47 protein-coding genes, 1 other RNA gene and 2 pseudogenes (1 of these 50 running past the window's edge) are annotated in these 57,671 nt (G+C 65.0%); 21 read left to right on the top strand and 29 right to left on the bottom strand.

The window, feature by feature from the left end; all coding sequences use genetic code 11:
- Positions 1–169: 169 nt before the first annotated feature.
- Positions 170–1,108, bottom strand: coding sequence for a tRNA (adenosine(37)-N6)-dimethylallyltransferase MiaA (gene miaA, locus IF809_RS24060; protein WP_462838739.1), 939 nt, complete (start codon positions 1,106–1,108; stop codon positions 170–172).
- Between the two features lie 11 nt (positions 1,109–1,119).
- On the opposite strand from miaA, the gene serB reads away from it, so the two are divergent.
- Positions 1,120–2,025, top strand: coding sequence for a phosphoserine phosphatase SerB (gene serB, locus IF809_RS24065; RefSeq protein ID WP_453996105.1), 906 nt, complete (start codon positions 1,120–1,122; stop codon positions 2,023–2,025).
- Between the two features lie 130 nt (positions 2,026–2,155).
- Here serB and IF809_RS24070 read toward each other — a convergent pair whose 3' ends face one another.
- The 11 genes from IF809_RS24070 to IF809_RS24120 all read right to left on the bottom strand — a co-directional run bounded on the left by IF809_RS24070 (position 2,156) and on the right by IF809_RS24120 (position 11,831).
- A complete protein-coding gene (locus IF809_RS24070; protein WP_128964772.1) occupies positions 2,156–3,664 on the bottom strand; it encodes a Do family serine endopeptidase in 1,509 nt (502 codons plus the stop codon).
- Positions 3,665–3,806: 142 nt separating this feature from the next.
- Positions 3,807–4,013: a DUF2065 domain-containing protein gene (locus IF809_RS24075; protein ID WP_128964771.1), complete on the bottom strand. Its 207-nt coding sequence runs from the start codon at positions 4,011–4,013 to the stop codon at positions 3,807–3,809.
- Between the two features lie 71 nt (positions 4,014–4,084).
- A complete protein-coding gene (hflC, locus tag IF809_RS24080) occupies positions 4,085–4,981 on the bottom strand; it encodes a protease modulator HflC (protein ID WP_128964770.1) in 897 nt (298 codons plus the stop codon).
- A complete protein-coding gene (gene hflK / locus IF809_RS24085; protein ID WP_128964769.1) occupies positions 4,978–6,114 on the bottom strand; it encodes an FtsH protease activity modulator HflK in 1,137 nt (378 codons plus the stop codon). The genes hflC and hflK overlap by 4 nt, the downstream gene beginning before the upstream one ends.
- Before the next feature lie 160 nt (positions 6,115–6,274).
- On the bottom strand, positions 6,275–6,790 hold the full coding sequence (locus tag IF809_RS24090; RefSeq protein ID WP_462838740.1) for a dihydrofolate reductase: 516 nt from the start codon (positions 6,788–6,790) through the stop codon (positions 6,275–6,277).
- Positions 6,790–7,275 (bottom strand): N-acetyltransferase family protein, encoded by a 486-nt coding sequence (locus tag IF809_RS24095; protein ID WP_462838741.1) that lies wholly within the window; start codon positions 7,273–7,275, stop codon positions 6,790–6,792. Before IF809_RS24095 ends, IF809_RS24090 begins: the two co-directional genes overlap by 1 nt.
- A gap of 5 nt (positions 7,276–7,280) precedes the next feature.
- Positions 7,281–8,075, bottom strand: a complete 795-nt coding sequence (locus IF809_RS24100; protein ID WP_462838742.1) for a thymidylate synthase — start codon at positions 8,073–8,075, stop codon at positions 7,281–7,283.
- Between the two features lie 233 nt (positions 8,076–8,308).
- Positions 8,309–9,823 (bottom strand): tripartite tricarboxylate transporter permease, encoded by a 1,515-nt coding sequence (locus IF809_RS24105; RefSeq protein WP_128964765.1) that lies wholly within the window; start codon positions 9,821–9,823, stop codon positions 8,309–8,311.
- A gap of 7 nt (positions 9,824–9,830) precedes the next feature.
- Positions 9,831–10,592, bottom strand: coding sequence for a tripartite tricarboxylate transporter TctB family protein (locus IF809_RS24110; protein WP_128964764.1), 762 nt, complete (start codon positions 10,590–10,592; stop codon positions 9,831–9,833).
- 94 nt (positions 10,593–10,686) lie between these two features.
- Positions 10,687–11,217 carry a chromate transporter gene (locus IF809_RS24115; protein ID WP_462838743.1) on the bottom strand — a complete coding sequence of 177 codons (531 nt, stop codon included), beginning with the start codon at positions 11,215–11,217 and terminating at the stop codon, positions 10,687–10,689.
- Positions 11,214–11,831 carry a chromate transporter gene (locus IF809_RS24120; protein ID WP_462838744.1) on the bottom strand — a complete coding sequence of 206 codons (618 nt, stop codon included), beginning with the start codon at positions 11,829–11,831 and terminating at the stop codon, positions 11,214–11,216. The genes IF809_RS24115 and IF809_RS24120 overlap by 4 nt, the downstream gene beginning before the upstream one ends.
- A gap of 96 nt (positions 11,832–11,927) precedes the next feature.
- On the opposite strand from IF809_RS24120, the gene ssrA reads away from it, so the two are divergent.
- The 12 genes and pseudogenes from ssrA (at position 11,928) to IF809_RS24180 (ending at position 22,664) form a co-directional block, all read left to right on the top strand.
- Positions 11,928–12,294: a transfer-messenger RNA gene (gene ssrA, locus IF809_RS24125) on the top strand.
- Between the two features lie 111 nt (positions 12,295–12,405).
- The gene (locus IF809_RS24130; protein ID WP_128964761.1) at positions 12,406–12,924 is read left to right on the top strand and encodes an SspB family protein; all 519 of its coding nucleotides are present in this window, start codon (positions 12,406–12,408) and stop codon (positions 12,922–12,924) included.
- An 85-nt stretch (positions 12,925–13,009) separates the two neighbouring features.
- Entirely contained in the window at positions 13,010–14,443 is a 1,434-nt protein-coding gene (gene fumC / locus IF809_RS24135) for a class II fumarate hydratase (protein WP_128964760.1), read from the top strand.
- A 274-nt stretch (positions 14,444–14,717) separates the two neighbouring features.
- Positions 14,718–14,906, top strand: coding sequence for a DUF4169 family protein (locus IF809_RS24140; RefSeq protein WP_453982462.1), 189 nt, complete (start codon positions 14,718–14,720; stop codon positions 14,904–14,906).
- Positions 14,903–15,157: a ribbon-helix-helix domain-containing protein gene (locus tag IF809_RS24145; RefSeq protein WP_128950354.1), complete on the top strand. Its 255-nt coding sequence runs from the start codon at positions 14,903–14,905 to the stop codon at positions 15,155–15,157. The genes IF809_RS24140 and IF809_RS24145 overlap by 4 nt, the downstream gene beginning before the upstream one ends.
- 112 nt (positions 15,158–15,269) lie before the next feature.
- Positions 15,270–15,545 (top strand): FeoA family protein, encoded by a 276-nt coding sequence (locus IF809_RS24150; RefSeq protein WP_453982461.1) that lies wholly within the window; start codon positions 15,270–15,272, stop codon positions 15,543–15,545.
- A gap of 23 nt (positions 15,546–15,568) precedes the next feature.
- Entirely contained in the window at positions 15,569–17,440 is a 1,872-nt protein-coding gene (feoB, locus tag IF809_RS24155) for a ferrous iron transporter B (RefSeq protein ID WP_128964757.1), read from the top strand.
- 216 nt (positions 17,441–17,656) lie between these two features.
- Positions 17,657–18,154: pseudogene (locus tag IF809_RS24160) on the top strand (GNAT family N-acetyltransferase).
- Between the two features lie 196 nt (positions 18,155–18,350).
- Positions 18,351–18,584 (top strand): hypothetical protein, encoded by a 234-nt coding sequence (locus IF809_RS24165; RefSeq protein ID WP_453982459.1) that lies wholly within the window; start codon positions 18,351–18,353, stop codon positions 18,582–18,584.
- Between the two features lie 353 nt (positions 18,585–18,937).
- Entirely contained in the window at positions 18,938–20,452 is a 1,515-nt protein-coding gene (locus IF809_RS24170; RefSeq protein ID WP_462838745.1) for an ATPase domain-containing protein, read from the top strand.
- A complete protein-coding gene (locus tag IF809_RS24175; protein ID WP_462838746.1) occupies positions 20,449–22,155 on the top strand; it encodes an ATP-binding protein in 1,707 nt (568 codons plus the stop codon). The genes IF809_RS24170 and IF809_RS24175 overlap by 4 nt, the downstream gene beginning before the upstream one ends.
- 146 nt (positions 22,156–22,301) lie before the next feature.
- Positions 22,302–22,664, top strand: a complete 363-nt coding sequence (locus IF809_RS24180) for a hypothetical protein (RefSeq protein ID WP_128964753.1) — start codon at positions 22,302–22,304, stop codon at positions 22,662–22,664.
- Positions 22,665–22,930: 266 nt separating this feature from the next.
- On the opposite strand, the gene IF809_RS24185 is transcribed toward IF809_RS24180, so the two are convergent.
- Positions 22,931–23,467 (bottom strand): sterol desaturase family protein, encoded by a 537-nt coding sequence (locus IF809_RS24185; RefSeq protein WP_462838747.1) that lies wholly within the window; start codon positions 23,465–23,467, stop codon positions 22,931–22,933.
- Complete coding sequence (locus IF809_RS24190; protein ID WP_462838748.1) at positions 23,458–26,832, bottom strand: AAA family ATPase; 3,375 nt, start codon at positions 26,830–26,832, stop codon at positions 23,458–23,460. The genes IF809_RS24185 and IF809_RS24190 overlap by 10 nt, the downstream gene beginning before the upstream one ends.
- A 160-nt stretch (positions 26,833–26,992) precedes the next feature.
- On the opposite strand from IF809_RS24190, the gene IF809_RS24195 reads away from it, so the two are divergent.
- A complete protein-coding gene (locus IF809_RS24195; RefSeq protein WP_462838749.1) occupies positions 26,993–27,832 on the top strand; it encodes a class I SAM-dependent methyltransferase in 840 nt (279 codons plus the stop codon).
- 9 nt (positions 27,833–27,841) lie between these two features.
- On the opposite strand, the gene IF809_RS24200 is transcribed toward IF809_RS24195, so the two are convergent.
- From IF809_RS24200 to IF809_RS24220, 5 genes are all read right to left on the bottom strand, one after another.
- Complete coding sequence (locus IF809_RS24200; RefSeq protein WP_462838750.1) at positions 27,842–29,518, bottom strand: di-heme-cytochrome C peroxidase; 1,677 nt, start codon at positions 29,516–29,518, stop codon at positions 27,842–27,844.
- Positions 29,519–29,853: 335 nt separating this feature from the next.
- Positions 29,854–30,099, bottom strand: coding sequence for a hypothetical protein (locus tag IF809_RS24205; RefSeq protein WP_453982453.1), 246 nt, complete (start codon positions 30,097–30,099; stop codon positions 29,854–29,856).
- Positions 30,100–30,124: 25 nt separating this feature from the next.
- Positions 30,125–31,249 (bottom strand): DUF2336 domain-containing protein, encoded by a 1,125-nt coding sequence (locus IF809_RS24210; protein WP_453982452.1) that lies wholly within the window; start codon positions 31,247–31,249, stop codon positions 30,125–30,127.
- 227 nt (positions 31,250–31,476) lie between these two features.
- Positions 31,477–35,118: an AsmA family protein gene (locus tag IF809_RS24215; RefSeq protein WP_462838751.1), complete on the bottom strand. Its 3,642-nt coding sequence runs from the start codon at positions 35,116–35,118 to the stop codon at positions 31,477–31,479.
- A 144-nt stretch (positions 35,119–35,262) separates the two neighbouring features.
- Positions 35,263–36,492 carry a cytochrome P450 gene (locus IF809_RS24220; RefSeq protein ID WP_128964746.1) on the bottom strand — a complete coding sequence of 410 codons (1,230 nt, stop codon included), beginning with the start codon at positions 36,490–36,492 and terminating at the stop codon, positions 35,263–35,265.
- Positions 36,493–36,622: 130 nt separating this feature from the next.
- On the opposite strand from IF809_RS24220, the gene IF809_RS24225 reads away from it, so the two are divergent.
- A complete protein-coding gene (locus IF809_RS24225; RefSeq protein ID WP_453982449.1) occupies positions 36,623–37,234 on the top strand; it encodes a TetR/AcrR family transcriptional regulator in 612 nt (203 codons plus the stop codon).
- Between the two features lie 170 nt (positions 37,235–37,404).
- Positions 37,405–37,881 (top strand): NUDIX domain-containing protein, encoded by a 477-nt coding sequence (locus IF809_RS24230; RefSeq protein WP_453982448.1) that lies wholly within the window; start codon positions 37,405–37,407, stop codon positions 37,879–37,881.
- Between the two features lie 146 nt (positions 37,882–38,027).
- On the opposite strand, the gene IF809_RS24235 is transcribed toward IF809_RS24230, so the two are convergent.
- The 3 genes from IF809_RS24235 to IF809_RS24245 form a co-directional block, all read right to left on the bottom strand.
- Positions 38,028–40,613, bottom strand: a complete 2,586-nt coding sequence (locus IF809_RS24235; RefSeq protein ID WP_462838752.1) for an EAL domain-containing protein — start codon at positions 40,611–40,613, stop codon at positions 38,028–38,030.
- 157 nt (positions 40,614–40,770) lie between these two features.
- Positions 40,771–42,063, bottom strand: coding sequence for an MFS transporter (locus IF809_RS24240; protein WP_453982446.1), 1,293 nt, complete (start codon positions 42,061–42,063; stop codon positions 40,771–40,773).
- An 89-nt stretch (positions 42,064–42,152) separates the two neighbouring features.
- Positions 42,153–44,582, bottom strand: a complete 2,430-nt coding sequence (locus IF809_RS24245; protein WP_462838753.1) for a bifunctional diguanylate cyclase/phosphodiesterase — start codon at positions 44,580–44,582, stop codon at positions 42,153–42,155.
- A 282-nt stretch (positions 44,583–44,864) separates the two neighbouring features.
- Here IF809_RS24245 and IF809_RS24250 point away from each other — a divergent pair, with 282 nt between their 5' ends.
- Positions 44,865–46,031, top strand: a complete 1,167-nt coding sequence (locus tag IF809_RS24250; RefSeq protein ID WP_462838754.1) for an ABC transporter substrate-binding protein — start codon at positions 44,865–44,867, stop codon at positions 46,029–46,031.
- Between the two features lie 6 nt (positions 46,032–46,037).
- On the opposite strand, the gene IF809_RS24255 is transcribed toward IF809_RS24250, so the two are convergent.
- From IF809_RS24255 to IF809_RS24270, 4 genes are all read right to left on the bottom strand, one after another.
- On the bottom strand, positions 46,038–47,015 hold the full coding sequence (locus IF809_RS24255) for an NAD(P)-dependent oxidoreductase (protein WP_462838755.1): 978 nt from the start codon (positions 47,013–47,015) through the stop codon (positions 46,038–46,040).
- A 12-nt stretch (positions 47,016–47,027) separates the two neighbouring features.
- Entirely contained in the window at positions 47,028–48,881 is a 1,854-nt protein-coding gene (locus IF809_RS24260; RefSeq protein ID WP_462838765.1) for a TRAP transporter large permease, read from the bottom strand.
- Between the two features lie 22 nt (positions 48,882–48,903).
- A complete protein-coding gene (locus IF809_RS24265) occupies positions 48,904–49,935 on the bottom strand; it encodes a TRAP transporter substrate-binding protein (RefSeq protein WP_462838756.1) in 1,032 nt (343 codons plus the stop codon).
- 337 nt (positions 49,936–50,272) lie between these two features.
- The gene (locus IF809_RS24270) at positions 50,273–50,716 is read right to left on the bottom strand and encodes a DoxX family protein (RefSeq protein ID WP_453996051.1); all 444 of its coding nucleotides are present in this window, start codon (positions 50,714–50,716) and stop codon (positions 50,273–50,275) included.
- Between the two features lie 96 nt (positions 50,717–50,812).
- Between IF809_RS24270 and IF809_RS24275 the strand changes: the two genes are divergently transcribed.
- From IF809_RS24275 to IF809_RS24285, 3 genes and pseudogenes are all read left to right on the top strand, one after another.
- On the top strand, positions 50,813–51,730 hold the full coding sequence (locus IF809_RS24275) for a LysR family transcriptional regulator (protein WP_462838757.1): 918 nt from the start codon (positions 50,813–50,815) through the stop codon (positions 51,728–51,730).
- A 130-nt stretch (positions 51,731–51,860) separates the two neighbouring features.
- Positions 51,861–53,329 (top strand): annotated as a pseudogene (locus tag IF809_RS24280) (caspase family protein).
- 202 nt (positions 53,330–53,531) lie between these two features.
- Positions 53,532–55,199: a SulP family inorganic anion transporter gene (locus tag IF809_RS24285; protein ID WP_462838758.1), complete on the top strand. Its 1,668-nt coding sequence runs from the start codon at positions 53,532–53,534 to the stop codon at positions 55,197–55,199.
- On the opposite strand, the gene IF809_RS24290 is transcribed toward IF809_RS24285, so the two are convergent.
- Positions 55,200–55,562 carry a hypothetical protein gene (locus IF809_RS24290; protein WP_453982437.1) on the bottom strand — a complete coding sequence of 121 codons (363 nt, stop codon included), beginning with the start codon at positions 55,560–55,562 and terminating at the stop codon, positions 55,200–55,202.
- Positions 55,563–55,613: 51 nt separating this feature from the next.
- Positions 55,614–57,038: an FAD-binding oxidoreductase gene (locus IF809_RS24295; RefSeq protein WP_462838759.1), complete on the bottom strand. Its 1,425-nt coding sequence runs from the start codon at positions 57,036–57,038 to the stop codon at positions 55,614–55,616.
- 87 nt (positions 57,039–57,125) lie between these two features.
- Between IF809_RS24295 and IF809_RS24300 the strand changes: the two genes are divergently transcribed.
- Entirely contained in the window at positions 57,126–57,632 is a 507-nt protein-coding gene (locus IF809_RS24300; RefSeq protein ID WP_462838760.1) for a thioesterase family protein, read from the top strand.
- On the opposite strand, the gene IF809_RS24305 is transcribed toward IF809_RS24300, so the two are convergent.
- Positions 57,633–57,671: the final stretch of a DUF1328 domain-containing protein gene (locus tag IF809_RS24305; protein ID WP_092299745.1), read on the bottom strand. It continues 132 nt past the right edge of the window; only the last 39 of its 171 coding nucleotides appear in the window; its start codon lies off the right edge, out of view — the gene reads right to left on this strand; the stop codon is at positions 57,633–57,635.

Below are 57,671 nucleotides of genomic sequence, written 5' to 3' on the forward strand. Positions count from 1 at the left end.
ATAATGTTACGCATGGCAGGCGCTCGGCTTCCCAAAGGTTGCGCGAAACATAGCGGCCAAAGCCTGGATGTCAAGGCAATGCGGCTGTTCCCGCGCGATTTTAGCAGTGTAGCGGCGTTCCCGGGGTTCGGCGAGAGGTAAAATCGAGCAAGCCCGGCACAAAAGCGTCTCAGCCGGGAGCCCGGGCCGTGACGGCCGCCGCCAGCCATCCCCTCGCCTCCTCCGGCTTCACCCATTCGAACTCCGGCAATTGGTGCCTGAACCACGTGAATTGCCGCTTGGCATAGTGGCGGGTATCGGCGCGACCGATCGTGGCCGCCTCTCCCAGGCTGAGTTCACCGCGGAAATGCCGGATCAGGGCCGGCACGCCATGGGCCTTCATGGCCGGCAGCAGCGGGGCGAGGCCGCGGGCGGCGAGCCGCTCGACCTCATCAAGGGCCCCCGCGCCCAGCATGGCGCCAAATCGGGCGTCGATGCGGGCATAGAGTTCGTCGCGTTCGGGAGCGAGAAACACGGCGCGAAAACTGTCCTTCGGCAAAAGCGGCGGCTGCCCCTCATGGTGCCAGTCGAGCAGCGAACGGCCGGTCGCCTCGATCACTTCGAGCGCACGCGCGATCCGCGTGCGGTCGCGCAAGTTCAATCGCTCGGCCGCACGCGGGTCGCGGGTTGCCAGTTCCGCATGTAGCGCCTCGACGCCGTTCCGCTCCAGGCGCGCGCGAACGCCTTCGCGCACCTCTACCGGGATCGGCGGCACCACCGAAAGACCTGCTGTCAGCGCCTTGAAATACAGCCCGGTGCCGCCGATGAAGATCGGCAGACGGCCCCCGGCCTTCGCTTCTTCCAGCGCTTTCGCAGCATCAACCACCCAGGCCCCCGCCGAGAAATTCACCGCCGCATCGACATAGCCATAGAGGCGGTGCGGGACGCGCGCCTCCTCATCCGGCGTCGGACGCGCGGTGATGATGCGGAGGTCACGATAGACCTGCATCGAATCGGCATTGATGACGACGCCGTCTGCGCGCGAGGCAAGCTCCAGCGCCAGCGCCGACTTGCCGCTGGCGGTCGGGCCTGCGATAAGCACGGCCTTGATCGGATGCCCCTCGCTCACGAAAACCTCAAATGTCCCTTGTCGCCACGTTGATCTGCAATCCCGCCAATCCCGCGCTCGATTCCACCATCGTCGACGGCGCCCGCGCCGTGCTGCCGAAGGCGCAACCGGCGCACTGGCTGTTCGACGGGGTTGCGGTCGACATTCCGTTCGGCGCCGACAGTAACCTCGAAAGCGACCGTCACGCCATCGAACAGCGGCTCCGCGAGCTTCGCGGCGACCTGCCGATCGACATCGTCGTGCAGCCTGCCGGCTTCCGGCGCAAGAAGCTTTTTCTTGCCGACATGGATTCCACCATGATTGGCCAGGAATGCATCGACGAGCTTGCCGATCTCGTCGGGATGAAGGCCCACGTGGCCGCCATCACCGAACGCGCCATGCGTGGCGAGATCGAGTTCGAACCGGCATTGCGCGAGCGCGTCGCGCTGCTGAAAGACCTCCCCGCCGGCGTCGTCGACGAAGTGCTGGCCAAGCGCATCACGCTGACCCCCGGCGGCCGCGAATTGGTCGCGACCATGCGCGCCCACGGCGCCTATACCTGTCTCGTCTCCGGCGGCTTCACGCTGTTCACCAGCGCGGTCGCCGCCAAGATCGGTTTCCAGGAAAATCGCGCCAACGAGCTCGTCGTGCGCGACGGCAAATTCACCGGCGAGGTCAAGGAGCCGATCCTGGGCCGTGCGGCCAAGCTCGCGACGCTGGTGGATCTGATGGAATCGTTCGATCTCGACGATGTCGACTCGGTGGTCGTCGGCGACGGCGCCAATGATCTGGCGATGATTCAGGCGGCGGGGCTCGGCGTGGCTTATCACGCCAAGCCGGCGGTCGCGGCGGCAGCAGCCGCGCGGATCGATCATGGCGATCTCACCGCACTGCTGTATGCGCAAGGATATCGGCGCGACGAGTTCGTGGAGGCGTAGCCTTTGTTGCCCCACTGCGGCGCCGCAGGCTGGGCAAAGGCGCCCGTGCACCGTGCCCACCATTCTTCGCGATAGTGAAAGGTGGTGGGCACGCTTCGCTTTGCCCACCCTACGGGATTTGCGCCTGCGACTACTGCACGCTCAGCGCCACGAACCGCAGCTCGCCGTCACCATTGGACACGAGCAGCAGCGCCGACTTCTTGCCGTCCTTCTTGATCTGGTCGATCCGCTTCTGGACGTCGGCACCGCTCGAGACGGCCTCCTGCGCGACCTCGACGATGACGTCGCCGGCGGAGAGTCGCTTCTCGGCGGCATCCGAATTGGCGTCGACATTGGTGACGACCACGCCCTTGACACTGTCCTTGATCTTGTAGCGCGCGCGCAGATCCTTGTTCAGCACCGCGAGATCGAGGCCGAGCGCCTTCTGCGTCACCGGCTTCTCCGGCGGAGGCTCATCGCTCTTCACCGCCGCCTGCACCTTGTCCGGATCCTGCAGGCGGCCGAGCGTGACCTTCTTGGTCTGCTCCTCGCCCTTGCGGATGATGACGACGTCGACCTCCTTGCCGACCGCGGTGTCGGCGACGACGCGGGACAGGTCCTTCGGGTCCTTGACGTCCTTGCCGTCGAACTTGACGACAACGTCGCCGGGCTCGATGCCGGCGGGCTTGGCCGGGCCCTTATCGTCGACGCCGGCGACCAGCGCGCCGCGCGCCGGCTTGACGTTGAGGCTCTCGGCGATTTCGTCGGTGACGCTCTGGATCCGCACGCCGAGCCAGCCGCGACGCAATTCGCCGAACTGGCGGAGCTGGTCGACGACGCCAGCGACTGTCTTCGACGGCACGGCGAAGCCGATGCCGATCGAGCCGCCGGAGGGCGAGATGATCAAGGTGTTGACGCCGATGACGTCGCCTTCGAGGTTGAACAGCGGGCCGCCGGAATTGCCGCGATTGATGGCGGCATCGGTCTGGATGTAGCTGTCATAGGGCCCCGAGGAAATGTCGCGGTTCTTGGCCGAGACGATGCCCGCCGTCACCGTGCCGCCCAGACTGAACGGGTTGCCGATCGCGACCACCCAGTCACCCAAACGCAGCTTGTCGGAATCGCCGAACTTCACCGCAACGAGCGGCTTCGGCGGCTTGAACTTCAACACGGCGAGGTCGGTCTTCTTGTCGACACCGACCAGCTCGGCCTTGATCTTGGTGCCGTCGTTGAGAATGACGTTGATCTCGTCCGCGTCCGCAATGACGTGGTTGTTGGTCACGACGACGCCTGATGTGTCGATGATGAAGCCTGATCCGAGCGAGTTGGTCTTGCGCGGCGGGCCGCCGCCGTTGTCGCCGCCTTTGCCGCCGCCGGGACCCTTGCGGTTCTTGAAGAAGTCGTCGAAGAACTCCTCGAACGGCGAGCCGGGCGGCAGTTGCGGCATCGTGTTGCTGCCGCCGCCCTTGGCCTCGACGGTCTGCGACGTCGAGATATTGACGACCGCATCGATCACTTTCTCCGCGACGTCGGCGATGCCCTCCGGTCCGCGTGCATGTACCGGCGAGCCGAACACGCTGAAAGCACCGAGCGCGAGCGCGGCCAGCCCAAATCGCGCGTGTTGGCGCAAACGGGTCGGGACAATGGTGGCAGCGGTCATTGTGGTCTCCAGAGAAAAGGATTCGGCGTCAAGACTGCGCTCGAAGGGGGGCACGCGCAAGCGCGGAGCTTAACGGGCCTCAAGTCCGTCATAATACGGCGAAATCCGGCCTCTCGCCTTCACTTTGGCGTTGGCGCAGCGGCTAGATCGGACGTCGCATAACCCAGATCAGGATCAGGCCGGCCACAGCCGAACCGATCCCGACCGCCCGCAGGATGTTGTCCGGCGTGGCGATGGCGCTCTTCATGGCCTTGCGCATCCAGGACGGACTTGCCGCGAACATCAAGCCTTCGAGCACGAACAGGATGCCTAAGCCGATGAGGAAGTCGGCGAACGCAATGGACCTCATCGGAATGGAACCTCCCGTGGTGCTGTTCTTGGTTGGACGAAGGGCGGCGAAAGCCGCCGCCCCTGTCTAGCTTACGGCTTCGCCGGCGTCTCGGCTGGCGTCTTGCCGGACGGGTTACCAAAATACCGGAAGAAATCCGAGTCCGGCCGCAGCAGGTAGCGGGTGTCGTCCTTCTTCAGCCCGTTCTCATAAGCGGTCATCGACCGGTAGAAGGCGAAGAAGTCAGCATCCTTGCCATAGGCTTCGGCGAACAGGCGGTTGCGCTCGGCATCACCCACGCCGCGCGTCTGTTCGGCCTGAGAGTTCGCGTCGGCGATGATCACCGTGACATCGCGGTCGGCCTTCGACTTGATCTCCTGCGCCTTCTGGCCACCCTGCGCGCGGAACTCGGCTGCTTCGCGCTGGCGCTCGGACTTCATCCGGTCGTACACCGCCTGGCTGTTCTGCTCCGGCAGGTCGGCGCGCCGAATGCGGACGTCGACCACCTCGATGCCATAACCGTCAGCCTCGTGGTCGAGTTGGTCGCGGATGCGCCCCATCAACTTTTCGCGCTCGTCACGCACCACCGTAATGAAGCTGACCTCACCCAGCACGCGACGAAGCGCCGCGTTCAACAGCGAGGTGAGCTGGAGGTTCGCGGCCTGGATCGAGCCGACGCTCTGATAGAAGCGCAATGCGTCCTTGATGCGATAGCGGGCAAAGGCGTCGACCACGAGCCGCTTCTGATCGGAGGCAATGACCTCCTGCGACGGGTTCTCAAGATCGAGGATTCGCTTGTCGATGTTGATCACCGAGTTCCAGGGCGCCTTGAAGTGCAGCCCGGGATCGGTGACGACATCCACCGGCTTGCCGAATTGCAGCACGATGGTCTGCTCGGTCTGCTGCACCGTGAACAGCGACATATAGCCGACGATCACGACCAGAAGCGCCGCAAGCAGCGCGACAAAGCCTGTTACGGGAGACCTCATCGGCTGCCTCCGCTCGGCTGCTGTCCGGTCATCGTAGGCTTCTTGGCCGACAATTCATTGAGCGGCAGATAGGGCACGACGCCCTGGCCCGACGAGCTTCCGTCATAAATCAGCTTGTCCGAGCCGCCGAGCACGCGCTCCATCGTCTCCAGATAGATCCGTTCACGCGTCACGTCGGGCGCCTTCTTGTATTCCTCGTACACTTTCAGGAAGCGCGCGCTCTGGCCCTTGGCCTCGGCGACCGCCTGCTCCTTGTAGCCTTCGGCCGCTTGCAGGATCTGCGCAGCTTTGCCGCGGGCTTCAGGCACGACCTTGTTGGCATAGGTCTGCGCTTCGTTCTGCAGCTGCTCGAGATTGGCGCGCGCGGCCTGCACGTCGCGGAACGCATCGATCACCTGCGCGGGCGGGTCGACCTTCTGCATCTGCACCTGGGTGATCTGGATGCCGGCGCCGTAGCCGTCGAGCGTCTTCTGCATCAGGTCCTGCACGGTGGTCTCGGTCTGCGTCCGCGCCCCGGTCAGGATCGGCTGGATGTTGGAGCGGCCGATCACCTCGCGCATCGCGCTTTCGGCGACCGCCTTCACGGTGCCCTCGGGGTTCTGGATGTTGAACAGGAAGTTGCCGACGCCGTTGGGCTTGATGCGCCACAGCACGGTGAAGTCGACGTCGACGATGTTCTCGTCGCCGGTCAGCATCAGGCTCTCTTCAGGCACGTCACGGATCGAGCGGCCGCGGCGGGCCGGATCATCGATCAGTGTCATGCCGATTGAAATGGTGGAGACGCGCAGCGCCTTCGGCAGCAGCACGGTCTCGATCGGATAGGGCAGATGATAGTTCAGGCCCGGATCGACGGTGCGCACATGCTTGCCGAAGCGCAGCACGACGCCCTGCTCTTCGGACTGCACGCGGAAGAAGCCCGACAGCAGCCAGAGCGCGATGATGATGAGCAGGATCAGTGTGATGCCGATGCCGGAGAAATAGCCGCCCGGCATGATCTGCTGGAGCCGGTCCTGACCGCGCCGCAGAAGGTCTTCCAGATCCGGCGGCCTCGGCCCGACCGGTTGCGGGCCTGTGCCCCATGGTCCTTTCGGACCCGAGCCCCAAGGGCCACCGCCCTGATTCTTCCACGGCATTCGACGCTCTCCTCGGCAGACCGGGACTAGAACTTCAGCCGGCCCGCATTGTCCGGTCCGGCTTTATAGGGGACCGAAAGGGCCCTTACAACGCAAGCCTGACCGCCCTTCGAGCTAAGCTCGGAGGCAGAAAAGTCAATGTTAACATTGGTGAACGCGGTTAATGGGGTGATCGCCGACGATATGTCACATAGGAGTAGTCGGCGGTGTCGTCGGGGCCGGCCGGATGGCGAACACGCTCGGTCTCTCGCCACTGCGTCTTGTCGATGGCGAAATGCGTGTCGCCGTCGGGACGCGCATGCACTTCCGTGATCTCGAGGCGATCGGCACGATCGAGCCACTGACGGTAGATTTCGGCGCCGCCGATCACCGCAATCTCGGCGACCGAACGCCGCAGGGCGTCACCAAGCGCAACCGCTCCCGCGTCGGCTGCCGATGTCGTGACGATGGCGCCCGCGGCGCGATAGTCCGCGTCACGCGTGATGATGATGTTGGTGCGGTTCGGCAGCGGCCGGCGCCCGGGCAGGGATTCGAAGGTCTTGCGGCCCATGATGACGGGTTTGCCGACGGTGAGCGCCTTGAAGCGCGCCATATCGGATTTCAGCCGCCAGGGGATCGCATTGCCGGCGCCGATGACACCGTTCTCCGCGACCGCAACCACGAACACGATCTCCATCAGGATGCTCTCCCCGCAAGCCGAGTCAGCGCGGGACCGGAGACGCGGCACAGCGTCCAATCGTCCAGCATGACGGCGCCGAGCGATTTGTAGAATGCGATCGAAGGCGCGTTCCAGTCGAGCACGGCCCATTGCAGGCGCGGCCAGCCATTGTCGACGCATTCCTGGGCCAGATAGACCAGCAGCGCCTTGCCGAGACCCTTGCCGCGATGCGACGGCCGCACATACAAGTCTTCGAGATAGATGCCGTAGCGGCCGCTGAAGGTGGAGAAATTCAGAAACCAAACCGCAAAGCCGACCGGCTCGCCGTCCCAACAGGCGATCGCACAAAACAGCCTGGGATCGCTGCCGAACAAGGCCTCGGCAATGTCGGCTTCGCTCGCCTCGACCTCATGCGAGAGCTTTTCGTATTCGGCAAGCTCGCGGACGAAATCAAGGACGAGCCCGGCCTCGCCAGGACGTGCGCGGCGGATGCTGAGCGACATCGGCGCTAGACTGCGACTTCCGCCTTGATGTGCGGATGCGGATCGTAGCCGACGAGCTCGAAATCCTCGTAGCGGAAGGAGAAGATGTCCGTCACATCCGGATTGACCCGCATCACCGGCAAGGCGCGTGGCGCGCGCGTGAGCTGGAGTCGCGCCTGTTCCAGATGATTGGAATAGAGATGGGCGTCGCCAAACGAATGCACGAAGTCGCCGGGCTTCAGGCCGGTGACCTGCGCGACCATCATGGTGAGCAACGCGTAGGAAGCGATGTTGAAGGGCACACCGAGGAAGACGTCGGCCGAGCGCTGATAGAGCTGACAGGACAATCTGCCGTTCGCGACGTAGAACTGGAACAGGCAGTGGCAGGGTGGCAGCGCCATCTTCTCGACGTCGGCCGGATTCCAGGCCGTGACGATCAGGCGTCGCGAATCCGGATTGCGCTTGATCATGTCGACGACGTTGGCGATCTGGTCGATGCTGCGTCCGTCCGGCGCCGGCCAGGAGCGCCATTGATGGCCGTAGACCGGCCCCAGATCGCCATTGGCGTCGGCCCATTCGTCCCAGATGGTGACGCCGTTGTCGCGCAGATATTTGATGTTGGTGTCGCCCTTCAGGAACCACAACAGCTCGTGCACGATCGCCTTCAGCGGCAGCCGCTTGGTCGTCAGCATCGGAAAACCGGCGGACAGATTGAAGCGCATCTGATGGCCGAACACCGACAGCGTGCCGGTACCTGTCCGGTCGGTCTTCTCGGCGCCGTCTGAAAGAATCCGCTCGAGCAGGTCCTGATATTGGTGCATGTGCCCAAACCTTTAGAAACACGGCAGCCTTTGGGGAGGCGGCGAACTTAACGGCCGCCCTTGCGCTGCGACAGCATCGATTCGCTGCCTTCACCGATTATACCCGGAAAAGTGAGAGCTCCCGGCGCAAACGACAAGGGGCGGAACTCGCGTCCCGCCCCTTTGCCTATCGCTTTGAAAGTACTTCCCAAGTTGCTTTTGACCATGGCTGGCCGACGCAGGCCGGGCCGCGATCAGTTCTCGGATTCGGTGAACACCTCGTCGCGCTTGGCGCGCAGCACCGGCAGCACCGTGAGCACCAGCAGGAAAGCCGCAATCGCGAGCAGCACCGCCGAGAGCGGACGGGTCAGGAACACGCTCCAGTCACCGCGCGAGATCAGCAGCGCGCGGCGCAGGTTCTCTTCCATTAGCGGTCCGAGCACCATGCCGAGCAGCAGCGGCGCCGGCTCGAAATCGTGCTTGATCAGCCAGTAGCCGACCAGGCCGAACACGCCCGCAAGGATGACGTCGACCGGCGCGTTGTTCACCGAGTAGATGCCGATCGCGCAGAAGATCACGATCGAGGGGAACATCAGCCTATACGGCACGCGCAACAGGCGCACCCAGATGCCGACCAGCGGCAGGTTGATGATGATCAGCATCAGATTGCCGATCCACATCGAGGCGATCATGCCCCAGACCAGGTCCGGCTGCTTCTGCATCACCTGCGGGCCGGGGACGATGCCGTGAATGGTCATCGCGCCCACCATCAGCGCCATCACCGCGTTCGGTGGGATGCCGAGGGTGAGTAGCGGGATGAAGGAGGTTTGCGCCGCAGCGTTGTTGGCGCTTTCCGGCGCCGCCACGCCCTCGATCGCGCCGCGGCCGAACCGCGACGGGTTCTTGGCCAGCTTCTTCTCGAGCGTATAGGCCGCGAACGAGGCGATCACCGCGCCGCCGCCCGGGAGGATGCCGAGGATCGAGCCGAGCACGGTGCCGCGTCCGATCGCGGGCGCCGAGTCGATCAGGTCCTTCCTGGTCGGCATCAGGCCGGTGATCTTCTGCTGCACGAGATCGCGGTTCATCTCGGCGCCGGCGTCGAGATTGCGGATGATCTCGGCAAAGCCGAACACGCCCATCGCCACCGTCGCAAAGCCGAGACCGTCGGCAAGCTCCGGAATGTTGAAGGCCATGCGCGAGGCACCGGTCTCGATGTCGGAGCCCACCATCGACAGCAGCAGGCCGAACACGATCATCGCGATCGCCTTCAGCACCGAGCCCTTGGCGAGCACCACCGCGAAGATCAGGCCGAGCACCATCAGCGAGAAATATTCCGCCGGACCGAACGCGAGCGCCAACTTGGTCAGCGGCGCGCCGAGCACGGCGATGAGCACGGTCGCGACGCAGCCGGCGAAGAACGAGCCGATCGCGGCGATCGCCAGCGCCGGACCGGCACGGCCCTGCTTGGCCATCGCGTGGCCGTCGATGGCGGTGACGACCGATGTCGCTTCGCCTGGAATGTTGACTAGGATCGACGTGGTCGAGCCGCCATACTGGGCACCGTAATAGATACCTGCGAGCATGATCAGCGCACCCACCGGCGGCAGACCGAAGGTGATCGGCAGCAGCATCGCGACCGTGGCGATGGTGCCGATGCCCGGCAGCACGCCGACCAGCGTGCCGACGAGCGCGCCGATCAGGCACATCAGAAGGTTGATTGGAGAGAAGGCGACGGCAAAACCGTGGGCGAGGTTGGCAAAGAGCTCCATGACAGCCTCACTGAGCCAGGAATCGCGGGAACATCGGCATCGGCAAGCCGAGCACGTAGGGGAACAACAGCGCGCAGCCGACCGTCAGGCAAGCGCCGACGATGGCGGCCTCCACCCAGCGCGTTTCATGCGATCCGAGAGCGGCGATCATAAAGCTTACGAAGGCCGAGACCACGAGGCCCAGCGGCCGGATCGCCAGCGCAAAAAACAAGATCGCGCACATCACGAACAGCGGCCCGCGCCAGGAATAATGAGCGAGCGCCGGCCCCTCGTTCAAAAGACCGGTCAAGGCGATACCGGCGGACAACGCCACCAGCAGTCCGCCGAACATCCGCGGTGCGGTGCCGGCACCGAAGGAGAAGCCGCGCATGCCCTGCAAATCGCTCGAAGCCCACAGCGCGAACAGTGCAAGGGCCATCAGGATGACGCCCCCGATATAGTCCTGGCCCGACCTGATCGTCATGAACAGCGTCACGATCGCCACCGCAAACAGCGGGTAGGAATAGATCAGCGCGAGCAGCACATCCGATGAAGTCTTCTTGGTCTCACCGCCGACCGCGCCGAGCAGAGCGGCGGGACCGCCCGCAACCAGCGCCGTGGCATGGCTGATCAGGACCGTAGCCGGACCGCGTCCCGCACCCCAGCCGAAGATCGTTCCGATCGACCAGATGAATTCGAAAATCTGGGGCGCAAGCGCCAATAGACAGAAGCCGAGCGCCACCGAGGTGTTTCGGGTGACTGTCGCCGAGTGGCCCATCGTATCGGCCATGCTTGTCTCCTCCGCGACCCGCAAGTCACGAGCACTGTTGTTCTAAATCGGCTGGAACTGGATACCCGCCCGGATCACTGCCTAGCGATTTTCATCACACAATGCCAGCAAAACCCAACAGTCCTCCTGTGAGCAGAAGCCACAATGGATTGACACGCGAGATCGAGGCGATCAGCGCAACCATCGCGGTCAGAAGCAGTGCAGCAATGCTGCGATCTGTCGACTGGGCCAGGATCAGAGCGCTGGCTGCCATCAATCCAATCGAGAGCGGAACCAGTGCAGCCTGAATCAGGCCGGGCCAGCGGGACTGGCTCGGCCGATTCAAGAGTCGGCTGACACAATAGGCAAGCAGCGCCGTGGGCAGGCACATCGCCAGCGTTGCCGCCAGCGCGCCAGGGACGCCGGCCACGGCATAGCCGATTAACGTGACGATAAGCACGTTGGGACCCGGCGAGAGTTGCGCGATCGCATAGGCGTCGGTGAACTGCTTGTCGGTCATCCAGTGGTGCACATCGACGGCGATGCGATGCATCTCGGGCACGGCGGCGGCTGCGCCGCCGACCGCGAACAGCGACATCAGACCAAAGGTGGAGATCAGCGACCAGATCGGGTTCTCGCTGCTCATGCTGCTACCTTCCGTCGCATCACATAGGTGATGCCGATGCTGAGCGGGATCGCGACAAGGAGCATTGCCTGCAGTGGCAGGCGCAGCACGCCGATGGCCAGGAACACGCCCAGCATCAGGATGAGCACCATGATCTCCATTCGCTTGAGCAGCGGCGTCATCATCCGGAAGACCACCGCGATCAAGAGGCCGACCGCGGCGCAAGAGATGCCTGCGAGACTGCGACGGAGCACCTCCACATCGCCGAACCGGGCGTAGATGATCGCGAGCACAGCCATGATCAGCGTTGGCGGCAGCAGCAATCCGGTGAAGGCGGCGAGGCCACCGGCAATCCCGCGCAGCCGCGACCCGAACACCATCGACAGATTGACGATGTTGGGCCCCGGCAGGAAATGGCAGAGCGCAAAGGTTTCGTTGAACTCGTCCGCCGTCATCCAGCAGTGCTGCTCGACGATGGCGCGCCGGGCAAAGACCAGGACGCCGCCAAAGCCGGCCAGCGACATCCGGGCAAAGGCCAGGAATAGCGCGAGCAGGCCGGGCGACGGGACGCGAGCGGCAGGGATAGCCGGCGCCTGATCCGGCTCTTGCATGGCCGGTGCTGAATCCGTGGACATGTCAGGAGCTTAGAACGCGGCCCGCGATGCGACCAAGATCGTGCCTTGGGCCGTCCCCGACCTATCCAAAGGGAACCGCGCCCTGCCCACTCGAAACCCCTGTTTTTTGAAACCTTTGCCCCCTATATTGGGGGTGCCGGTTCGCCGGCTATGGAAATAAACGGTCGTCGCAATAAACCATTCGGACCCGGGGGCGGTACCCGGCGCCTCCACCAAAGCCCACTTGCGGGCTACCTCCAAAGCGGGCTTTGGCGGGGGCGAAATAGGATCGACGAGGGCGTAAAGGGCGTGCTTTTTCCCGGTATTGTTCCGCCGTTATCGGGCTACTGCAATAGTTGCCAACGACAACTTTGCTCCGGTTGCTCAGGCTGCGTAACGCAGTTTGAAAGACCACTTTAAAGTCCTAACGGGTTAAGCTCCGTTAGGCGGGGTTCGGAGGCACCTGGCAACAGAAGCCTCCACTTACCTCTGATTTCCTTCCCGGCGGGGACTCCTGCTGACCTCTCAGGCGCGATACTATCGCAGCTTGGCGAGTCGGACCGCGGGTCCGGCTTCGGGATGCAACAGGACCACCATGGCGACCGACCATATCCGATACGATGTGCTGGCCCGCGACGCATTGCGCGGCGTGCTGCGCAAGGTGCTGACCGACGCCGCGGCCCATGGCCTGCCGGGCGAACACCATTTCTTCATCACCTTCGTATCGAAGGCCGAGGGCGTGAAGCTGTCGCCGCGGCTCCTGGCGCAGTATCCGGAAGAGATGACGATCATCCTGCAGCACCAGTTCTGGGACTTGACCGTGCTCGAAGACCGCTTCGAGGTCGGCCTCTCCTTCGGCGGCATCCCCGAGCGGCTGGTCGTGCCATTCAGCGCCATCAAGAGCTTTCTCGACCCCTCCGTGAAATTCGGCCTCCAATTCGATACGTCAGATGTGACCGAGGTCGCGGGCGAGAACTTGCCGGCGGCGCCTGCTACGTCCGCGGTCGCGGTGCCGGCGCCCGCCACCGAGGCGGCGGAGAGCACGGACGAGCCGCCACCGCCGAACCAGGGCGGCGCCGAAGTTGTCCGACTCGACCGTTTCCGCAAGAAATGATCTAGCCTGGGCGCGAAGCCATCGCGCCCCGCCAAACTCCCTATATAGATGAGCACGAAAGCCGCGCGGAATTCCGCACGGCAGAATGGATGTGCTCATGGCCAAAGCTGCCCGCGCGAAGACCGCCCGCCCCGCGACACGCACCGAGACCGACAGTTTCGGTCCCATCGAGGTCCCCGCCGATCGCTATTGGGGGGCGCAGACCGAGCGCTCGCGGCAGAATTTCCGCATCGGCAGCGATCGCATGCCGATCTCGCTCGTGCACGCGCTCGGCATCGTCAAGCTCGCGGCCGCACGGACCAACCTCGAACTCGGTCTGCTCGACAAACGCCGCGCCACCGCCATCATCCGCGCCGCGCACGAGGTGATCGAGGGCAAGCTCGACGATCACTTTCCGCTGGTCGTGTGGCAGACCGGCTCGGGCACCCAAAGCAACATGAACCTCAACGAGGTCATCGCCAACCGCGCCAACGAGCTGCTCGGCGGCGAACTCGGTGCCAAGAAGCCGGTGCATCCCAACGACCACGTCAACATGAGCCAGTCGTCGAACGACTCCTTCCCGACCGCGATGCACATTGCTGCCGCAAACCGCATCAATGCCGATCTCGTTCCCGCCCTCGGTGAGCTGCACCGCGCGCTACGCAAGAAGGAGAAGGAGTTCGCGAAGATCGTGAAGATCGGCCGCACCCACACCCAGGATGCGACGCCGCTGACGCTAGGCCAGGAATTTTCCGGCTATGCCGCCCAAGTCGAAAGCGGCATCGCGCGACTGAAGGTCGCGGTGAAAGAGCTCTATCCGCTGGCCCAGGGCGGCACCGCCGTCGGCACCGGCCTCAACTCCAAGCCGCGCTTCGCCAAGCTGTTCGCCAAGCACGTCGCCAAGATCACCAAGCTGCCCTTCACTAGCGCCGCCAACAAATTCGAGGCGCTGGCATCGAACGATGCCTACGTGCTTGCGCATGGCGCCATCAATTCCGTCGCCACAGGCCTGTTCAAGGTCGCCAACGATATCCGCCTGCTCGGATCGGGCCCGCGCTCGGGTCTCGGCGAGTTGATCCTGCCGGAGAACGAGCCGGGCTCGTCGATCATGCCGGGCAAGGTCAATCCGACGCAGTGCGAAGCGATGACCATGGTGTGCTGCCAGATCTTCGGCAATCATACCGCGATCACGGTCGCGGGCAGCCAGGGCCATTTCGAGCTCAACGTCTACAAGCCCGTGCTCGCCTATAACATGCTGCACTCGATCCGCCTGATGGCGGATGCGGCGCGCTCCTTCACCGAACATTGTGTCAGCGGCATCCGCGCCGACGAGAAGCGCATCAAGGAGTTGATGCAGCGCTCGCTGATGCTGGTGACGGCGCTGGCGCCGAAGATCGGCTACGACAACGCGGCCAAGGTCGCCAAGACCGCGCACGCCAACGGCACCACGCTGAAGGAGGAGGCGCTGCGGCTCGGCTTCGTCTCGGCCGACGAGTTCGATCGCCTGGTCCGCCCGGAGAAGATGACAAGCCCGGGCTAGACTTCCGAATTCCGATAGCCATCCGTAATGATACGGAACCCCCGGCGCGCAGAAATATGCGACTTTGGGGACGGGATTTGATTACCGTCAATGTTGCGGCAGGACGGCGTGTTACGCAGCCTTTCCGCCCCTCCACCGGGTGAAATTCATCGTTTGGTGGCCCCAGGGGCCGATTGACGAGGATGAGCGAATGACGATCAACTCTTTTGGGGCGCAAAGCGGCCCCCTGTTAGTTTCATCCTGCCTGGAAAGGATCGGATGATGGAGACGCGGCATGGGGAACGTCATCAACCTGAATCGTTTCAGGAAGCGCGCCGAGCGGGAAGCCTCGGCGAAGCAGGCGGACGCCAACCGAACGAAGTTCGGCCGCACGAAAGCCGAGCGATCGGCGGCGGAGAAGCAGGCGGACCAGGCGAAGGCGCATCTGGACCAGCATCGGATCGATCGCGAGGAGCAGCCATGAAGTCGCCCGTCGTAAAACGGTCGATTGTCGTCGCCGGCCACAAGACCAGCGTCAGCCTGGAAGAGGCGTTCTGGAACGGCATGAAGGAAATCTCGGGCCTGCGCAACATGACGCTGTCCGAGCTCGTCGGCGAGATCGACGGCGCGCGCCAGCAGGGCAATTTGTCCTCGGCGATCCGTCTGTTCGTGCTCGATTACTTCAAGAGCCGCGCCATGGCCGCCATGCAGCCGGACAAGGTCCCGGCGCAGTAGCGCCGGGCACGCCGCCCACGGCTTCGTGATCCGCACTTTAAAATCGCTCTAAGGTGCAGTTTCAGCGGGGGCGCGCGCTTGACCTCAATGCCCTGCATTGAAAATACAGGGCATGACCAACATCCATGACATGCGCCGCGAGATGCCGCTGGGCCTGGCCCAGCGCGGCTATACCGGCGTCATTCAGCACCTCTCCGCCAAGGACGCGGGATCGGCGCTCTCGGACATCGAGCTCGAGAGCCGGCTGATCGAACTCGGCTTCGTCGAGGGCGCCCGGGTCGAGGTCCTGCACGAGGGGCTGGTCGGGCGCGATCCGATCGCCGTGCGGGTCGACAACATCACCATCGCGGTGCGCCGTCGCGAGGCCATGGCCATCATCGTCGCCTGAGATCGCGGCCGGATATCTGATCCATGGAATTACCTCTTCTGCATGTCGCCCTGGTGGGCACGCCAAACAGCGGCAAGACGTCGCTGTTCAATGCCCTGACCGGCAGCCGGCAGAAGGTCGCGAACTATCCGGGCGTCACCGTCGAGCGCAAGGAAGGTTTTTTCGTCACGCCTCTGGGACGCCAGGTTTCGGTCGTCGACCTGCCCGGCACCTATTCGCTGCGCGGCCGCAGCCCGGACGAGGAGATCACCCGCGACTTCGTGCTCGGCAAGGCCTCCGGCGAGATCTTGCCCGATCTCGTGCTGTGCGTGGCCGATTCCACCAATCTGCGCCTCACCATCCGCCTGCTGCTGGAGCTGAAGCGCACCGGCCGGCCGATGATCCTCGTACTCAACATGTTCGACATCGCGAGCCGCCGCGGCATCTCGGTCGACGTCGACAGGCTCGCCAAGGAGCTCGGCGTGCCCGTGGTCACCTCGATCGCGGTGCGCAAGGGCGGCACGGCCGACCTCCTGGCGCTCACCGACGAGATCTCGGCCAAGCTCGCCGCCGAGCCTTCCGAGAACAGCTGGCGCGCGCTCAGCGTCGCCGAGCTGCGCGCCACCCAGCGCGAGGCCGACCGCATCATCGCCGATTGCGTCAGCCTGCCTGCCAGGCCCGACACGTTGACCTCGCGCATCGATGCCGTGGTGCTGCACCCGGTCGGCGGGCTGGTCGTGCTCGCCGCGATCCTCTTCGTGATGTTCCAGGCGGTGTTCGCCTGGGCGCAGCCGCTGATGGAGCTGCTCCAGTCCGGCTTCGATGCGCTCGGCGAGTTCGTGCATGCCACCCTGCCCGCCGGCCTGTTGCAGAGCTTCCTGCAGAACGGCGTGATCTCCGGTGTCGGCAGCGTCATCGTGTTCCTGCCGCAGATCATCATCATCTTCCTGTTCATCCTGCTGCTGGAAGATTTCGGCTACATGGCGCGCGCCGCGTTCCTGATGGATCGCATCATGGGCGGCGCGGGGCTGCACGGCCGCGCCTTCATCCCGCTGCTGTCGAGCTTTGCCTGCGCCATTCCCGGCATCATGGCGACGCGCGTCATCGACAACAAGCGCGACCGGCTGACCACGATTCTGATCGCGCCGCTGATGACCTGCTCGGCGCGCATCCCGGTCTACACGCTGATCATCTCGGCCTTCATTCCGGCCAAGGACGTCTGGGGCTTCATCAACCTGCAGGGCCTCGTGATGTTCGGCCTCTACGGCGCCGGCATCACCAGCGCGCTCGTGGTCTCGTTCCTGATCAAGTTCTTCATGCTGCGCGACTATGCGCCGGCGCCGTTCATGCTGGAGCTGCCGGACTACAAGGTGCCCAGGCTGAAATCGATCGCGATCGGCATCTACACCCGCGCCAAGATGTTCCTGCAGCGCGCCGGCACCACGATCTTCTCGATGATGGTGCTGATCTGGTTTCTGGCCTCGTTCCCGCAGCCACCGGCAGGCGCGACCGAGCCTGCGATCGACTTCAGCCTCGCCGCCATCATCGGCAAGGCGATCGCACCCCTGCTCGCCCCCGTCGGCTTCAACTGGCAGATCGCGGTCGCGCTGATCCCGGGCATGGCGGCACGCGAGGTCGCGGTCGCAGCGCTCGGCACCGTCTATGCGATCGAGGGCGGCAAGGAAGCGGCCGAGCAGATCGGCCAGGTGCTGGCAACCAAATGGTCGCTTGCAACCGCCCTGTCGATGCTCGCCTGGTACATCTTCGCTCCGCAATGCGCGTCCACGCTCGCCGTGATCAGACGCGAGACCGGAAGCTGGACCTGGATGGCCGTGACCTTCAGCTACATGCTGGTGCTGGCCTATGCGGCGAGCCTCCTGACCTACAACGTCGCGGTTGCGCTCGGCGCGGGATAGTCTGTCCTACACCCAAATTGCGAAAACAACCCCATGCACAGTAGACGGGGGTTTGTCAGATCAAGGGTTTAGCACGCGCAAAAACCATGCGACGGCAACACGCGCCGTGCACTTCGGAAAATCCGTTGACGCGTCGGGCAAAACACTGGCATGATGGCATCGTCGGCTCTTGCGGCATCAAGATCGCAACCAGCTTCACCGCGGCCATCCGTGTCCATCGATCACTTCAGCACCGACCGACTCACCGCCGAGCGGCTTCACGAAAGCCACCTCGCCGATCTCGTCGCGCTCCACCTCGATCCCGAAGTCTCCCGCTTTCTCGGCGGGGTGCGCTCGGCGGAGACGACGAAAGCCTATGTCGCGACCAACATGGCCCATTGGGACCAGCACGGTTATGGGCTGTAGGCATTGCGCACGAAGGACCGCGCGTTCGCCGGGCGCGCGGGCATCCGGCGCATCCTCGTGGACGGCGTCGACGAGACCGAGATTGCCTACGCGTTCAAGCGTGATCTCTGGGGCCGGGGGCTTGCGAGCGAGATCGCGGTTGCGCTGACGGAAATTGGGCTGTCGCGGCTCGACTTATCCTCGCTCATCGGTCTCGTCTTTGTCGAACATGGCGCCTCGCGCCGCGTGTTGGAAAAATCGAACTATCTGTTGGAGAAGACCACGATACATCACGGCGAAGACGTCGTGATCTACCGCATCCAGCGGTAATGCTCGAATGCCGGCGGTGCACAACATGGGTGCTGCCGATACAAGCGTTCCAGATCGAACGCGACACCCCTCATCGTTCTTTCTCACGATGGAACGCCCGAAACATGAACACCCATTCAAGAAAGTTTCTTGCCCGTTCCGGCAACAGGCCGGCGCGACAGCCGTTGACTCCCCGACAATGCGGAAGGAGGAACAGATGAGAAAGCTGATATACGCTCTTGCGGCCGTCTCGACGCTCGCAATCGGTGCCCCTACCATCGCCAACGCGGCGGGCGTCGGCTTCTACGTCGGCGGCGACAGTGACTACTATGGCCCCCGCGCGCGCATCTATGAACATGACCGCGGCTGGCATCATGGCTGGTACCACCACGACCGCGATTACGACCGCGGCGTCGTAATCCGCCGCCATCACTGGGATGACGACGATTAGTTCGTACCAGCACGATGGGACAGGGAGGCCTCGCTTCGGCGAGGCCTTTTTGCGTTCCTCTGAAACAGCTGCGACCGAGGTCAGCGTGGAGGAGTACCAGAACGCGGAGACCGCTCTGCGACACGCAGGCGGCACACATTTCGGAAAACCCATTGTCTTGCCTGCCCCGAACTCCCTACGTTCAATCGTGAACCGACAGGCGTGAAGCATTTCCGCCTACTGTTCCCGGCAGCCCGCACCGGCCGCCGGGAACTCGGTCCCCGCTGGAGAGTTCCTATTCCGGGGGCCAACAGTTTTTCGAGCCCCGGCCCCTGGACGTCGGACAGCGGGCTTCCACAATGCGTAGGGGTTCAATGACCGGTTCATTTCAAGCAGCTTCAAGCGGCGATCCCACGGATTTGCCGCGAATTTCGACCGGCAGTGAGGGCCTGGACGACATCCTGGGCGGCGGGTTCGACGCCAACCGGATGTACCTCTATGAGGGACGGCCGGGAACCGGCAAGACCACCATTGCGCTCCAGTTCCTGCTGCGGGGTGTCCGGGGCGGCGAGCGCGTCCTGTACATTTCGCTGTCCGAAACCAAACGTGAACTGACCCTGGTCGCGCAGCGGCACGGATGGTCTCTGGACGGCGTCGATATCTTCGAGCTGGTTCCGCCGGAAACGACGCTCGATCCCGACCGCGAGCTCACGGTTTTTCATCCGGCCGAGGTGGAGCTGAGCGAGACCACCAGTCTGATCTTCAAGGAGGTCGAGCGGATCAACCCCGCCCGCGTGGTGCTCGACAGCCTGTCCGAACTTCGGCTCCTCGCCCAGAACCCGCTGCGCTACAGGCGACAGGTGCTGGCCTTGAAGCACTTCTTTACCAACCGCAACTGCACCGTGATCCTGCTCGACGACCTGTCTTCGGCTCAGGACGATCTGCAACTGCATTCGATCGCACACGGCGTCGTCATGCTCGAGCAGCTCGCACTCGACTACGGCGCGGAGCGGCGCCGGCTTCGCGTCATGAAGATGCGTGGCATCCGCTTTCGCGGCGGCTATCACGACTTCATCATCGAAACGGGCGGCCTCAAGATCTTCCCTCGCCTCGTGGCGGCAGAACATCACAAATCGTTTCTCGGCAATTTCACATCGAGCGGCAACCCGGAGCTCGATCAGCTTCTGGGCGGTGGCCTGGAGCGCGGCACGAACGCGCTTCTCATCGGGGCGGCAGGCGTAGGTAAATCGTCGCTCGCGCTGACCTACGCCATCACGGCAGCCGATCGCGGCGAGCACGCGGTGTTCTTCGCCTTCGACGAAGGCCGCGGCACGGTCGAAGCGCGCGCCAGGACCTTGGGGCTGGATCTCGACAATCATCTCGAGTCCGGCCGCATCCGCTTCCAGCAAATCGATCCGGCCGAGCTCTCGCCCGGCGAGTTCGCCAGCAATGTGAGGGAGAGCGTCGAGCGCGACAATGCCCGGATCGTCATCATCGACAGTCTGAACGGCTATCTCAACGCGATGCCGGACGAGCGCTTTCTCATCCTGCAGATGCACGAACTGCTCAGTTATCTGGCCCAGCAGGGGGTACTGACCATTCTGATCCTTGCTCAACACGGTTTGGTAGGGCCGACAGAGTCCAATCTCGATATCAGCTATTTGAGCGATGCCGTGCTGATGCTGCGCTACTTCGAGCTCGGCGGAACGGTGCGGCGCGCGCTCTCCGTGGTCAAGAAGCGCAGTGGCAACCACGAGCATACGATCCGCGAATTTCGGCTCACCGGCGCTGGTATCAAGCTCGGTCCGCCGCTCAGGGATTTCAGCGGCATCTTTTCCGGCACACCACGTTATACCGGCCCGGCGATGTCCGAAGGGACCGTTGAATGAGCGGCGCGCACGATCAACGGGTTCTCGTCTTTGCTCCGATTGGACGGGACGGGCCTGCCTCGGTCGAGCTGTTCCGCGGCTCGAACCTCGAGGCGATCAATTGCCGGGATCTTGCCGAACTCGTCACCGAGATGGTCAATGGCGTCGGCGCCGTTTTCGTCGCCGAAGAAGCCTTGTTCGGCAAGGACACGGGGCCGCTGGCACAATGGATCGAGAGCCAGCCGCCCTGGTCCGATCTACCCTTCGTCGTCCTGACCAGCCATCGCGACCAGCCGGCGGTTGTGGCCTGGCGCCGCAGTATCGTCTCGCTTCTGCGCAACGTTTCACTGCTCGAACGGCCGGTGCAGCCGATGACGCTGACCAGCGCCGTGCAATCGGCGTTGCGCGCCCGGCGACGTCAATACGAGATCCGCACCCTGCTCGCCGCGCGCGAGCAGATCGCTCAGGAGCTCGAAAAACTCGTGGCCGAGCGGACGCGCGCGCTGGCAGAGACCAACGAGCAGTTGCGCCTGGAAATGGAGGAGCGGGCACGCGTGGAGGAAACCCTCCGCCAGGCCCAGAAGATCGAAGCGATCGGTCAGCTCACCGGCGGCGTGGCTCATGACTTCAACAACCTGCTGATGGTGATATCGGGCGGGCTCGACATGCTCGACCGCCAGACCGATCCGAACCGCAGGCGCCGCCTCATGGACGGGATGATCCAGGCCGCGCAACGCGGTGCCAGCCTGACCAGGCAGCTGCTGGCGTTCTCTCGCCGCCAGACGCTTCGCCCCGAGCCCGTCGACGTTGCCATGCAGATCGGCGGAATGCGTGAATTGCTCGATCGAAGCCTGCGAGGCGACGTTCATGTCGAGTTCGATTTTCCAGATCAGCTCTGGCCGGTGGAGGTCGATCCCGGGGAGCTCGAACTGGTCATTCTCAATCTGGCCGTCAACGCCCGCGATGCCATGCCCAATGGCGGCACGATCGTCGTGCGCGGCGAGAACCTGCCCGACGTGAGCGAGGAGGAGATCTCGGGAGACTACGTCCGCCTATCCGTCGTCGACACCGGCGTCGGCATGCCTCCGGAAATCCTATCCCGTGTCTTCGAACCCTTTTTCACGACGAAGGAGATCGGCAAGGGCTCCGGCCTCGGGCTCGCGCAGGTCCATGGCTTTGCGACCCAGTCGCGCGGAACGGTTCGCATCAAATCGCAGCTGGGCCAGGGCACCGCCATCGAGCTGTACTTGCCGCGCTCCGAAGATATCCCTTCGAAGCACCGGCACCTCATCGACTTCAACAAGGCACGGCCCAAGAAGAACGATCAGGGCCAGGTTCTCCTGGTCGAGGACGACGAGGAGGTTGCGGCGCTGGTCGGCGAGATGCTCGCTCAGCTCGGTTACGGCGTGACGCGCGCCGCCAGCGCGGCCGCTGCGCTCGGTGCTTTGGCCGATGGCCGCCCCGTCGATGTGATTTTCTCCGATATCATGATGCCCGGCGGCATGAACGGGGTCGAGCTCGCGCGGGAGATCAAGCGGCGACGCAGCGACATTCCCGTGCTGCTGACCAGCGGTTATGCCGAAGCCTCGGTGCACGAGGCACAGAATGCGGGCATCCAGATCCTGCCCAAGCCCTACCAACTCGAAGAGCTGGCCGCGGCCTTGTCCGCGGCAAGGTCAGGCCTGCGGCTCGATGCTGCGGCCAAACGGTCCAATTCCTGCTGAGCGCCGCGTCGCGCGTTGCGACGACGTCGTGTCGCAGTCGGCGCAGACTCCTGCGACCATCCTTTGAATTGCAAAATCAATCCCACTCGAATTTGCCCACTCGAATTTGAATGGCTTTCCCGCCATCGATTCTCTATGGTCGGTGCATGTCGCGCCTTTTGTGTCTTTTTGTTGCTGCCATTCTGTCGCTGCTGCCCGTCGCTGCGCCGGCCGCGTCCGCTCACAAGAAGCCCTCGCAGGCCTGGCACGGCTACGGCTTCCTGCCGGGCTATCGCCAGCCGCTGAGCAACAGCCAGCCGATCTACGCACAGAAGAACGGGTTTCGGCGTTACGCGCGTGAGAACCAGCGTCCCTGGTATATCGATCCCGTGCCAGTCTATTACCGCTACTTCGACGGCGAATGGCACTATTTCGGCCGGCCCGGCTTCGGCGGCCCCCGCTACAATGGCGGCAGCTTCGGTCCGTGCTGGACGCGCACGCCGATCGGCGCGATCTGGAATTGCGGCTGACCGCTTCACCTCTGCCCGGTGCGGAGAGGTCGGATTGCGCGTCACGATGCGACGCATCGTCCAGTGCGATCCGGGTGAGGGGCCGCGGCAACCGGTGGGACTGTAACCCCTCACCCGGATCGCATCCATCGATGCGATCCGACCTCTCCCTTCGGGAGAGGTGAAACGAGCACCTCCCCCGAATGAACAGACGGCGCGCAGAAATCATAGCGCACTCTATAATGGCCGCGGCATCGTCCGGCCGCACTTCAATGAGGGCGGCGCACTCACTCAGGACAATACGTTCCGAAGACGCGGTCCCAGATGCTGGTGACGACGCCGAAATTGCACGGCGTCTTGCCGTAGTGATGACGCGTGTGGCGGCGCTTGAGGCGCCAGAGATAGCTGCCGCGCTTCAGGCGATGATGGTGAATGACATGGTGAAGCGCGCCGAAATAGATATAGCCCAGCATCAGTCCCGCCGTGACGGTGCAGGCGGATCCAAACCCGACCAGCAGCCACACCGGCAGCAGCGATCCCAGGCAGATCGAGCCCAGGCTCAGCCAGAGCGGCGAGCCCACGAGCGCGCGCGGATCGGCATGATGCATGTCGTGCAGCGCGGCGAGATGGGCCGGACCATGCAGGGCGAAGCGGTGAATCACGTATTCGGCGAGGCTCCAGAGCAGCAGCCCGCACGCAAAGCCGACCGCCGCCTCATCCCAGCGCGGCGGCTGCTTCAAGAGCAACGCGACCGCGACCAGCGCAGCGCTTGCGAGGGGATAGAATACGAAGTCGGCAAAGTACAAGAAGGTTTTCAGTCGCATGGGATTGCGCATGGGCTTGTCTGGCTGGACCGCTCCATGGCCGCCCGTGCTTCGAAAATCTCCGGCAATTCCTGTGCGTCATCGAACAGTCCGATCACCGGACCGAGCACACTTCGCGCCTGCGCATCCGTTCCGCTCGCCTGATAGAGCCTGGCAAGCGAGAGCGCGGCGCGCAGCTCGAACGTCACGGTCTTCTGCGCCCGCGCGGTCTCGATGGCGCGCGTGAAGGCCGTCTCCGCGGCAACGATATCGATGGGATCCTTGCGCAGCAGCAATTCGCCACGCCGCCGCTGGATCTCCGCGGTGAACCATTGCTGTCCCGTCCGCTCCACTTCGAGGAGCTGTTCGTCGAGGATCGCGAGCGCCTCGTCGAACCGTCCTTCGCACGCCTTTGCTTCCGCCAGCAGCGTCCAGGTCAAGGGCACGTAGAGCCCGGTCGCCATCTTTCCGACCAGCGGCAGCGCGATGGACTCCTCCATCTCCTGCAGCCCGGCTGCCGGCTCGCCGAGATGGCAACGGATCCAGCCGTTCCAGAATTTGCCGGTGCGCGCGTAGAGCAGAAGGCCGTGCTCGCGGCTGAGCTCGATCACGGCATCGACATGAGGCCTCGCGCCCTCAGGGTTGCCGCGCATCGCCTCCAGCACGATCTTGTGGAAATGCGTGTACACCATGGTCGCCACATGGCCGCTCTCCGCCGCACGGCGGATCGCCTGCTGCGCCAGTTGCCCGGCGCGATCGACCTCGCCGAGCGGCCACAACACCAGCGCAAGGTAGATCGCCGCCGCGATGCCGCAATCGTGGCCGTACAGGAACGCGAGATTGCGATCATGCTCGTCGCGGTAGATCGTGAGCGCCTGCTCGAGGTGCTGCCTGGCGTCGACGAAATTGCCTTCGAACCAGCGGGTCATGCCGCAGACGCGATGGGCGATCCCCGCCTCCGGCGCATCGGGCCGGTCGGCGGTGTCGTGCAGGAACGCCTGCGCGAGCTCCTGCATGGATCCGAGCTCGCTGCGAACGAGGCTTCCGACCCACAGGCCGTAAGTCGCGGCGAACCGCTCGGGCGCGCCCTTGAGCCCGGAGGCAAGCTCGCGCGCACGGGCGAAAGCGACCGACGTCTCCGGCGCGCCATAGCCGCGTGTGGCGATCAGCGCGTTGCCATAGGCGATCTGCAATTGCAGCCGGCGGCTCTGCCCTGCCGGGCTTTCGCTCAGGCCTTCTGCAAGGCCGATGGCCTTGGTCAGATGCGCGATCGCCTCGGGATAGGCCGAGCTGCGCAAGGATCGATCGCCGGCCTTGCCCCACCATTCGACCGCGTCCTCGACGAGACCGGCCTGCGTGAAGTGATGCGCGGCGATTTCGGGCGCCGCGGCGGCGACCTCCGGGAACTTCTCCTGGAGAACGGCCGCGATCCGCTCGTGCAATCGCCGGCGGCTGCTCCTCAGCAAGCTCTCATAGGCGGTGTCCTGCACCAGCGCGTGTTTGAACACATAGGCGCCGTCTCCCGCGGACCTGTTGCGGAAGATCAGCTCGGCGCCTTCGAGCTGGGCAAGCCGGGCGTCGATCTCCGCATCCTCCTTGTCGGCGATGGCGCGCAGCAGCTCGTCGGAGAATTCGCGGCCGATGACGGCGCAGATCTGCGCCACCTCCTTGGCAGGTCCGAGCCGGTCGAGCCGCGCCATCAGCGAATCCTGCAGCGTCGTAGGGATGGGCAGGCTGCCGGCGATCCGGTAGCGGCCGCCGGCCGCCTTTTCGAGGACGCCGATCTCGAGCACGGTACGCGTCAGCTCCTCGACGAACAGCGGGATGCCGTCGGTCCGCGTCGCAATCTGCCTCACCAGCTCGGACGGAACCGCGCGGCTTCCGATCAGGTCCGCGACCATGCGCTCGACGTCGACCTCCTTGAGACGCCCGAGCTCCAGCGTCGTCAAATTCGCCGGCCCCATCCACGGCAGCGTGAAGTCGTCGCGGAACGTCAGGACGAGCAGCAGGCGAAGCTGGTCGGCCAGCCTGACCGCAAGATGGAGCAGTTCGAGCGAGGTCGCATCCGCCCAGTGCAAATCCTCGACGATGCAGACCACCGGCGCCTCGGCGCTGAGGCGCTGCAGGCGCTGCATCAGCGCGGCCAGCGTGTTGCGCCGCAATTGCTGCGGCGTCCAGTCCAGCGGCGGATAGCGTCCGTCGGTGGCGATCGACAACACATCCGCAAACAGCGGCACCAGCGCCGGCGCCTTCAGGTCGCTGCGCCCGAGCAGCGCTTCGAGCTTGCGCAGCCGTTGTGCATTGCTGTCGCCTGCAGCGATCTTCGCCGCGCGCTGGAGCTGCGTGATGACGGGATAGAGCGCGCTGGCGCGATGATGCGGCGAGCATTGATAGCGCAGCAGGACGTGCGGCTCCGCGCCGATCCGCTCATGGAGGAAATGCTCCGATAGCCGCGACTTGCCGATGCCGGGCTCGCCTGAAATCAGCACGACCTGGCCCTGGCCGCGCCAGGCCCGCTGCTTGCATTCGGCCAAGCGCGCGAGCTCGTGCTCGCGGCCGACGAAGCCGGCAAGGCGCGCGGAGTGATAGGCTTCGAAGCGGCTCGCAAGCGGCGATGGACGATCCACCGCCCAGACTTCGACCGGCTCGCCAAATCCCTTGATCGCGCGGGTGCCGAGCTCGCGCAGCTCGAACAGATTGCCGATCAGGCGCCGCGTCGAAGCCGCGATGATGACGCATCCGGGCTCGGCAAAGGCCTGCATCCGCGCCGCAAGGTTCGGCGTCTCGCCGATCACCTCCAGCCGGCTGGAGGCGCCCTTTGCGATGAGATCGCCGACCACGACGAGCCCGGTGGCGATGCCGATCCGCACCTCCAGCCGCAAGCCCGGCTGGATATCGATCGCCTGCACGGCGGCCGTGATCTCGAGACCGGCGCGGACGGCGCGCTCGGCATCGTCCTCATGCGCGGCCGGATAGCCGAAATACGACAGGATGCCGTCGCCCACCAGGCGCGAGACGATGCCGTCATAGCTCGCAATGACCGCGGTCGCGGCCTCGCGATAGGCTTGCAGAATCTCGCGCATCTCCTCGGGATCGAACTGCTGCGACAGTGCAGTCGAGCCGACCAGATCGCAGAACATGATCGTGAGTTGGCGGCGCTCGGCACCGGCATCGATCTCAGGCACGCCGAGGCGCGCTTTCGGAACGTCCAGCTCTGCAATCGAACGCAGCAGCCGGCGCCGATGCCCGAGCACGACGCCCATGGTCGCGAGATCGCGATCCGTAATTTCGGAAAGAATATCGAAATCAATGCCGTGGTCGGAAAAGGACTTCAGGTATTGAGGGAGGCCGACCTTCTCCAACCAGGCAGCAACCTGCCCAGTCATCACGCGGGTCCAGCATTATCCGTACTAAACCTAGGATATATCTCCCGTCGGAATGAAGTCAATCGTGGCAGGCAAGCGTCGCCATTGTTGACGCATCGCAGGCACTGGCCCATGCTCGATGGTGGAAGCGTTCCCCATTTTCGCGTGAGAGTATTCATCCGTGAAGCAGGATCCGTATCCGACAGCGGCAAGCCCGATCCATCAGGCCGTCGTCAAACTGTTTTATTCGCGCGCCGCGCGCCATCTTTTCACCAACGCCTGGTACTCCCTGCTGAGCAACCTCGACAGGGATGCCGCCATCCGCTTCCTCAATTACGGCTATGCCTCGCTGAACGGAGAGCAAGTCGAACTGCAGGCCGCCGACGAGCCCGATCGCTACGCGATCCAGCTCTATCATCATGTCGCGTCGGGGGCTGCGATCGCCGGCAAGGACGTGCTGGAGGTCGGATGCGGCCGTGGCGGCGGAGCATCCTACATCGCGCGCTATCTCCACCCGAAGAGCTACACCGGGCTCGACATCTGCAAGCCGGCGATCCGCTTCAACAAGGCGCGCTATGCCGACCAGGACAATCTCGCATTCCGCGTCGGCGATGCGCTCAGCCTGCCGTTCGCGGACGAGAATTTCGACGTCGTGGTCAACGTCGAAAGCGCGCAGCATTACGGCGACATGGGACGCTTTCTGGATGAAGTCCACCGCGTGCTGAGGCCGGGCGGCGCGTTCCTGATGGCGTGCTTCGAAGACCGGTCGAAGGACGTCTTTCCGCGCGAGGCTCTGGCGAAGTCGCGCTTGCGCCTCGTGCACGAGGACGACATCACCGCCAATGTGGCGCGCGCGCTGGAGCTGGACGGTGCGCGACGGACAGCGCTGGCGGACGAGATCGTGCCGCGCGTACTGCTCGGCGTCTCGCACGAATTCGCAGGCATTCCGGGTACGCAATTGCATGCGTCCTTCGCGAACGGCACCTGCCCCTATTACAGCTTCACCTGCCGCAAGGATTGATGCGGCCACTCAGAGCGTCTTGAGATATTCGATCAGCGCCTTGCGGTCGTCCTCGGTCATATCAGTTCCGTAAGTATGCCCGGCATTCGAATTGCCGCGGACGCTCGTGTCGAACAGGAATGCGCCCGGCGTCTGCACCTTCATGTCGTATCCCACGATGTCAGGGTTGAACTCCCAATTGCCGACATAGAAGGTCTTCGGCCGCTGGCTCGGCGGCAGCAGCAGATCGTTCAGCGACGGCACCGAGCCGTTGTGCAGGTAGGGCGCCATCGCCCAGATGCCGTTGAGCGGCCTTGCCCGGTAGGCGAGCGGCGCCCTGAACTGGTTGGGACGGCCGCAATTGATCTCGGCGGCACTGGCCGCGTTGTCCTTCGAGCGAGCAATCCACAGCGCGGCAATGTTTCCGGTCAGCACCTCGGCCGCCTTGTAGTTGGACATCGCATCGGGGCCGCCGATCTTCGACAGCGCGATCTTGCGTCTGTTGAACGTCGTCGCCTGCTCGGGATCGGTGTCGATCTTGCGGAGATCGACCAGCGGGATCTGGATCTCGCTGCACGCGCCCGACGCCGCTTCGGTGGGGGCGGCATCGTGGCAGTTCGCGCAGGCGCTGACATAGACGAGCTGGCCGCGCAGCGCCCGCTTCGGGTCGAGCGCACCGAGGACGGCTTCCGGCCAGCGCGGAGAGCGCAGGTCCATCAGCTTGCGCTGTCCCCACACCACATTCTCCATCTGGATGCCGTGCATCACGTCGGGTCCGATCATCGTCGCGTCATGCTTGATCGGCGCGAGCACGCCGAGCGCCTCGACGATGTTGCGTGTCAGCGGCTGACGGATCGAGGCGTTGTACAGCACCCAGTTGAACCGCGGCGTATCCCACAGCGCCGGATAGCGCACCGGCGCGGTCAGGTGCGCGTAGTTCCTGGTCTCGCCGATGTCCGCCGGATCGGTCATGAGCCTGAAGGGCCCGGCGAGCAGCTGGTTCAGGCCGGCGCCATGCGCATCCAGCCTGCCCGCCCCGCCCGCCGTATCGCCGGAGTTCGCACCGACCACCTGGTTGAATTTCGCGGCCGCCTGCAACACGCCGCCGAAACACTGCAATCCGCTCTGCACGTCGGCCGGCGGCGCCTTCACCCGCGCCATGAAGCGCTGTGCGGCGCCGTCCTGATTCTGCAGGACCGCGCCGATCGAGCCGACCAGTTGTTCGACGAAGGCGTCGATATCGATGTGGGACGGGCCGCCCTCGATCCGGATCTGCTGGCCGCGGTAGCTGACCTGCCCGGTGTGACAGCCCGCGCAGCCGAGGCCGAGCCAGTTGCCTTTCCAGCACGCATGCCGTCCGTCGGGAATATCCACGGGGGTGCTGTAGAGACCGATCGCCAGACCATCCGGATTGGTGGCGCTGGCGGGCTCGGGGAGGAAACCCAGCCGCTGCAGATTCTCGGGCGCCTTGATCAGGGCGGTTTGCCCGGGCGGCTGCCCCGGCTGCTCCAGCGCGACAAACCATTCATAGGGGATCAGCGCCGTTCCCTGCGAGATGAAATGCCAGCGATCGGCGGTCTCCTCGCTCCAGCCCTGTTGCAGATGGACGGGAGCCCCCGGCGCGGGCTTGTCTTCAGCCGATACGGCGATGACGGTGGCGAGAAGGGACACGACGGCGATCAACGGGACGCGCACATCAAAATTCATGATCCGCTCCAATCAACGTGAAGCTTTCAATCGTGACGGCGTCAGTGCCGTCACTACCAGGCAATCAGCAATCGTGCGCCACCGATGGCGCTGCGTGCAGCACCGGAGGCGTTCCAGAAATTTTCATGCAAACGACTACGCGCAGGCCCGCGCGCCCGCGCCAAACCATCAACAAGGAAGCCACGCCGCCCCATAGCGACCGCTCCGAACCCCATTGCCCGCGGCCACCGTTCGACGACCGCAAGTGGAGGCTACATCATGCCGGAAATAAGCGCAAAGGTAGAGATGGGCTGTGGCCGACCGGCGCGCGACGGGCGCGGCCGGCGGCTCTGGTCTTACCGGAAATACCCCAGCACGAGCTCGGTATCCGCGCTGCCCGGCACCGTGCCGTTCAGTTCGGCATCGATGACGCGCCGGCAGGCGTCGATCGCGGCGTGGTCGCCGAGGTCGTTGGCGGCTTCCAGCACGAGCCATGCGGCGTCGACCGTGGCCTTCTCCGGAGCCGATCCGCCCGGCTCGGCGACGAGGGTCTTGGTGAGGCTCTTGTTCTTGCGAACTGCGGTGCCGAATTGAGGCAACATTGCAAATACTCCCTCGATGTCCCGTTCAGTGAACCTGGAGCTCAGCCTGGCGACCCGTCGCGGGATCGGCGCCGGCGCTGTTCTTGCGCGACTGGTAGAACTTCAAGATGCTGCGCGAGGTCTCGATCTTGAGCCGGTTGAAATCGCGCTCGTTGTCGTGCAGCTCGCGCGCGGTGATCAGGTGGTCCTTGGCGCCGAGGAACAGCAGCGACATCGTCGTGTCCCAGGAGAAGTCGAGCGCCTTGCACAGCACCAGGATCATCTCGCGGTTGCGGTCCATCAGCGCGCGCTCGATCACGTCGACCGGCAGCGACGACAGCAGCGACAGGCCGATCTGCACCTCGTCGAAGCGGTGCTGGCGCGCATAGTTCGAGATCGAGTCCTGGTTGAGATTGCCCTGCCGGTACTGCGTCGTCACCACGCGCTTGGCGACGAAATAGCTGCGCGAGGACGGGCCGAACTTGGACTGCAGATCGCCGGTGACCTCGGTCACCGAGCTCTGGATCTGCGACATCATTTCGGGGCGCTCGGTCTCGAGCCGGCGGCGGACGTCTTCCGAGGCCTTGGAGATGAGCTGCTGGAAGATGTGGCGCGGCACGTCCTTGCGCAGGCCGAGCTGCTCGGCGAGGATGGAATCGCCCTCGGCGCGGCGGACCATGTGCAGCAGGCCCGAGCCGGAGAAGCGCGCGCCCTCGTTCCGGGCGACCGAGGTGACAACCTCCTGGTTACCACGCTTGACGAGCACGTCGGTCACGGCCTCGCCGATCGCCTCACGCTGAGAGATCGCGAGCAGATGCGCCTGGCCCTTGGTCATCGCGCTCTCGACCAGAACCTTCTCGCCGATGCGGTTCGAGTCGCGCAGCACGGGGCCGGCGACTGCGATCTCGTCGTCAAGAGCGAGCTTCTCGATGACATTGAGCGGGGCATGATCGCAGCCCGCCATCAATTCGGAGAGCTGCGCCCGCGCGGCGACCTCGATCTCGTCGGCCAGCCGGCCGATGACCTCGCCGAACATGCTGATCTCGTCGTCGACGTAGCGACCGGTGATCAACAGATCGGTCGCATGCCACAGCGCCTTGGCCCGGCTTTCGTCGGTGCCGCGCGCGATTGCGTCGTCCAGATCCTGTAGAAGCGTCTTCGCCCCGTCCATCTCGATAACCCCAGTTCTTGGAAGTTCTTTGGCGCCATCCTGCCTGTACGGGCAGGACTCTCGGATTCCTCTGGGAGCCGACACTAGGGAACAAACGCGAGAATCCAGTAAAACCGTCACATCAGTTTTGCCGACGAGATTTCGGTCAAATGCGAGCGAGTGTGGTTACGGAAGCGTAAGCCGCTCACCTCTCGCGGAGCGAGAGGCGGACACCGAGTCGAGCCGCCTTACGGATTCTGCGGCGTCAGGACCAGCGGCGGCTTCGGCCGGGGCTTGGCGGGCGGCGAGCCCGGGGCGGGCCGCACGTCGATCGGCGGCGGCAGGGGCGCGGCCTGCTGGCTTGCCAGCGGCGGGGTCGGCACGGCCGGCGCGGCCTGCGGCGCCCTCGGCGTCGGTGCAGTCTTTGACTCAGCCTTGGGCTCGACCTTCACCTTCGGCGCTGTGCGGCGCGGATCGCGGCCGGGCATCGGCACGTCGGTCAGCGCCGGCTCCGGCGCGGGCTCGGGCGAGACCAGCGTCGGCAGCGCGGCCGTCGCCGGCGGCGGCTCGCCGCGTTCGATGGCATCGAGCCTTCGCGTCTCGCGATCGATGGTGCGCACCGCTAGCCACGACGACAGCGGCGTGAGATCGACGGTGCGGCTGAGCTTGTCGGGCGGACCTGCCGCGAACAGCTGGATCTCCGGCGGCGCGCCGGAGAGGCCGGTCATGATCGGTGTCAGGCTGGCGCGGATGTCGGCCTGGTCGGCGGGAATGTCGTAACCGCCTGAGACGATGGCACGCGCGTTCTTCGCTTCCAGCGGCGTCGCGCCGACGCGCAGCCGGCCGTCGCGGATCGTGAAGGCGATCTGGGCCGAGGGGACCGTAATGGGAGCCGACAATGCGGGCTCGACCAGCTGCCGCAGCTTGACGTCATCGGGGACCTGACCGCTGTCGCTGGCGCGGATGGCGATCTCGAAGGCGCGCGGATTGAGGCCGCTGATCTCGACCGAGTCCAGCGTCACGGTGCCGTTGCCGGCAAGCGCGCCCGTCAGTGCCGAGACGCTGCGGCCCTGGCTCGTCAGCGCCATCTGCACCGACGCGCGCCCCCTGGGCAGCGCCAGATCACGGTAGCGCAGCGAGGCCGCATCGACATTGGTGAGATCGAGATGCGCGTTCAGCGCCAGACCATTGGCGCCGTTGCGCGCGTCCAAGCTTGCCGTCATCTCGCCGCCGGCGAGGCCGCCCTTGAGCCCATCGAGCGCGAGCGACTGGCCGTCGCTCCTGATCGTGCCGCTGAAGGGACGCAGCTCGATACCGTCGGGCAGGCTGCCGCGCAAGGCCTGGAAGGCGACTCGGCCGCGCCAGCCGCTGACGAGGCCCGCACTCAGCGGTTCGCCGCCATCATGCCCGGCGGCGCCGATCGCAAGCGCGAGCGCAGGCGCCAGATCGAGCGTGTCGAGCCCGACTTCGCCCTCGACGCTCCTCTCCTGATCGAGCGTCACGGCGAGATGGCCGCGCAGATGCGAGCCTAGAGCCCCGCTGTCGAGATCGTCGAAGCTCAACCGATTGCCTGCCAGCGTGAGGCGGGACGACAAGCTCACCTTCTGGATCGACTTGTCGGCGGGATTGGTCCCGAGCAGCGGCGCCAGATTGGCGTTGCGCACGTGCAGATTCACGCTGCCCTTCGGCTCCGGCCCCGACAATTCGACGCTGCCTTGCGCATCCGCATCCAACCCGCCGCCACCGAGCCTGACGTTCAGTTGCAAGGGCTTTCGCCACGCGCCGCTCAACTTGCCTTCGATCTGTGAGACGCCCTCGCCGGCCGCGACCACGCGATCGAGGCCGAGCAGCGCCAACAATGCGTTCGCCTGCGGCGTCGATACTTTCGAGTCCAGCGTGAAGTCGCTGTTACGTAAACGGTCCATGTCGAGGCCGTTAACGGCCCCGACCGGCATCTGCGCGGCAAGCGTGGCGGAGGCCTTGAGCTGCGGCGCATCGAGATCGAACACGACGCGCGCGTCGCTGCGATCGGCATGTTCGGCGTTCTTGTCGAGGCTGAGATTGAGCGTCAGGCGCGTCGCGCCCGACAGTGCCGGGATGGCGTCGAGGCGTGCGCGCACCGCAGGAGCGATCGGCTCCAGCAGCGCCGTGAGATCGCGCAGCGAATTGGCCGACGATTTCAGCGCGAGCTTGCCGGTAGCCTTGGTGCGATCAAAGCTGCCGCTCGCCTCCGTCGTCACGCCGCTGGCCTGGCCGAACCGCAACTGCTCCAGCGACAGCGAGGCGGGCCCATAGCCGAGCTTGGCCGCGAACGGCCGCAGCTCCTGGCCCGCCGAGATGGCGCGGCCGATGTCGAGCGAGAGCTTTGCCTCGTCCGGCCATTCACCTTGCGGACCAGCGAGCGCGCGGACAAAGCTCGCGGCGGCATCGAGGTCGAGACGGTCGGCCTTGAGGTCGGCATCGATTCGCGAGCCTTTGCTCGCGCCTGTCTGCACGAAGGCGATGCGGCCCCCGACCGCGCCGCCTTCGATTTCGGCCTGGAGCTTGTCGATTGCGAGATGATTGGCGGCGATCGTCACCTCGCCGGAAAGGCGCAGCGGCCGTGTGCTGCGCCTGATCACCTCGTTGCGGCCCTGCAGCCAGGCCACCAGCGTATCGGGATCGGAGGACTCGACGCTGAGGCGGCCGCTAAAGCTGTCGGCGCCGGGCGTGGCGCCGTTGAGCGACACTTGCGTCATGCCGGGCGCGCGCAGCTCGAGCCGCTGGAAGGTCCAGGACCGGCCATCGGTCTGTAGCTCGGTCGTGATGTTCTGGAGCGGACGGCCGCCCAGCATGATCTGGTCGGAGTTGAACTCGATCTGCGCCGGGATCGGCGCCTGCGGGATCGCAGCCAGACCTGCGCGCAGGGCGGGCAGGATGCGAAGCGGCTCAGTATCGTCGCGGCCCGCGAGCTTGTCGGCATCGACCTGCCGCGCCGACAGCACAGCGCGCAGCAGCGGCGAGGCGCCGAACCTGAGATCGCCGACGCCGCCGACCTTCAGCGCGGTGTCCTCAGGGCCAAAGCTCGCGTCGATCTGGTCGAACTTGGCACCGGCCGGATCAGCCTTGAGTTTCGCGGCGAGCTTCCATGGCGTTGGCCCCGCCTCGCCGGCTTTCTTCGCCGGCGGCACCGCCAGCGTCAGCGCACCGTCGAATTTCGGCTGGCGGTTGTCGAAGGCCAGCACGCCTTCGAGATCGGCCAGAACGGCGCGCTCGCCGGGATCGATATTGAGGTGAACGCGGGTGGCACTGCCGTCAGCGCTCGGGCCGGAGGAGATCCGGAACGGATAGCGGGTGCCCGCGGCGGCGAAACTGCCGTCGCCCCGCACCGCGCCTGCGAGCGAGCGCACGTCGCCGGAGAAGACGATGTCGTTCAGCTCCAGCGTCGAATGGCTGGCGGCGTCATGAAGGGCGATGCGGCCGGTGAGGTTGAGCCGATCGATCGCGAGCGAAGCCAGGTTGAAGGTGCCGTTCGCGGTGGACGGCAGGTCGACCCTGCCCCTGGCGTCGAGGCCGAGATCCACCGCCATGCCGCCGACCGAAAGCTCGGTGGCGCGCCATTCGCCCCGCATCAGCGAGCCCAGGCTGAACTCGACATCGAGCTTGTCGGCGCGCAGGCGGCCGAGATCGTTGTTGCCGCCGAAGGTGACAGAGCGCAGGCGCAGCGTCGGCGTGGGCAGCAGCCGCGCATCGAGCTCGCCCGCAACGCGCACGGGCACGCCGATAATCCGGGTCGCTTCCGCCTCGAACTGGGGCCGAAACTGGTTCCAGTCGACGAAGTAAGGCCCGATCAGCGCGGCCAGCAGCGCTAGAATAAAGGCAATCGCCAGTCCGAGCAGTGTCGTCTGCACGGGTCTCCCCTCGGCCAAGCCGGCACCCGGGTCAAACCCAAGCTGACAAACCAAGCTTCAGGCGCGCCGGAACTGCCCCTTATATAGGGGGAAGTGTGGCGAAGTCACAGCGACTGTTGCGCGCGGAGGTTAACCCGTCCGGCTTCACCAACTGGCCGGCAGGCGCTTCAGGCCGCGCAGCACGAAAGTCGGCCGCCATTCCGGGTTTTCGACGTCGTCGATGCGCAAGTCGGGCAGCCGCCGCAATAGCGTGGCGATGGCGATCTCGGCCTCGATACGCGCCAATTGGGCGCCCAGGCAGAAGTGGATGCCGCCTCCGAACGACAGCGGCCGGACGTTGGGCCTGGTGATGTCGAGCCTGTCGGGGCGGTCAGGATAAACAGCGGGATCGCGATTGGCCGACCCGAGCAGGCAGAGCACGCTCTCGCCCTTGGGGACCCTCTTGCCGCCGAGATCGTCGATCTCCTCCAGCGTGACGCGTCCGGTCATCTGCACCGAGGAATCGTAGCGCAGAAACTCCTCGATCGCGTTGGTGATCAGGTCCGGCCGCGCCTTCAGAAGCGCAAGCTGATCCGGATTGCGGTGGAGCGCCAAAAGGCCGTTACCGATCAGATTGACGGTGGTCTCGTGTCCGGCGCCGAACAGCAGAATGATGTTGGCGGTCAGTTCCTCATTCGTGAGCTTGTTGCCGTCTTCCTCGGCCTGCACAAGCTGGGTGATAAGGTCGTCGCCGGGACTACGACGGCGCAGCTCGAACAGCTGCTGGAAGTACATCTGCGCCATCAAGTTGGCCTGGTTGCCTTTCGCGATCTCCTCAGGAGACAAGGGGACGGGATCGAGCAGCCGTCCGCCGTCGCGCGAGCTCTTGTAGAAGACCTCGCGATGATCCTCGGGGATGCCGAGCATCTCGCAGATCACGGTGACGGGCAGGCGAAAGGCGAAATCCTCGATCAGGTCCATCTGACCGCGATCGATCACGGCATCGATCGTCTGGTCGACGATTTCCTGAATCCGCGGCCGCATGTCCTCGACGCGGCGGGCGGTGAAGGCCTTCACCACCAGACCGCGCAGGCGGGTGTGATCGGGCGGATCGGCCTGCAGCATCCAGTGGCCCATGCTGCGGAACACCGGCTCGTTCATGATGTCGGGGCCATAGCGGCGCGTCGTGCGCTCGACAAAGTCCTTGCCGAAGCGCTTGTCGCGCATCACCAGGCTCACGTCGGCATGACGGCTGGCGACGAACTGGCCGAACGGCGTCACATGGATCGGATCGATCGTGCGCAGCCGCTCATAATGCGGATAGGGATCGCGGATGAAGTCCGGTGCCAGCGGATTGAACAGCGGATCGCCTGCGGGTTGCACTTGCTCGTTCATGGTGGACCTCGCACCGGTTGCCGCATGACACGATACGCGAGGCAGCCCGAAGCCCCGGCGTAACCATCCCTGTGAATTATCAACTCGATACATTATTGTATCGAGTTGCATTCTGCCCTACCCTGCGCCGATGTCAAGGGTGAGAACCAGACCGACCAGGGACGACACGCGCGATAAGCTGTTCGAGGCGGCTGCACGCGTGTTCGAGCAGGACGGCATCGGCGGCGCCAGCATCGAGGCGATCGCGTCGGAGGCGGGCTTCACCCGCGGCGCGTTCTATTCGAACTTTGCGAGCAAGGACGAGCTGATCTTCGCGATGCTGGAGGATCACGTCGAGCAATCGATCCGGCGCAACATGGAGATCCTGGCGAAGCACGACAATCTCGACGACTTCATCGCGGCCTTGAAGACGATGGATCGCGGCCGGCAGGATCCCCTCACCCGCTCCCCACTGCTGCACATCGAGATGATCCTGTTCGTCGCGCGCGCCGAGAAGCGCCGGCCCGAGCTCGCCAAGCGGCTGCGCGCCCGGCGCAAGCTGATCGCCGACATCGTCGAGGCGACATTGAAGGGTAAAGCGAATGGCGAGAGGTTGGATTCACCCTGGATGGCCGCGGTCGTGCTGGCGCTGGAAGACGGCTTTCGCCTGCACCGGCTGATCGATCCGGAGACAACGCCGGCCGACAGCTTCTTGCGCGCGATCACGGATCTGCGGCGGAGGACGGGGCTGGGGCCGAGCTGAAGGCAAATACTTGAGCTTGGGATGTCGGTTTCCACGGATGAAGCAGACTCAAGGCAGGCAATTTCGTCATCTCGTCTTTTGACCCGTTGCGGACCTCGGACCTCACAATTAAAGGTTGGACTTTGAGGCCAAGCCGTCAGCCTCAAGTGGACGCCTCAAAAGGCTAATTTATGCTGCATTCCGACACCGACGAAACGCCGCCAAGAAGACAGCTTATTGCGGACGCGATGATCGTTGATGGTCGAGGACGCGTCTTTGTGCAAAGGCGCTCATCGACGCGTCGCTTATTTCCCGGGTGTTGGGACTTAATCGGCGGGCACGTCGAAGACGGCGAGGACGTTTCTTCTGCTCTGCGCCGCGAAATACATGAGGAGACAGGCTGGTACCTCAAGAACATCGTTCTTGAAATATCACCAAAGTATTGGAGCTATGGGCCGACACCCTACGAAGAACGACAGTTCATTGTGACCGTCGATGGGGACCTCACAAACCCAGCTCTGGAAACCGACAAAGTATCAGAAGCTCTCTGGGTTGATCGCGCGAACGTGGAGAAGCTCAAAGAGAACCGTAAGCCGGATGACCAATTGATCTACAATTCGGTGGTGGAGGCTCTGAAAGCTCTGGAGACAGTACGGCCTCGGATATGAGGTTGTCGTTGCGATTTGCTCCGCAACCGCGACTTCCTCTGTTGGCCCATGGCTGCCTCACCAGCGTGAGCTTCCCTTGTCCGCAGCCAAGGGCAAGGCGGACAGGCACGCATTTGCGTGCTGATCTCAAACGGACGACACGTGTCTTATGCCGACCGCCTCACCGCGCCCTCGACCACTCCCGAAGCAACATCCAATCGCCCCAGCATCGCCATAGCCTGCTCGGCGCAATGTTCGATCAGCCAGCGCTCGAAGGCGACCGGGGCGAGCGCGGGGGCGTAGAGGAAGCCCTGCACGACGTCGCAGCCGAGCTCGGTCAGCATCTTGCGCTGGCCTTCGGTCTCTACGCCTTCGGCGACGACGGTCAGCCTGAGGCCCTGGCCGACGCGCACCACGGCGGTGGCGATCGCGAGCGCGGCTGCATCCTTGTCGATGTCGCGCATGAAACTGCGGTCGATCTTCAGCTCGCGGATCGGCAGATGCGCGAGCCGGCTGAGGCTGGAATAACCGGTGCCGAAATCATCGACCGAAAGCCCGACGCCGAGCTCGCGGATCGCATGCATCGTCTCCAGCGCGGCGGCACCGTCCTGCATGAACGTGCCTTCGGTGATCTCCAGCATCAGGGCATCGGGCGGCAGCGCATGTTCGGCGAGAATGTCCTTGAGCCGCGCGGCCAGCGCGACGTTGCGGAAATTGAGCGGCGACAGGTTCACGGACACGCTCGGAATGTTGAGCCCGGCGCGGCGCCAAATCGCCATCTGCCGGCAGGCCTCGCGCACCGACCACAGGCCGATCTGCTCGATCAGGCCGCACTCTTCGGCGAGCGGAATGAACTTGGCCGGCGAGACGTCGCCGAGCGCGGCATCGTGCCAGCGCGCCAGCGCCTCGACGCCGTGGATGGCGCGATCGCAGCTGCGGACCTGCGGCTGATAGAACAGGCTCAGCGCATTGTCGGCAATGGCGCGGCGGAGCGCTGCGATCATCGCCAGTCGCTGCTCGGCAAGGCCGTTCATCTCGGCGCTGAACATGCGATGGGTCGACCGGCCCGCCTGTTTGGCCATGTACATGGCGGCGTCGGCCTGCTGCATCAGCGTGTCGATGTCGGTGGCGTGGTCGGGATAGAGGCTGATGCCGATGCTGGCCGACATCGGCATCAGCTTCGATCCGAGCCGCAAGGGAGTGGCCAGCGCCTCGGTGATGCCGGCTGCGACGCGCTCGGCGTCCTGTGCATTCCGGTGCGGCAGCAGGACCACGAACTCGTCGCCGCCTAGCCGGCCCAACATGTCCTCAGGCCCGATCTGCTCGCGCAGGCGCTGCGCCAGCTGAACCAGCAGTTCGTCGCCGGCGGCGTGGCCGAGCGTGTCGTTGACGTCCTTGAAATGGTCGACGTCGAGAAAAGCCAGCGCGACATGGCCGCCGGTCGGACAGGCGTCGATCGCGGTCGTGATCAGGTGCCGCAATTGCGCGCGGTTCGGCAAGCCGGTGAGGATATCGTGATAGGCGAGCCGCGCGATCTCGGCGCGCGCCTCCTTGCGTTCGATCGCGAAAGCGCCGAGGTCGACGCAGGCCTCGACGATGCGCCGGTGCCAGTTGCTCGGCGCGCGCGGCTCCCGATAATAGAAAGCAAACGTCGCGATGACCCGGCCGTCCTTGGCCTTGACCGGTGTCGACCAGCAGGCACGCAAGCCTATCGCCAGCGGCATCGTCTTATAGGGCTGCCAGCGTGGATCGGTATCGAGATCGGTCGCAAGCACCGGCTCGCCATAGAAGGCCGCTGTGCCGCAGGAGCCGACATTGGGCCCGATGGCGAGGCCATCCAGCGCGCGGGAATAGTCCTCTGGCAGGCTTGGACCGCCGAGCGGATGGACCAGGCCGGCGGCATCGATGTGCAGCAGCGAGCAGACCACGTCGGGCGCGATTTCCTCGACGCGGCGGCACAGCCTGTCGGCGATCTCGGCGATCGGGACCTCGTCGGCGAGCGCGCTCATGATCAGTTGCTGGAGCGAGCGCAGCTGCTTGGTCTCGGTGATGTCCTCGAGCAGCGCAAAGAAATGCTTGACCCGCCCCTTCTTGTCGCGGAAGGCATCGATCCGGGCGCAAACCCAGATCTCTTGGCCGGATTTGTCGTAGACCAGCACCTCGGCCTCGCCGCGACGGCCACCACGCATCAGGCGTTCGATGACCCTGGCAATGGCCTTCCGATCGGTATGGCAGCCGGCGATGAGATCGCCTGCGCGACGCCCTTCGGCCTCGCCGCTGCTGTAGCCGAACAGTGTCGTGAAGGCCGAATTGACGTAGACGATGTTCTGCTCGACATCGCTGATGATGACCGCGCGGTTGGTCTGGTCGGAGACGGTGTTGAGCAGCCCGATCCTGACGCGGCGCTCGGCATCGGCAGTGACATCGCGCGCGAACACGATGTGATGGAGCGCGCCGCCTGTGGTCACCGAGGACAGCGCAATCTGGACCTTGATCCGGCTGCCGTCGCAACGAACCAGGCTGATCTCGTCACGAAAATCCGCGACCGGGTCGGCCTGAAGGCATTTGAGCGTGAGAATTGCAGCGTCGTGGCCGAGCACATCGGCCCGCGCGAACTTCCAGATCCGCTCCGCACCGGCGTTGAAATGAGTGATGCGACGCGCGTCATCGACGATGACGATGCCGTCGTCGGCGCATTCGAGCGCCGCGCGCAGCACATCAGGCATTTCGGTCACGGGGGCGTCAGCAGACATCGTTGGACCCGGCAGGATCGGGAAGATATGGCAATGAGCCCGAAGCTAACGCTGCGATGGTGTCCAAGACGTTCTTGTCGCTGGCCTCGGTTCCGGCAAGCCGCGACATGCTTAACAGTCTTTGAAAGGCGCGACGGTAATCCGTTGCAGAAGGAACCTAGTTTGTCGCGCGAAGCCTGTGCAGCCGGCCCGCCACCGCCCGCACCTTGCCAGGCGAGGCACGCCAGACCGACAGCGCCGAGAGCAGGCTCACGAGAATGCCGATTGCAAAGGCCAGCGTGTAATCGCCGGCGCGATCATAGAGGAGGCCCGTCAGCCAAGGACCGGCGGCACCGCCCGCGAGTGCCGCGAGCATGATCGTGCCGAAGATGCTGCCCTGATGTCGGCCCTGGAAAATCTCGAACACCACCGCCCCCATGATCGAGGTGAGGCCGTAGCCGAGCGCCCCTTGCGTGAACACCATCAGCCAGACCAGCCACAGCGAGGGCTGATATTTCAGCGCGATCAGCGCCGAAAAGCAGATCGCAAAGCCGGCGCAGCTGATCGCCCAGACCCATTCCCGTCCGATCCGGTCGGAGACGTGGCCGAGCAGGATCTGGCCGGGAATGCCGAGCAGGCTGACAGCGCCGAGCGCCCAGACCGCAATGCTCGGGCTGAAGCCGATGTCGAGCAGGAACTTGGTCTGATGCACCTGCACCGCGTACCAGATGTACAGCCCGCAGAAATAGCCGAACGCGATCCACCAGAACCGGGCCGTCGCAACCGCCCGTGCGAGCGTCCAATCGGTGCTGGCCCAGGCCGGATCGACGATGTTCGAGACCGGCTTTGCGGCGCCCACGGCCGGCGTGGCGTCTCCGTCCGGCTGAAGGCCAAGGTCTTCGGGACGTTTGTGGAGGAGCAGGTTGATCGGCGCCAGCACGATCAGGATCGTCAGGCCCATCGCGGTGCAGGCGGTGCGCCAGCCGGTCTGCTCGATCATGTGCTGCACCCATGGCAGCAGCGTCATCGAACCGATGCCGACGCCGGCAAAGGCGATACCGATGGCAAATCCGCGCTTGCGGATAAACCAGTTCGGCAGGAACAGCGACTGGCCGGAATAGCCGAGGCACACGGAGCCGGCGCCGACCATCACGCCGAGCGTCAGATAGAGATGCCAGGGCTGGCTGGTGAGCGGGGCGAGCAGCAGCCCGCCGGCCATCAGCGCGACGCCGAGCTCCATCACCGCGCGCGGGCCTGCACGGTCCATCAGCCGTCCGATCAACGGACTGGCGACGCCCGAGGCGACGAATCCGAACGAGAAAGCGCCCGCGGTGACGCCGCGCTCCCAGCCGAATTCGGAGATGATCGGCGGAAAGAACAGCGAGAAGGCGGTGCGCGCGTTGACGCCGATGGCCATGGTGACGAACGTCACGGCAACCACGACCCAGCCGTAGAAGAACGGAAGTCGCATTTTCTTGTTTCATCCCTGGACGATCCTTCGGACCATCTGGGGACGCGCGGGTCAAGCGATTTTCACGGACGCGGCTTGGGGCCGAGCGCTCAGGCTGCGTCGCGTTGCGAACGCGAGCTCGGCCCGTCGAGCTCGATCTCGGCGATCGGGCGCGGGCGGCCGAACAGATAGCCTTGCGCGAAATTGACGCCGAGCGCCTTCAGCCGCTCGAACTCCTCCGATGTCTCGACACCCTCGGCGGTGACCGCCATGTCGAGCCCGCGCGCCAGCGTCACGATCGAGGAGATGATGGCGGAAGAGCGCGGCTGGTGCGTGAGGCTGCGGATGAAGGATTTGTCGATCTTGATCTTGTCGAACGGGAACGCGGTGAGATAGCTGAGCGAGGAATAGCCGGTGCCGAAATCGTCGAGCGCGAGCTCGATGCCGATGCCCTTCAACCGTTCCATGAAGGCGTGGTTCTCGGCGCCGCGCTCCAGCAGGACGGATTCGGTGATCTCGATCTCGAGCCGCTGCGGCGACAGACCGGAATCGTGCAAGGCGGCGCAGATGACGTCGAACAGATCGGCTTCCTTGAACTGGATCGGCGACAGGTTCACCGCGACCATCAGATCGGACGGCCAGCTCGCGGCATCCGCGCAGGCGCTGCGCAGCACGAATTCGCCGAGCGGCACGATCAGCCCGGTCTCCTCGGCGAGCGCAATGAACTGATCCGGCGGGATCAGCCCGCGCACCGGATGGCGCCAGCGCACCAGCGCCTCGAAGCCGCGCCGCGCGCCGGTGCCGGCGTCCATGAAGGGCTGATAATGCACCTCGAGCTGACAGCGCGCGATGGCATCGCGCAGATCCCCCTCCAGCGTGTTGCGCGCCTCGAGCTCCGCCGACATCGCCTCGTCGTAGATGGTGAAGCAGTTGCGGCCGGCCGATTTCGAGCGGTAGAGCGCAAGATCCGCCTTCTTCAGCAGCTGCTCCTGGTCGCTACCGTGATCCGGCGCGATCGCGATGCCGATGCTGGTGCCGATCTCCACGCGATGTCCCGGCAGCAGGAACGGCTCGGAGACGAGCTTGGCGATCCGCGCGGCGAGTTCGGTGGAAGCGGCGCGCTGGTCATCGCAGCCCTCCTGGATGATGGCGAATTCGTCGCCCCCGAGCCGCGCCAGCACGTCGGTGGAGCGCACCGCGGATTTCAGCCGCTGCGCCACCAGTCGCAGCAGCGCATCGCCGGCGCCATGACCGAGGGAATCGTTGACGTTCTTGAAGCGATCGAGATCGAGCATCAGGATCGAGAAGGTCCAGCCACCATCCTTCAGCTGGCTGTTGAGCTCGTCGAGCCGGGCGAGGAAGAAGGCGCGGTTCGGCAAGCCCGTGAGCACGTCGGTCTGCGCCAACTCGAGCACGCGACGGTTGGCCAGCGACAGCCGCCGCGAATTGCGGCTTGCGAGCATCAGATAGGTCGAAAGCGACAGCGTCAGCAGCATGCCGACGGTCAGCACGGCGCCCGCGCGGTCATAACTCGTTTCCAGCGCACCGCCGGCGGTCGGAACCGCCCGCACCTGCCAATCGGTGTCGCCGATCCTGAGGCCGCCCGACCAGTGCCGTCCGCGCGCGACATCGCCGATCGATTGCGGCGCGGCCGCTGCGGAGGCGTAATCGGGCAGCATGTCGTCCAGGCTGATGGTACGCGCGTCGAAGGGCTGATAGACGTTCACGCTGACTGCGGGGCTCGCCCCGGTCCTGACGCGGATGGCCTGCATCAGCAAGGGCAAGTCGAAGATGCCGACAACGAAGCCGGTGATGTTGCGGCGGCGATCGGCGATGGTCTCACGCGATGTGCCCTTGGCGTAGACGGGCACGATCACCAGCACGTTCGGCAATTTGCTGTCTTCGTTGCGGGCATAGAGCTCGGTGCGGATGGCGGCGATGTCGTCATTGTCGCGAGCGCGCTCGAGCACCGCCTTGCGGTCCGGCACGCTCATATAGTCCATGCCATAGACGGGCGATGTCTTCGGCTGCGTCGAATAGAAGACGGGGAAATACTCCTCCCCTTGCGGCGCGGTGACGAAGCCCTTGCCATCGAGCGCCTTGATGCGATAGCCGGACACGCCGTCTGCAGTCGCGGCAGCCTCGTATTCGGCGCGCTCCTTGCGGCTGATCCGCGGCAGCCAGCCGACGCGCAGCAAGCCGGGATAGCGCTCGAACAGCCGGCCGCTGAACGTCTCGAACTCGCTGCGCGTGACCCCCTCGTTGGAGGATTCGAACAGCGTCCGCAGCGCCACGAGCCGGCTGATATATTCGTTCATGCCGTTCTGCATGACGATCGATTGCGTTTCGGCGGCGTTCTCGAACTCGATCTTGTTGACGCGATCTTCCCAGCGCGCCACCGCCGCGGCGCCTGCGAGCGAGAACAGCAAGCCAAGGGCGGCCGCGACCAGAGCAGGGCGATACAGGCCGAGCAGCGTCGCATCGCGCCAGCGGCCAGTCTTACGCCTTCGACCCGGATCGTTCTGATCGCGATCGCCCATCTTAATCCCGTCACGTCCCTCGGCGCGGCGTCCGAACTTAGGGTTGAGCCACCGCGGTGACTATCGGACAAGGATCGGAGTTAAGAACCGTACAACATTGGAACTCGTCCATCTCGCATCGCGAGATGTAGTTAACGAATGACCTTCGCATTGCCAAAATCAGGTAGCCATTTGCCGTTTTTACCCGCAGTCCTACGGAGCACTCCGTCGGCTCCGGTTAGCGCCCTGTTCAGCCTGCAGACCTATCGTCGGCGTCACTTTGTGCATCCGGCGAGCTCACTCATGAAACGATCGCGCGCAGCGATAGGCGTCGCACTCGCCGCCGCCTTCTCGGCGGCGGCGACGCTGACGGCACGCGGCGACGAGGTCGGCGTCAGCAGGGACGCAATCCTGTTCGGCCAGGCCGCGGCGCTCGAGGGTCCCTCTTCCGTGCTCGGGCAACACATGCGGCGCGGCATCGTCGCCGCGTTCAACGAGATCAATGCCAGAGGCGGCGTCTACGGCCGCAAGCTCCAGCTCATCAGCCGCGACGATGGCTACGATCCCGACCGCTCGGTGGCGCAAACGCTCAGGCTCGTCGAAGACGACAAGGTGTTCGCGTTGATCGGCGCGGTGGGGACGCCGACTGCGATCGCGACCATCCCGATGACCAGCGCTCGCAACATTCCCTTCATCGGACCGTTCAGCGGCGCCGAATTCCTACGCGATCCCGAACTGTCGAATGTGGTGAACATTCGCGCCAGCTACAGCGCGGAGACGGAGACCCTCATCAAGCATCTCACCGAGGATCGTCACTTCACCCGGATCGGCATCTTCTACCAGGACGATTCCTTCGGCCGCGACGGGCTTGCCGGCGTGAAGAACGCGCTTGCCAGGCGCGGGCTCGAACTCGCCGCCGAAGGCACCTTCGAGCGCAACACGCGTGCGGTCAGCGCGGGCTGGCGCACCATCAAGCGCGCCGAGCCCGAGGCGATCGTGATCGTCGGCACATACGGTCCGAGCGCCGAGTTCATCAAGCTCGCGCACCACAACGGTGCCTATCCCACCTTCGTCAACATCTCCTTCGTCGGCGCCACCGCGCTTGCCCGCGAGCTCGGCCCGGACGGCGAAGGCGTCATCGTCTCCCAGGTCGTGCCGTTTCCCTGGGATCGCTCGATCAAGCTCGTCGCCGACTACCAGGCGGCACAGATCGCGCTCGATCCTACGATCACACCGGACTTCGTCTCGCTCGAAGGCTACATCTCCGGCCGCCTCGCCGCGGCCGCGCTGGAAAAAGCCGGACCAAATCCGACCCGCGCGGGCCTGCTGGACACGATCAACGCGACCGGCCGCTTCGACATCAGCGGCAGCCTCGTCACTGTCGGCGCGCGCGCCGGCGAGGCACCGCCAAAGGTGTTTCTGACGGTGATCCAGAAGGACGGGACGTTCAAGGCGGTGGACCGGCTGTAGCGTCACTCAAGGGCGCCTCGTCCAGCGCTCGGCGTTGACGGCGCCCGGCGGCACCTCGCCTTTGCTGATCGCCTCGACCTGCCGCACGGTTTCCAGCGACTGATATTCAATCGCCTGCGGCGTCAGCCCGCCGACATGAGGCGTCGCGATGACGTTCGGAAGCTTCGCCAGCTCCGGCGTCGGCATCTGGTCGGGCGCGCGGCCGACGTCCATCGCCGCGCCGGCGATGCGGTTCTCCAGCAGCGCCTTGGCGAGCGCGGCTTCGTCGACCAGATTACCGCGCGACAGATTGATGAAGACGGCATGCTTCTGCATCCGCGCAAGCGCCGCCTCCCCGATCAGCTTTTCGGTCTGCTCGTTGGCGATGGCAAGGCACACGACATAGTCGGACGCCGCGAGAAGCTCCTCCAGCGCGACGTGCCTGAGCGCGGTGTCAGCGACAGTGGCGAAAGGATCGGCGACCAGCACCTCCATCCGCAGCACCTTGGCGATCTCGGCGAGATAGCGGCCGATGCTGCCATAGCCGATGATGCCGATCGTGCTGCCGGCGAGCTGGCGGCCCATCCGCGCTTCCGGCTTGCGGCCGGCGTGGTAATCCGCCGTGGTCCGCGACACGCCGCGGGACAGATCGACCATTAAGCCGACCGCGAGCTCGGCGACCGCCTGGACGAAGCCGGGACCGGCACGGGTCACCAGCACGCCGGCCTGCGAGGCCGCCTCGACATCGACGTTGCGGATGTCGACGGCGCAGCGGACGAAGGCACGCAGGCGCGGCAATAGCGCGAAGATCTCGCCGCGGCCTTCGGTCATGCGATCGGCGACGATGATGTCGGCATCCTTGGCCGCAGTCACGAGGCCGGCCGCATCGAGCGCCTGATCGCCCTCGTGGAGGATCACGTCAGCAATCGCGCGCAGGCCGTTCAGGCTGCGATCGCCGTAATAATTGCGGCGCATCTCCGGCGTATGGGCCAGCAGGACTTTCACGACGGCACTCCTTCAATAGCCGAATGCGCGCGGCAAGGCGGTCGAGAGCCAGGGCACGAAGGCGATGACGAGCAGACAGAGGAACAACAGGCCGAGATAGCCCAGGATCGGCTTCACCGTCTGCTCGATCGGCACGTTGCCGATCAGGCAGGCGCCGTAGAGCCCGAGCCCAAGCGGGGGCGCAAACAGGCCGATGCCCATTGCGATCACGAGGACGACGCCGAAATGCAGGGGATCGATGCCGAGCTGCACCGCAACCGGCAGCAGCAGCGGCCCGAAGATGATCAGCGCGGCCGCGCCTTCCAGCACCGAGCCCATCACGATCAGCACGGCGATCGCGAGAAGGATGAACAGCCAGACGCCCGAGGTTTTAGACAACGAAAGCATGAAGTCGCCGACCGCATGCGGCACCTGTTGCAGGGTCAGCGTGAACGCGAGCGACTGCGCGGCGGCGACGATGAACAGCACGAGACCCGCACGCGTCGCCGCCTGCACGAAACTATGCGCCGCCGATCTGAAGCTGAGCTCACGGAACACCACGCTGCCAACGATGAGCGCATAGGCGACCGCGAAGGCCGAGATTTCGGTTGCGGTGGCAAAGCCGCTCTTGAAGCCGAAGAAGATCAGGAAGATCAGACCGAACGAGGCGATCGCGCCGCTCCACAGGCCCGACACCGCCACCTGCGGTTCGACCTCTTCGGCGTCCGCGCGTGGCTTGCCGGAGATGATGGAGAAGGCGATCAGAACCGCCGCCATCAGCGCCGCCGGCAACAGCCCCGCCATGAACAGGCCGCCGATCGACAGGTTCGCGACGAAGCCCAAAATGATCAGGTTGATGCAGGGCGGAATGGTCTCCGCCATCACTGCGGACGCCGCAAGCAGCGCGACCGCGCCGCCGGGATTCTGCCGGGAGCGACGTGCCGCCGGAATCAGCACGGAACCGACCGCGGCGACATCGGCCATCTTAGAGCCCGAGATGCCCGAGAACAGCACCATCGAGGCCACCATCACCACGTTCAGTCCGCCGCGCATGCGCCCCACAGCGCGCTGCAGCAGCTCGATCAGGCGCACCGACATGCCGTTGGCTTCCATGAGGTAGCCGACGAGGATGAAGAACGGGATTGCAAGCAGCACGAAATTGTCGATGCCGCGCGCCATCTGCTGGGCGAAGATGACGCCCGGCAGCGCGCCCTCGACCCAGATGAAGATCAGCGCGGCCAGCGCCAGCGCAAATCCGATCGGCAAGCCGCCGAACAACGTGGCGAAGAAGCCGATCAGCATCAGCGTGCCCGCCGACCGCACCGATGACGGCGACAGGTAATCCCAGGCGAGATAGAGCCCGGTGACGATGGCGACGGCGACCAGGCCTCTGACGATCTCCGGCAGCGGCCGCGCGCAGAGATGATCGATCGCGAACACCGTCATGAACAGCGCACCGATGCCCATCGGATAGAAGGTGAGCTCGAGCGGCAGGCCCGAACCGGTGGTCTGCCCCGATGTCAGCGAACCCAGCTTGATCGCGTTGTAGGCGACATAGCCGGAGATCAGCACGACGAGCACGGCGCTCGCCGCGTCGACCAGCGTTCGCAGCCGCTGCGGCAACAGATCGCGAAAGAAGGACACGCCGACATTCTCGCCGCGTGCGAGTGCGCTCGCCGCGCCGAAGAAGGCCGAGCCGACCATCAATCCGCGCGCAACATCATCCGACCATTCGACCGGCGCGTTGAAGAAGAAACGCAACAACACCGAGCCGCAGACGACCGCGAGATCGGCAGCCAGCAAGATGGCTGCGATCGTGTCGCTGCAACGGAGCAGCAGCGCAATACTGCCGTGTCGACCGCCCGAGAGGGGCAAGGCGCCGGTCATGGCCATTTCGGATTTGGCCATCTCAGGCTTGCGTCGAACGAATGATGTCGATGACCGCCTTGGATTCCGGCCGCGCCTTGATGAAGTTCTCCGTCTGCGGTGCCACGCGCTTCTTGAAGGCTTCGCGGTCGCATTCGGCCACCGTCACGCCCTTCTCGGTGAGCGCAGCCAGTGCCTCCTTCTCGACCGCGAGCCCGTGCGTCCGCGTATCGGCCGCGGCCTTCTTCGCGGCGTCGAGAAAGCCTTCGCGCAGCTTCGGATCCATGCGGTTGAAGGTCGCATCGCTGAAGTAGATCGCAAGCGGCGAGAAATTGTGCTGCGTCAGCGCGTAGAACTTCGCGGCCTCATAGAACTTGCTGGCGAGGATCGTCGGAGGATCGTGCTCGAGGCCGTCCAGCACGCCGGCCTGCAGCGCCGTGTAGATTTCGCCGAACGCCAGCGGCGTCGCGGCAGCGCCCATCAGCCGCAGGCATTCGGTAATGACGGGATTGGGCAGCGTCCTGATCTTGAGACCGGCGAGATCCTCCGGCGTCTTCACCGGCTTCTTCGCGAACACGCTGCGCGAGCCGAAATTATAGGCCCAGGCGATGATACGGATGTTGCTGCCCTTGAGCAGCGCGTCCTCGATCGGCTTGGCGGCGCCGGCGTCGAACGCCTTGGTCTGCTGCGGAAAGCTCGAGAACAGGAAGCCGAGATCGTAGGTGCCGACCAGCGGCACCAGATTGGCCGAGATCGAAGAGCCGGAGACCATGAGGTCGATGACGCCGAGCTTCACCGAATTGATGACGTCGATTTCCTGCCCAAGCTGATTGTCCGGAAAGAAGGCGACCTCGACCTGCTCGCCGAGCCCGTTGCCCTTCAGATTCTTGACGAGATTGTCGTAGTAGACGCGGCCGTTGGCAAATTTGGGATCGTTCGGCAGCGAGGAGGAGCATTTCAGCTTCAGCGTTGCAGCTTCAGCGCGGCCGATGATGGCGGGAGAGAGCACGAGACCGGCGGTCACCCCGGTCGACGACCTCAGGAACGCGCGACGGCTGACGGGCACGAGGGTCATGGTTTCTCTCCCCAATATTCTTGTTTGCAGCCGCGCTCGTTGACACGGCCTGTTGCGCAGACTGTATGGCCAAAGCGACGGAGCAGGCAAGGCTCGCGGCAGGGAGCGACACGCGTGCGCGAGGGATTGGATCACTGTCGGAGATCGCAGCGGAACGCCTATGTTTTCCTATGCTTTCGACGATGCCGCACGGCAGCGACAAGGCCCGGCATGCAGGAGCGACGACGATCGATCCAAATCGGGCATGGATCAATGCCGAACGCATATTGATGGGACCCAGCAAAAGAGCTGCGGGACCGAGGTCCCGCAGCTCTCTCATTTCAAACGATCGTTGCGATCAGCGCGACGGCGCCACGCTCAGCTGCCCGCTTGCTGCCTCGACGTCGCGCGAGGGCCGCAATGCGAAGGCGCCGTCGCCAAGCAGCGCCTGCGCGACCAGCGCGATGGCCCAGAATGCGGGAAATTCCCAGCCGCCCTTCGGGTTGGTGAAGAAGAAGCCCGCCGCGCCGTGCACGGTGAAGATCGCGCCGAGCAGGACCGGAATGCCTGCCAGCGCCGCATAGCGGGTCCAGACGCCGAGGATCAGCGCAATGCCGCTGAGAACTTCCACCGTCATCACGAGGTAGGCCAGCTCCGGCGGGAAGCCGAGGCTGCCGAAGAACTTTGCCGTGCCAGCGGGGGTGAAGACGAACAGTTTCAGGCTCGCATGGGCCAGGAACAGGGCGCCCAAGGTCACACGCAACGCGAGGGCCGCGTAAGGGGCAGTACGGGAATCGATCATCGGTGTCTCCGTTGTTGCGAAGATCTATGATCTATTCCCGCTAGAATGATAATCTGCTATTCTGGAAATATACCTCACACCTATAGAGTGAAATAGATGCTCGACCGGCTGACCAGCCTGGAAGTCTTCGCCAAGGTGGCGGCGAACGGCAGCCTGTCCGGCGCGGCCCGCGCGATGGGGCTGTCGCAGACCATGGTGACCAAGCACGTCGCGTCGCTGGAGGCGCGGCTCGGCGTCAAGCTGTTCCACCGCACCACGCGCCGACTGTCGATCACCGAGGCTGGCCGCCTCTATCTGGAATCGTCCGAGCGGATCCTCGCCGACATGGAGACGGCGGATGCAGCGGTCGCGCGCGAGCGGGTCGAGCCGCGCGGATCGTTGCGGGTCAACGTGCCCGTGGTATTCGGCACTCGACAGATCGCTCCCCTGATTGCCGAATTCTCCGAGCGCCACCCTGAAGTCACCCTCGAGCTCGGCCTCAATGATCGTCTCGTCGACCTCGCCGAGGAGGGTTGGGACCTCGCGATCCGCATCGGCAAGCTGCGCGACTCCAGCATGGTGGCGCGCAAGCTCGCGCCGAACCGCCTGGTCGTCTGCGCCGCGCCGTCATATCTGGCGAAGCACGGCACGCCGCGCAGCGTGGGCGATCTCGCCGCGCATAATTGTCTCGGCTACACGCTTTCGCAGCAGGCGAGCGCGGCGGAATGGCTGTTCGGGGCGGATGTCGAGATCCGCGTCCAGGTGTCGGGAAACCTGCGCGCCAACAATGGCGATGTGCTGCGCGCGGCAGCGCTGGCCGGCCTTGGCCTCGCCCGGCAGCCGACCTTCATCATCGCCGATGATCTGCGGGCCGGCACGCTGGTCGCGCTGCCGCTCGACCAGCCGGAGATCCAGTCCTCCGCGGTCCATGCGGTCTACCTGCCCGATCGTCGTCCGCCGGCCAAGGTGCGCGCCTTCATCGATTTCCTCGCCGCGCGCTTTGCGCCGGACCCTCCATGGGACCGTGGCCTATGATGCGTCGGCTCCGGCAGAGGCCCTGCCCCACTTTGCCGCACGCGCGTCCGTGAGCTAGCGCACAGACGGCGCCATGGCGGACCACTACAAAAGGTGACATCCTCGCGCCATTGCCGATGGAGGTGACACCATGCGCCGTCCAGTCCTTTGCAATTTACTTCTTGCCTCCGGCCCGTTTGCCCTCAGCCAGTTGATGACGTCGACGGAAGCTGCCGCCGAAGCGCGGCTCGCGCTGGTGATCGGCCAGTCCGCCTATCGCACCGTGCCCGAGCTGCCCAACGCTGCCAACGATGCCAAGGGCATGGCCGAGCTGCTCGGTAATGCCGGCTTCACCGTCACTGCGGCGCCGAACCTCGCGCAGATCGAGATGCGCCAGGCGATCTCGGATTCGCCGACAAGGTCAGCGCCAGCGGCGCCGACACCGTCGCGCTGGTGTTCTACGCTGGCCACGGCCTGCAGATCGACGGCGAGAACTATCTGGTGCCTGTCGATCTCGATCCCAAGCGCGAAGCCGACATTCCGCTTCAGGGCGTGCGGCTGAATGATCTGCTCAACACGCTCGGCGCGCTGCCGACACGGGCGCGCATCTTCATGCTGGATGCCTGCCGCAACAATCCGTTCCCGGCGCTCTCGGGCGCCGGCCATGGGCTTGCCATCGTCGATACCAAAGCGGGCGCGCCCGGGTCCTTCATCTCGTATTCGACCTCGCCCGGCGCTGAGGCCGAGGACGGCTCCGGCGCCGACAGTCCCTACACAACGGCGGCACTGACGGTCGCCAAGCAACCGAACCTGCCGATCGAGGAAGTGTTCAAACGCATCCGCATCGCCGTGGCGCAATCGACCGACGGGCGACAGATCCCGTGGGAAAGCTCGTCGCTGACCACCGACTTCAAATTCTTCGGTGACAGCAGCGGCCAGCCGGCTGCTGCTGGCGCAAATGCGATGGCGCTTGCCAGCACCCCGCGCAGCGTCGCGGACTGGCGCAAGGACTTGCAGGGCAAGGATGCGAGCGCCGCCTATGATCTCGTGATCACTGAGGACACCGTCGAGGCCTATCAGGCCTATGTCGAACTCTACGCGGAGGCCTCCACCACGCCGCGCCTGCGCACGGTGCTGGAGCGCCGGCGCCAGATGCTGGCGTGGGAGCGCGCGGTCGCGATGAACACCCGCGCCTCCTTCGAGGCCTATCTCGCGAACTGGGGCAACAGCGATCTCGCCGCAACCGCGCGGCGGCTGCTGCTGCGCGTGCAGAACCGCAATTATGCCGTGCCGGTTGCGGCCGCGGCGGTTCCCGTCGCCGTCGCCATGGCGCCGACCTGTCCATGCTCGGCACCGACGCCGCCGGCGACGCCGATCAATCCGACGATTGCGCCTGTCATCAAGAAGCGCGTCGACGACACGCCGCCAAAGCGCAAGGTCGTCGATACACCGCCGAAGCGCCGGCCGCCGCCCGACGAAGTCGTCGTGGAACGCGCACCGCCTCCCGGTCCACCGCCCGGTGCCGTGATGCAAGGCATCGGGATCGGGATTGGAATTGGCATGGGAATGGGCGGCGGAGGCCGCGGCGGCGATTATCGCAACGAGCGCGGCCGGTACTGAGGTTTTCGCCAGCGAACCGAGAACCAATCTCTCCTCGGTCATTGCGAGCGCAGCGAAGCGATCCAGAGTCTTTCCTGGGAGGGATTCTGGATTGCTTCGCTGCGCTCGCAACGACGCGGATGGTGAGAAATCGCGTCTGGCGCCTTCCGATCCCGAAATGCTGTAGTGTTGTTGTTTGACGCACAGTTTTCCGGGGACCTCGATGCCGCACGACGCCGACGCCAAGCCTGCCTGGCCGCTACTCCGATCGCTCGCCTCCTATTCCTTACCGGGCGACCTGATGGCGGGACTGACGCTGGCGGCGATCGCGATCCCCGAGCAGATGGCGACGGCGCGGCTCGGCGGCTTTGCGCCCCAGATCGGATTCTTCGCCTTCATGGCAGGCTCGTTCGGCTTTGCGCTGCTCGGCGGCAACCGCTTTCTGTCCTGCGGCGCCGATTCCACGATCACGCCGATCTTCGCGGGCGGCCTTGCGGCGCTCGCCGCCACGGGCTCACCGGAATATCAGGGGCTCGCCATCGCGCTGGCCTTCATGGTCGGCGCGATGATGGTCGCGGGCGGCGCGTTCCGGCTCGGCGGTATCGCCAACCTCCTGTCGATGCCTGTGATGGTCGGCTTCCTCGCCGGCATCTCCGTCCACATCATCGTGTCGCAATTGCCCGGCGTGCTCGGGCTGGACTCGCCTGACGGCCCGACACTCGATCGCATCGGCGTGCTTGCTACCGAGATCGGCCGCACCAATCCCGTCACGCTCTGCATCGGCTTCGGCGTGCTCGCGGTGGTCTTCATCTCCGAGAAGATCAGCGCAAAAATCCCGGGCGCGCTGATCGGGCTGGTTGCCGCGACGCTAGCCACGATCGCGCTTGGCCTCGAGAGCAAGGGCGTCAACGTCGTCGGCGCCGTGCCAAGCACGCTGCCGCGACCGACCTTCCCGGTCCTTGCACCGGAGCTCTGGGTTCGCCTGGTGCCGCTCGCCTTCGTGGTCACCGTGGTGGTGATGGTGCAGACCGCGGCCACCACGCGATCGTTCCCGTCCGATCCCGACCAGCCCGCCGATGTCGACCGCGACTTCCTCGGCGCCGGCGCGGGCAGCGTGCTGTCCGGCCTGTTCGGCGCCTTTCCGGTCAATGCCAGCCCGCCGCGCACGGGCATCGTCGCCGAGACCGGCGGACAATCGCAGCTCGCCGGCCTTGCGGCAGCGCTGATCGTGCTGGCGCTGCTCGCCTTCGGAACGGGATTGCTGCGCCATGTACCCGACGCAGCGCTCGGCGGCATCCTGCTGTTCGTGGCGCTGCGGATCATCCGCACCAGGCAGATCGTCACGATCTACCGCCAGTCGTTCAGCGAATTTCTGCTGATCGTCGCCACCGCCGCGCTGATCATCGTGCTGCCGATCCAGCAAGGTGCGTTCCTCGGCATCATGCTGTCGCTGCTGCACGGCATTTGGAGCACGACGCGCGCAAGGCTGGTCGAATTCGAGCGCGTGCCGGGCACCACGATCTGGTGGCCGGCGCATCCGCACATGACCGGAGAGCGCGTCGAGCGCGTTGCCGTGATCGGGCTGCAGGCGCCGCTGTCGTTCCTCAATGCGCCGAGCTTCCGGAGCGACGTGGCAAAAGTGCTCGGCACGGCAATGCCGCGACTCCTGGTGCTGGAGGCGAGCGGCATGGTTGAGATCGACTTCACCGCTGCGCAGATCCTGCTCGACGTCTTCAAGGTGTGCAACGCGCAGGGCGTCACCGTCGCGCTGGCCCGGCTGGAATCGGTGCGCGCGCAGGACGCGTTCGAGCGTTTCCGCCTGTTCGACGCCTTGCCGAGGGAGCACGTCTTCCACAGCGTCGATGAGGCCGTGCACAGGCTGGCGAGGTAATCACGACACCAAAGTCGGATGATCCCGCTGCACCGTCTCGCGGATCCAGCCGGCGTGGATCGCGCGGAACAGGATCTGCGCCGTCTTGAGATCGCTCGCGCTCATGCAGAGGTCGACGATGCGATGCACCGCGTCGTCGCGCATCAGATCGTCGGAGATCTTCATCGCGATCTCCATTGCGACCTTCGCCGCGCGCTCATACCGGACGTTCTCGCCCTTGTCGTTTTGCGCAGCGGCGATGGCGCTCTGGGCCGCGGCGTCACAGATGGCGCGGATGCGCGCGGCGGCTTCGATGTCGCCGAGCGGCCATTGGATCGCCTCGTCCCAGATCTCCTGTCGCGTCTTGCGCGCAAACCACTGCATTGCATCGCTCCGCCGTGACGGAGCGAGCATAAACGGCGACCGGCCGGCGCGCTACGCCTCCGGCACGATCTTGCCGGGATTGAAGATGTTTTGCGGATCGAGCGCCTTTTTCAGCGCACGCATCGCATCCAGCGCTTCCGGGCCGAGCTCGGCCTTGAGGTATTTCTGCTTGCCCTGACCGATGCCGTGCTCGCCGGTGCAGGTTCCGTCCATCGCCTGCGCGCGCTCGACCAGGCGATGCATGAACTCTTCGCCGCGCGCCATCTCGGCCGCATCGTTGGTGTCACACACCAGCGAGCAGTGGAAATTGCCGTCGCCGACATGGCCGACGATCGGCGACAGCAGATTGAGCCGCTTGAGATCTTCCTCGGTCTCGCTGACGCAATCGGCGAGCCGCGAGATCGGCACGCAGACGTCGGTCGCGACCACGCCGATGCTGTTGCCCGGGCGCAGCGCCTTGACGGACCAATAGGCATCATGCCGCGCCTGCCACAGCTTTGTGCGATCCTCCGGCTTGGTGGTCCAGGAGAAATCGCCGCCGCCGCATTCTTTCGCGATCTCGCCGAAGGCCTTGGACTGCTCGGCGACCTCGATCTCGCTGCCGTGGAACTCCAGCAGCAGCAGCGGCGTCTCCGGCAAAGTCAGCTTCGAATAGGCATTGCAGGCCTGCACCTGCGCGGCATTGAGCAGCTCGATGCGCGCCACGGGAATACCGGTCTGGATCGCCAGGATCACCGCCTGACACGCCCCGTGCACTGTCTCGAACGACACCGCGCCGGCCGCGATCGTGTCGGGGATGCCGCGCAGGCGGATGGTCAGCTCCGAGATGATGCCGAGCGTGCCTTCGGCGCCGACGAACAGATGCGTGAGGTCGTAGCCGGCCGATGACTTCTTGGCGCGCGTGCCCGTGGTGATGATCTCGCCGTCGCCGCGCACCACCTTCAGTGCCAGCACGCTCTCGCGCATGGTGCCGTAGCGCACCGCGTTGGTGCCGGAGGCGCGGGTCGAGGCCATGCCGCCGAGCGAGGCGTCCGCGCCGGGATCGATCGGGAAGAAGAGGCCCTGGTCGCGCAGATGCTCATTGAGCGCCTTGCGGGTCACGCCGGGCTGGATCACGCAGTCGAGATCCTCGGCATGCACCGCGAGCACCTTGTTCATGTCACGCAAATCGATCGAGATGCCGCCGGCGGGCGCATTGACCTGGCCCTCGAGCGAGGTGCCGGTGCCGAAGGGAATGACGGGCACGCCATGCTTGGCGCAGATCCTCACCACGTCCTGGATGTCGGCGGTCTCCTGCGCCATCACCACGCCGTCGGGCGGCTGGTTGACGATCCATGTCGTGGTATGGCCGTGCTGCTCGCGGACAGCCTGCGAGGTGATCAGACGGTTGCCGAACCGTGCGGCAAGCTGCTCCAGCGCGCTTGCGAGGGCTTCCGGCGCCGGCCGCGGCGGATTATTGGTGATAACAGTACCCACGGACATTCCTCCCGACAGAAGAAACCGTGGCAAAGGACATAAAGCCGGTCAAGTCAAGCGACCGGACGCATAGCTTGGGAAGGACACATGCCGGAGAGTGCCGCCGCAGCCGCTACGCCTGAACCGTTCCGCGCCTCGATCATGCAGATCGAACCGCAATGGATCGATTACAACGGCCATCTCAACATGGCCTATTATAACGTGATGTTCGACCGCGCGATCGACCAGATGTGGCTCCAGCTCGGGATCGGGCCTGCTTACATGAAGGAGCGCGGCGGCTCGACCTTCACGGCCGAATGCCACGTGCGCTACTTGCGCGAGATCCATCTCGGCGATCCCGTGCAGGTCTCGGTCTGGCTGCTGGAAGCCGACGACAAGCGGCTGCATACCTTCGAGGAGCTGCGACACGCGACCGAAGGCTGGCTGTCGGCGACCTCCGAGAACATGTCGCTGCACATCGACATGGGCTCGCGCAAGGTGGCGGCGTTTCCGCCCGACATTCGCGAGCGCATTGCAACCGTCGTCAGCGCTCACCGCGCCGTGCCGCGGCCCGAGGGCATCGGCCGGAACGTGGCGATGCCCTCGAAGCGCTAGCTATATCCTGCGCCCGCGCGCCAGGCCGACCACGGCCGA

This window comes from Bradyrhizobium sp. UFLA06-24, assembly GCF_054967145.1.

What these genes read in the sequence shown, in the direction of transcription:
- IF809_RS24130 (WP_128964761.1), top strand. Translation starts at nt 12,406, where the DNA reads ATGGCGACCGACCATATCCGATACGATGTGCTGGCCCGCGACGCATTG.
- IF809_RS24140 (WP_453982462.1), top strand. Translation starts at nt 14,718, where the DNA reads ATGGGGAACGTCATCAACCTGAATCGTTTCAGGAAGCGCGCCGAGCGG.
- IF809_RS24220 (WP_128964746.1), bottom strand. Translation starts at nt 36,492, where the DNA reads ATGAACGAGCAAGTGCAACCCGCAGGCGATCCGCTGTTCAATCCGCTG.
- IF809_RS24095 (WP_462838741.1), bottom strand. Translation starts at nt 7,275, where the DNA reads ATGTCGCTCAGCATCCGCCGCGCACGTCCTGGCGAGGCCGGGCTCGTC.
- IF809_RS24190 (WP_462838748.1), bottom strand. Translation starts at nt 26,832, where the DNA reads ATGACTGGGCAGGTTGCTGCCTGGTTGGAGAAGGTCGGCCTCCCTCAA.
- IF809_RS24105 (WP_128964765.1), bottom strand. Translation starts at nt 9,823, where the DNA reads ATGGAGCTCTTTGCCAACCTCGCCCACGGTTTTGCCGTCGCCTTCTCT.
- IF809_RS24230 (WP_453982448.1), top strand. Translation starts at nt 37,405, where the DNA reads ATGCTGCATTCCGACACCGACGAAACGCCGCCAAGAAGACAGCTTATT.
- IF809_RS24150 (WP_453982461.1), top strand. Translation starts at nt 15,270, where the DNA reads ATGACCAACATCCATGACATGCGCCGCGAGATGCCGCTGGGCCTGGCC.
- IF809_RS24210 (WP_453982452.1), bottom strand. Translation starts at nt 31,249, where the DNA reads ATGGACGGGGCGAAGACGCTTCTACAGGATCTGGACGACGCAATCGCG.
- hflC (WP_128964770.1), bottom strand. Translation starts at nt 4,981, where the DNA reads ATGAGGTCTCCCGTAACAGGCTTTGTCGCGCTGCTTGCGGCGCTTCTG.
- IF809_RS24185 (WP_462838747.1), bottom strand. Translation starts at nt 23,467, where the DNA reads ATGCGACTGAAAACCTTCTTGTACTTTGCCGACTTCGTATTCTATCCC.
- IF809_RS24075 (WP_128964771.1), bottom strand. Translation starts at nt 4,013, where the DNA reads ATGAGGTCCATTGCGTTCGCCGACTTCCTCATCGGCTTAGGCATCCTG.
- IF809_RS24265 (WP_462838756.1), bottom strand. Translation starts at nt 49,935, where the DNA reads ATGACCCTCGTGCCCGTCAGCCGTCGCGCGTTCCTGAGGTCGTCGACC.
- IF809_RS24250 (WP_462838754.1), top strand. Translation starts at nt 44,865, where the DNA reads ATGAAACGATCGCGCGCAGCGATAGGCGTCGCACTCGCCGCCGCCTTC.
- IF809_RS24270 (WP_453996051.1), bottom strand. Translation starts at nt 50,716, where the DNA reads ATGATCGATTCCCGTACTGCCCCTTACGCGGCCCTCGCGTTGCGTGTG.
- IF809_RS24285 (WP_462838758.1), top strand. Translation starts at nt 53,532, where the DNA reads ATGCCGCACGACGCCGACGCCAAGCCTGCCTGGCCGCTACTCCGATCG.
- IF809_RS24275 (WP_462838757.1), top strand. Translation starts at nt 50,813, where the DNA reads ATGCTCGACCGGCTGACCAGCCTGGAAGTCTTCGCCAAGGTGGCGGCG.
- IF809_RS24180 (WP_128964753.1), top strand. Translation starts at nt 22,302, where the DNA reads ATGTCGCGCCTTTTGTGTCTTTTTGTTGCTGCCATTCTGTCGCTGCTG.
- IF809_RS24200 (WP_462838750.1), bottom strand. Translation starts at nt 29,518, where the DNA reads ATGAATTTTGATGTGCGCGTCCCGTTGATCGCCGTCGTGTCCCTTCTC.
- IF809_RS24120 (WP_462838744.1), bottom strand. Translation starts at nt 11,831, where the DNA reads ATGTCCACGGATTCAGCACCGGCCATGCAAGAGCCGGATCAGGCGCCG.
- IF809_RS24260 (WP_462838765.1), bottom strand. Translation starts at nt 48,881, where the DNA reads ATGACCGGCGCCTTGCCCCTCTCGGGCGGTCGACACGGCAGTATTGCG.
- fumC (WP_128964760.1), top strand. Translation starts at nt 13,010, where the DNA reads ATGGATGTGCTCATGGCCAAAGCTGCCCGCGCGAAGACCGCCCGCCCC.
- IF809_RS24170 (WP_462838745.1), top strand. Translation starts at nt 18,938, where the DNA reads ATGACCGGTTCATTTCAAGCAGCTTCAAGCGGCGATCCCACGGATTTG.
- IF809_RS24100 (WP_462838742.1), bottom strand. Translation starts at nt 8,075, where the DNA reads ATGCACCAATATCAGGACCTGCTCGAGCGGATTCTTTCAGACGGCGCC.
- IF809_RS24175 (WP_462838746.1), top strand. Translation starts at nt 20,449, where the DNA reads ATGAGCGGCGCGCACGATCAACGGGTTCTCGTCTTTGCTCCGATTGGA.
- IF809_RS24245 (WP_462838753.1), bottom strand. Translation starts at nt 44,582, where the DNA reads ATGGGCGATCGCGATCAGAACGATCCGGGTCGAAGGCGTAAGACTGGC.
- IF809_RS24070 (WP_128964772.1), bottom strand. Translation starts at nt 3,664, where the DNA reads ATGACCGCTGCCACCATTGTCCCGACCCGTTTGCGCCAACACGCGCGA.
- hflK (WP_128964769.1), bottom strand. Translation starts at nt 6,114, where the DNA reads ATGCCGTGGAAGAATCAGGGCGGTGGCCCTTGGGGCTCGGGTCCGAAA.
- IF809_RS24205 (WP_453982453.1), bottom strand. Translation starts at nt 30,099, where the DNA reads ATGTTGCCTCAATTCGGCACCGCAGTTCGCAAGAACAAGAGCCTCACC.
- IF809_RS24240 (WP_453982446.1), bottom strand. Translation starts at nt 42,063, where the DNA reads ATGCGACTTCCGTTCTTCTACGGCTGGGTCGTGGTTGCCGTGACGTTC.
- IF809_RS24300 (WP_462838760.1), top strand. Translation starts at nt 57,126, where the DNA reads ATGCCGGAGAGTGCCGCCGCAGCCGCTACGCCTGAACCGTTCCGCGCC.
- IF809_RS24235 (WP_462838752.1), bottom strand. Translation starts at nt 40,613, where the DNA reads ATGTCTGCTGACGCCCCCGTGACCGAAATGCCTGATGTGCTGCGCGCG.
- IF809_RS24290 (WP_453982437.1), bottom strand. Translation starts at nt 55,562, where the DNA reads ATGCAGTGGTTTGCGCGCAAGACGCGACAGGAGATCTGGGACGAGGCG.
- IF809_RS24225 (WP_453982449.1), top strand. Translation starts at nt 36,623, where the DNA reads ATGTCAAGGGTGAGAACCAGACCGACCAGGGACGACACGCGCGATAAG.
- IF809_RS24090 (WP_462838740.1), bottom strand. Translation starts at nt 6,790, where the DNA reads ATGGAGATCGTGTTCGTGGTTGCGGTCGCGGAGAACGGTGTCATCGGC.
- IF809_RS24145 (WP_128950354.1), top strand. Translation starts at nt 14,903, where the DNA reads ATGAAGTCGCCCGTCGTAAAACGGTCGATTGTCGTCGCCGGCCACAAG.
- IF809_RS24165 (WP_453982459.1), top strand. Translation starts at nt 18,351, where the DNA reads ATGAGAAAGCTGATATACGCTCTTGCGGCCGTCTCGACGCTCGCAATC.
- serB (WP_453996105.1), top strand. Translation starts at nt 1,120, where the DNA reads ATGTCCCTTGTCGCCACGTTGATCTGCAATCCCGCCAATCCCGCGCTC.
- IF809_RS24115 (WP_462838743.1), bottom strand. Translation starts at nt 11,217, where the DNA reads ATGAGCAGCGAGAACCCGATCTGGTCGCTGATCTCCACCTTTGGTCTG.
- IF809_RS24110 (WP_128964764.1), bottom strand. Translation starts at nt 10,592, where the DNA reads ATGGCCGATACGATGGGCCACTCGGCGACAGTCACCCGAAACACCTCG.
- feoB (WP_128964757.1), top strand. Translation starts at nt 15,569, where the DNA reads ATGGAATTACCTCTTCTGCATGTCGCCCTGGTGGGCACGCCAAACAGC.